Genomic DNA, 51035 nt, shown 5'->3' with positions numbered 1-51035 from the left:
ATGCTAACCGGTCAGAAGAGGACCAAAACCTGAACAGAGCTAACTTATAAACACGGACTCTCAGGGGAGCAGGTCACATCCATTCGAGTGATTGTGAGGCCAGGTACGAACGAAATTATCACAGCTTATCCTTACTAGGTTTGAAAGATGAAGATTGATTGTCCACGTTGCCAGCAAGACTTAGTCAAAAAAGTCCATATCGGAATTGTTGGAAAAACCGTGTTTCACTGCTATGAGTGTGAAGCCACATGGTTCAACGAGGATGCCATCGAATATGCGACGTTTTTGGATTTGAGTACGTATCTTGGACGAAAAAAGATCGACTTATCGTCATCGACTTATGCGACATTCGTTGATGATCCTACATGGCACACGATAGAAAATTAGTGCTCCAAATTCTCCACCACGCACCCGATATCCAGCTGCACGGAAACCTGTTCAACGATGGCTTCGAGTTCTTCGTAAGCGTGGTTGAGATTGACCGCGTAGGGTTTGCCGAAATGCAGATTGCCGATGACTGTGACACCGTTCTGTTGAACACAACACCCCCTTCCCGCTAAACACACCCATGCGCCGTCTCGCCTATATCCTGTCCTTCCTCGCGGTACTGCTGGTGGCGATGGCGGGCCCAAACACGACCCTCACCTCGCAAACACGACCCGACCAGCGATGCTAAGTTGGACGGTCCCCCTTAAGCGCCACTATTGCGCACGGTTGAACCGGGGATCAGGCGAAGCCGATATCGGTGCAGCTTGGCACGGGCTCGTCCGTCAATCGCCCCAACCCGCGATGCCGGTATCTTCGGGGATGTTCAGCCCCTTGGCCGCGCAATGTTGCAGCCCTCCAAAGGCCATCGCGTCATTCTGATAAAAGATGAACTCAGCGGCACCGGGCTGACCAAGGAAAACCTCATCAAGTCCGCCGCAGGCCCGAACACCAGAACACAAGGGCGGGCTGTCGAAGCAATCGCTTGAATCGGGCGCGCTGGAAGCGACAAAGACCAAGCTGAGGGGGCTGAGGACAGGCAAACGCATTCTGCGAATAATGCCGATCTATTTGCTCGTGACCCTGACGGTCTTTCTGCTCGGGCTGGTTTCGGTGCTGGTGACCAAGGCACTCCCGACCTTGCCGCACCTGCGCTCGATCATTTCGGACAAGGCGTTTATTGCGCTGCTGTCGCTTGGGTAGATGATCCCGATGGCTGCCGGGCGGGTCGACCTGACCGTGGGTTGCGGGATCGTGCCATTGCACATTCTGGCGATCAGTCTGCGAACGATGCTGGGGCGGCCATGGCCCATTTCGATGGCAATTGTGCTGCTGTTAGGGGCGGTGGCGGAGTTCCTTTACGTGGTGCTGGTTGAGGTCGCCAAGATCGACAGCTTTATCGCGGCGCTTGCTTTGCCGGTGACGTAAATCCAAGCGGATAACCGGTCACGTGCGGGGATGGGCGGGTCGGGGGTGCAGCCCCGACACCGACCGATGGCCCCGCTCTCATTGCAAAGGAAGGAACCAGGATGAGACGTGTAGCAACCACAGCCCTCATGGCAACCACGCTGACACGCCCGGCATTTGCGGACGGGCATGACCCTGCCCGTGACGGAGTTGCCGGACATCGCGGATCGCGATTACTGGGTGCCGGGCGACGTGAACGCCGAAGGCAGGCTCGAGGTGCTGCATGCCGTGGTCGGGGCAGAGGCGGTCGCCTTTTCCGGCACGCCTGACGATCCGATCCAGATCGTGCTGATCTAACCCTCGGCTGACACGTCCGACTTCTGGGCGCGCAACCATCTGGCGCTGACCAGGCGTCTGGAGCAGTTGGGCATCGCCTGTGAGACAACCGAGTTCGCCTCGCGCCAGATCGAACATTCCTTGCAGTCGACCCTATGCCAATCAGGTTCTGCAGGATGCGGACCTCTATGACGACGTGATCTTCGGACCCTCCGGCTCGGCCATTCAGGCTGACAACATCGACAAGATGGCGGCCAATGAGGATTTCAGCACCTATGTCTTGGCCTTTCACACCCCGCTGAAAGACCTCGAAAACCAGCCTGACGCGTGGTTCGACTTTTCGTCCGCCGCGGGTGCGCTGACCATGTGCGACCACATGCTTGGCCGCTTGGGCAATGACATCACCATGGCAATGAACCGCGGCATTCCGGGCATCACCGACAGCCAACGCTCAAGCGATTTCAAAGCGTGCGTGGAGGAAAAGGGGAACTGGACAACCGTCTATGAGCACTACGGCGCGCACCAGCGCAAGGGCGGGTTCGAGGGGACATTGCTGATCCTGCAAGCCTATCCCGAGGCCGCAATCATCGACGACGCCAATACGGCCATGGCGATGGGATCGACCGACCCACAGGTGGCCGTCGGCAAAGAGAAAGAGGTGTTCTCGACCGGCTGGGGTGGCACTGGCCTGGAACTGGACTTGATCCGGCGCGAAGAGCTTGACGCCACACCGATGCGTATGGGCGATGATGTCGGCGCGGCCACCGCCGAAGCGATCAAGGCTGATCTTGAGGGGCGCGCGGATGAATTACCGCTGGTCTTCCTTGGGCGCATCACCGTCGCCCATGACGAGATGCGCGCCGAGGAAATGACGCCCTGGAACAGGAAGCGTTCCGCTTCTCCGGCGCGGGCGCGCTGAGCTGCCAAAACCTGGTTTGGCCAACATGATAAAGAAAGGCCCGCCATCATTGGCGGGCCTTTTGCGTGGCATCAGTGATGCGGGTCGTAATGCGGCTTTTTCGGCTTGGGATAGATCGGCAGGTGTGGGATCATCACATAGTCGGGCTGGTCGATCACGTACATGAACGCTTTGGCAATATCGTCGGGACGCAGGGCGTCCGGCTTGGGACTGTCAAAAAATTCGGTCTCCGTCATGCCGGGATGCAGGCAGGTGACGCGGCCGCCCGCATCGCCCAACTCGGCCCCCAGATTGTCGGCGTATCCGCGGATGAACCACTTGGTCGCCGAATAGACCGATCCCCAGACCGTCCCTTGCGCCGCCAGTGAACCGACAAGCACCAGATGGCCGCCTGACGCCTTGAGGTGGGGCAGTGCATATTTGGCCGTGTAGGTCACGCCGAGGCAGTTGACCTCGATCATGGTGCGAAAGCTGTCGGGATCGCCCGCCTCGGTGCCACGCGCCGAAGCCCCAAGGCCCGCATTCGCAAACGCCACATCAAGGCGGCCAAAATGCGCGACGGTCTTGTCGACCATCTCCTTTTGCTGGGCAGCGTTGGTCACGTCGCAGGTCAGGGCGATGGCGTTGTCCGCGCCGAATTCTTCGACCAACGCGTCAAGCCGGTCGGTGCGGCGCGCAGCCAAGGCGACCTTGTGCCCCGCCTTGACCGCATAACGCGCGCAGATTTCGCCGATGCCAGAGGAAGCACCCGTGATCAGTATAACTTTGGACATCTGTTGTTTTCCTTTCAGTGGAAAATTCAAGCGGCGGATTCAGCACGCTCACTCAGCGCCTTAAGAACAAGTGCGGCGGTCTTGCCGGCCGATGCGGGGTTTTGCCCGGTGACCAGATTGCCGTCGCGGATCGCAAAGACCTGGAAATCCGGCGCGGTCTGGACCTGCGCGCCCAACTCCCGCAACCGGGTTTCAAGCAGGAAGGGCACCGCGTCTTGCAGCCCAACAGCGTGTTCTTCGCTGTCGGTAAAGCCTGCCACGCGCTTACCTTTAACAAAGGGGTCACCCGCCGGTGTCTTGGCCTGCACGAGGCCCGCCGGTCCGTGACAGACGGCGGATACGACCTTGCCTTCACCGTCAAAGGTTTCGATCAGGCTGGCGAGGGCATCGCTGGTCGGGTAGTCAAACATAGTGCCGTGCCCGCCGGGCAGGAACACTGCGTCAAAACCGCTTGTATCGATATCGTCAAAGGCGGGGGTTTCGGCCACTTTCTTCTTGAGGTCAGGGTCCTTCAGGTAGCGTTCAACCGAGGCGTCGTTGTCCCCGTCGGCGGCCACACTGCGGGCATCCACTGGAATAGCGCCCCCGGCCATTGAGGCGACGGTGACGTCTGCGCCGCCATCGACGAAAGCGTAATAAGGGGTGGTCAGCTCTTCGAGCCAGACGCCGGTGGGCTCGCCGTTTGTCAGCTTGTCAGCCGATGTTGCGATCATCAGAATCTTGGGGTGTGTCATGGTCAACTCCTATGGTGGGTGTGTCTGGGGAGTGACATAAGCGAAACGGTACATTAAAAAACCAAAGAGATCTTAGCATTAAGTATAAATATGTTTATGGATATTTATGACTCTTTCAATCCTGCGATCCTTTATTGAAGTCTACCGCACTCGCTCCATCAGCGGTGCTGCGCGCAGCCTTGGGTTGACGCAACCGGCGGTCTCTCAGCATATCGCAGCACTTGAGGCGCAAGTCGGGCGGCCCCTGTTTGAGCGGCACGTAAAAGGGGTGTCGCCCACCGATGTGGCCGTGGATCTCGCCGCTCAGATCGGCGACAGCCTTGATCGAGCCGAGGCAGCGTTGTCGGATGTGCGGGCGCGCTCGGCGAACTTGTCCGGAACGGTGCATATCGCAGGACCGTCAGAGCTGATGACGGAACGGGTCGCGCCCTACCTGGTGGGTTTGCAGAAGTCCGGCCTGGCCTTGCGAATCCAGCTGGGGGGCAAGGATGACATTTATGAGCTGTTGCTGAGCGGGGGAGTCGATCTGGCCTTTACCGCATCGGAACCCGAGGATGAGCGGTTGGCGTTTCAACAGGTCGCGGTGGAGCGTTTGCTGGCCGTTGCGGCACCGATCGTTGCGGGAAAGATCACGCGCGCGGCGGATTTACGTGCCGGTTTGGCAGCGTCACCGCTGATCGTTTATGATGCGGATGCGCCGCTTGTGCGCAATTGGGCGGCCGCGCAAGGTGTGGCACTGGCCGGGATCTCACCTGCGGCCACGGCCCCCGATCTGCGCATGGTGCGCGCGCTATTGATGGCTGGCGCGGGGTGGAGCGTCCTGCCCGACTACCTCTGCAAAACGGCGCTTGATGCTGGCCAACTCGTGCAGTTCGGCGCGGATCTGCCGGTGCCGGTGCCGGTGAACGCCATCAACCTCGTTTGGGCCAAAAGCGCGCTGCGCCACCCGCGGATCGCCTTTGCGCAGCAAAGCCTCATAAAGGCACTGCAAGACTGATACCCGGTGCAAAAAGAAAACGGGAAGGGTGTCAGGCTTGCGCGACGTAGGGCACGTCCTCGTCACCGCCCTCTGCGACATGGGCAACCATCGTGGTCAGTTCGCGCAAATCCACCGGTTTGCGCAGCACCAGCCGCGCGTTCTGCGAGATCCCGAACAGTTCACCCTTGGGAAACAAACCGCTGCCAGTCATAAAGATCACTTCGGCATCCGGCGCGGCGTAGCCTGCGTAATTGGCCACATCCGTCGACATCGTCCCGTCGATCATCAGATCCAAAAGCAGGATATCGGGGGTACAGCGGCGCAGTTGCGACATCGCTTCTTCGTTGTTGGACGCTGTGTGGACATCGTAGCCCGCATCATCAAGCGCTTCCTTGAATGCGAATTGGAGGCCAGGATCATCTTCAAGCAGCAATACAACAGTCATAACATCCCCGACACAAGTATGCCGACTGTCTATGCCAAGGACTTAAAAAAAGTCTTAATGCGGCGGTTCAATGTGTAAACTTTGCATCATAAAGTGGTGTCGGATGAGGCCAACTCTTCTTCCGCGTGCGGAACGGACACGCTGAATACCGCACCGTTTGTGCCATCCGAATGCGCTGTCATGGTCCAGCCGTGACGGCGACACACCTCCGCGCAGGTGGCCAGGCCAATGCCGCTGCCGTCCACGCTCGGATCCAGGCGGCGAAAGGGCAGAAAGATTGACCGCGCCTCGCTTGGATCAAAGCCGCGCCCGTTGTCGCGGACCGACAGAATGTCGCGCTCCCCCGTGCTGGCCAGACGGATCGACAACACCGGCGCGCGGTCCGGGTGCCGGTATTTCAACGCATTTGTAAGCACATTCATGACAAGCATGCGCAGCAGATCCGGCGACGCATCGATGCTAATGTCCTCGCCGTCAATCGTCACCTCGCCGTCAACAGCGCCGATATAGGGCTCCAGATCAGCCACCAGATCTTGCAGAAACGGCTGCAAAGCGACGCGCTCCGTCTCAAGACTGGCCGAGGCGCTGCGGGCATGTTCCAGAAAATCGGAGGTCATCTCGTCCATCTGCGCCACGGCTTTCACCATGAAGTCGACATATTGCATGACCTTTTCAGGCAACTCATCGCTGAATTTGGTGGTCATCATGTGCAACAGGCCCGACATCGTATTGAGCGGGGTGCGCAGATCATGGGAGGCGGTGTTGGCAAACGCCTCCATCGCGATCATCTTTTGGTGCACGTCGTAGTATTCGGTCTGCACCCGGGACAGGTCGTCGCGCGCGGCGATGCGTTTGACGTTCATCGCACTCAGCGCTTCGGCGGTGGCCTCAAGCTGGTTCTGGGTGAGTAGATAAAGCGGCGAACGCCCGTCCGATCCGCGCAGCAGCGAGACATAGAATGCGGTGCCCGTGCTGGGCTGGCGCTTGCCGACGGCGCGCATGAAAAACGTGGCCTTGCCCCGAATAACGCCCGCGCGGAGGGTCGCCATGATCGCGTCGGGTTCTCCGCAGGTCATATCGACAAAAGCCATGCCGCGCATCTGGTCAGTGTCGTTAACCTCAGGCGGACAAAAGGACCGCTCTGCCCGGCGATTGCAGACCAGAACGCGACCCTCTGCATCCAGGATCACGGAGGCAAAGGGAGAGCAGACAAAAGCAGCGCCCAGCACATTGGCATCCACAGGCGTATGGTCGGGCAGCAGCGCAAGGGCCTGCGCCACATCGCGGTTGAGGCCGGGAACAACCACCTTGGGAAGGGCCCTGTCAGTGAGGCTCATATCGGACTTACCGCTGCGTCATAAAACATATCAGCCGTATAGCGCGCTTACGGTAAACCAGTGGTTAAAGGCGCGTCAGTGCACGGCTTGCGCCACCTGAGCGGGCTCTGCTGTTTGTTCGATACGGCGCAGGCTGCCAAAGACATGGGTCACCTTGCCTTCGCCCTTGATCCGGGCGCGTCCGATACAGTCGCAGTTGATCGTGGTCCCATCCTTGTGAACCACCTCAAAGCTGGTCGAAAACGGCTCGCCTTGTTCCAGCGCGGCCTGAAACCGTTTGCCGACCTGTTCACGGGTGTCCGGGCGTATCACGCTCAGCAGGCTTTCGACCGAGGGCGTGTGGGTAATGTCATCAAAGCCCAATATGTCGAACAATGCCTTGTTCCAGCGCGGGGCGTTGTTTTCGACATCAAACCAGAAAAAGCCGATCCCGAGGTCTTCCTGTACGGCTTCGATACCGGCGAGACGGGCGTCGCGGTCGATTTCGTCTGCGGTATTCCACATCACGCCAATCATTTGCGCAGGCTCGCCGTCGGTATTGCGGATCAGGGTCGTCTTACCACTGACGGGCACAAGATGGCCGCCGGGACCGAACACGCGATGCTCATACTGGATGCTGCCGCCGTTTTCGCTGAGGCTGTCCAGCTTATGTTCGGCCTGGGTGCGATCTTCGGGATGGATCAGCTTGAGGGAGTCCGCCCAGCTTGGCATTTGCCCGGAATCGGGGCGGCCGTGGATAGCGAACATCTCGGGCGACCAGAAAAGCTCTTTCGTTTCAAGGTTGTAGGACCAGTGAGCCACCTGGCTGATATCGCTCATCATCTGGACGACACGGGACAGGGGTTCGCTGTCATATTGGGTGATGGTGATCGACAAGCCGATCAGCTTGCGGTGCAGATCATGCACTGGCGACATGATCATCGTAAAATACTTGCCACGCGACAGGATCGGGGTGCGACGGGTTTCCTGTACGCGCAGAACGGTGTTGGCCATCGGCGCAAGGGCCGGGAAGCCGTCGGGCAGGCTGCACTGGCTGAGATGGACACCGGTGGGTGGCACCTCATTCAGTCCAAACAGGTTCATGGCCTCGCGCGACAGGCGGCGCACCATCAGCGCCTGATCGGCCAAGGCAACCGAATAGGGGGCCGAGGTCATCGTCGCCTCAAGTTCCGAGGCCAGCGCCTGACGTTCCGCCGAACTGATCTGCAACTCTTCGTTGACGGTCATCAGCTCTTCGTTGCTGGACTGGAGTTCCTCGTTGGAGGTCTCAAGCTCTTCATTGGTGGCCTGGAATTCTTCGTTGGTGGATTGCAGTTCCTCGTTGGCGGCCTGCATTTCCTCATTGGCGGTCTGCAATTCTTCGATGGTTTGCTGCAACGCCTCCTGAGTGGCGCGGATTTCCATCTCCATCCGCTCGATATAGGCCCGCTGTTCCTTGTCCGAGATGTCACCCGGTGGCGCGTCATTTTCCTTTTCGAACTTGGTGTTGATGGCAACAAGGCACTGCATCTCGCCGCCCTTGTGGCCGGAAAACGGAAACACCTGAAGCTGGGCGCGGTTGCCCACGGACAAGGACACCGTGTGCCAGCGCCCGTCGCGGCGGGTCTTGCTGCGCAGGGCCACTGCGATCAGGCTGCCGATTTCACCGCGCAAAGGGTCGATGAGCATCTTGATGTTCAAGGCCGAGGACGCGCCCGCCCGAATTTCCATGAACGGGCTCAGATCGCCAAGAACCTCGATGATATTGCCGTTGCGCGTACAGATCATGCCGTTAGGGGCAACCACGCGGGCCAGCGGCATTTCCGGGGCTTCATTCGTCTCGGCGGCGCTCGGTTTGGTGCTGGCGGTGCTGCCGGCAACGGTATGGCGCTGATAGTTGCGCGCTCCAGTCTGGTTGGCCAATTCGCCGGAGACGCCGCGGCGCTTGGCAAAAATCTTGTCCGCGCCCTGACGCCCCTCAAAAAACACGCCCATTTCGCCCACGGTTTCGGATGTTCCCACAAACAGCAACGCCCCGGCCGCCATCGCGTAATGCAACCGGCTCAGCACACGTTCCTGCAAGGCAAGGTTAAAATAGATCAGCAGATTGCGGATGCTGACCAGATCCACATTGATGAAAGGCGGGTCCTGAAAGACGTTGTGGTGCGAGAACAATGTCGCGGCCCGCAATTCCGGGCGGACCTTGATCTCGGTATCTGTGACGGTGAAATACTGGTTGAGCAGGCTCGGGGGAATGTCCTGCGCGGCGGCCACCGGATAAACGCCACGCCGCGCGACCTCGATGGCGTTCTGGTCAATATCTGTGGCAAACACCTGCACGTTGTTCTTGGACAACTCGCCAATGCCACCCAGAATTTCGGCAATGGTGATGGCAATCGAAAAGGCTTCTTCACCGGTTGCACAGCCCACAACCCACACCCGGATGGGGCCGGAACTGCGCTTTTGTATGCTGCGTTTCAGCTCACGCTCCAGCTTTTCAAACTGATCGGGGTCGCGGAAAAAGCGGGTGACCGAGATCAGCAAATAGCGATGCAGCGCATCCACTTCGCTGACATTGGACCGGCAAAAATCCACGTAGTCATCATAATCGTCGATATCGAGCGCGGTCATGCGCCGCGCGATCCGGCGGTTGAGCGTGTTTTCCTTGTAGTCGGCAAAATCCACATGGGTGCGGGCCAACAGGATACCGAACAACTCGCCCAACGGGTTGGGCTGATCCTGCAAGGTGCGCAGCCCGTCGAAATTGCGGGGACGGGCGAGGATTTTTTCCAGATGGGTGCCGATCTGTTCGGGCGACAGCGTGAGGTCGATGCAGCCCGTTTCAATCGCCGAAATCGGCATGCCGTCATATTTCGCGGTCGAGGGTTCCTGCGCGATAGTGATGCCACCGGCCTCGCGCACGGCCTGCACGCCGTAGCTGCCATCGGAGCCCGTGCCTGACAGCACAATGCCCATGCACGCTTCGCCGCATTCCTCGGCAAGGCTTTTGAACAGGCGATCCGCCGAGGGTTTGGGCGAGGCCGCGTGCCCCGAGGGCTGGCGCAGACGCAGCACCCCGTTTTCGTAGATCACGTCCGTGTTGGGCGGCGTGACATAGATCGCGTCCAGTTCCGGCTTGGTCTCGGCCTCCAGCTCATGGACGGGCAGGCGGGTTTCTCGGGCGATCAGGGTCGATAGTACGCTTTTGTGCGTCGGGGACATGTGCTGGGCGATGACATAGATCGCGCCAGCATTTTGGGGCAGATTCTGGGCCAACAGCGACACCGCCTCAAGGCCACCGGCAGAGGCCGCGATACCAACCACCCGGGGGCGTGCGGGCCGGGGTGGCTCAGTGGGTGGGGCATTGGGGTCGGGATCCAGCGTATCTGACGTCATGCAGGTCTCGCACTTTTAAGGATTGGGGCGTGGCGCGGGCGGCAGGGTTCAGGCGGCGGTGCAATAGCGATCGATCAGAGTCAGCAGATGGCCGGGCGAGACGGGTTTGCTGGCAAAGCCGTTCATGCCCAACTGCTCCATACGGGCGTCGTCATGGTAGTTGACGTCGGCCGTGACGGCGATAATCGGCACATCGCGGGGCGGGGCATCCTGACCGCCGCGAATATGTCGCGCCGCATCGATGCCGGACATCTCGGGCATGTGCAGATCCATCAGCACCAACCCGAACGCCGTCGGATCACCATAAAGGGTGCTGCACCCTTCGCTTCCATTCTTCGCAATTTCGACCTCGACACCCAGTGTTGCAATGATTTCTTTCATCATGAAGCGTGTGAATTCGTCGTCTTCTACCAAGAGTACTTTCTTACGATGCGGCATGATCAGAATCCAACCTTACGTTGCAATGAAGAGTTAGCAAGAATTCACAGGCAAAACCATCTCTTTCGTCAGAGGCCAGTCTGAGTTCGGCGCCCATCAGCTGCGCCATCTCAAGACTGATGGCCAATCCAAGGCCCGTGCCGCCATGGCTGCGGCTCAACCCTTCGTCAATCTGCGAGAACCGATCAAAGATGCGCGCCGCATCTTCCTCCGCGATGCCGGGGCCGGTGTCGGCCACCGAAATTTCGAGGCAGGTTCCGATCCCGTTGTCGGGCTGTTTGGGCGCGCGGCGCACGCCGATGCGGATTTCCCCCTTGGTCGTGAACTTGGCCGCATTGTCGGTCAGGTTCGTGATGATCTGGGTCAGCCGAGCGCCGTCGAGCTCATATTCGGCATCGAGGTCCGCTTCGAGATCAAGGGTGACGTCGATATCCTTTTGATGAAAATGCACGGCGGCGGCGGTCGTTTCCTGCCATTGCGCCGCCAGACGGCGAATGTCGGTGGGGCGGGTCGAGATGGTGACCGCATTGGAATCCAGCCGTGACATGTCCAGCACGTTGGACAGCTGATTGTGCAACTGGCGCGCCGCGCGGCTGGCAACATTAGCATAGTGGCGCTGCCGTTCGGGGACCTCCTTGCCGGTTTCGATCAGGTGCAGGAAGCCGAGGATCGAATTGAGCGGCGTGCGCACCTCATGGCTCATCGTTCCGATAAAGGTCGAGCGGACGGACAGCGCCTCGCGGGCGTCCTGTTCGCTTTTGACCCGTTCTGCAATCTCGGTCTGCAACGTGTTGAGGGTCTTGCGCACCCGGCCTTCATAGGCGGTGACAGCGCGCACGATACGGTCCAGATCGTCCGTCTTGGTGCGGGTGGCGCGGTCAAGGTGCAGCTCGGTCGATGGGGTGGCCACGCTGGAGCCATCCACATGTTCGGCAATCGTGTGCATATGGCGGCTGATCATGCGATGCACGATATAAAGCAGGGCGATGGCGGCGACATAGGCCTTGACCAGATTGGTCAGTAGCGTCACCCAGAATTGCGCCCAGACCCTGTCGACAACCGCCTCCAAAGACAACTCGACGCGCAACGTGCCCAAGTGCTGCACTTGGCCAGTGCTTGGAGTGTGTTTTAGATCGTAAATCCGCTGCAGCGGCGTTTCACTGGCCACGCCACGGGTCCAGCGGTGGCCGGTGACACTGCTGAGGTCCAGATGGGTCACAGCCGCATTCGACGCGATACCATCCAGAATGATGTTCACCTGATCAAAATCAAAGGTCCACAGCGCCAGTTCCAGCGTCTCGGACATCGTGGTCTCGATCTGATCGAGCACCCCTGTCGCCTCGGCCCTTTGGCTGTTGTAGCTGGCCACCAGCTGGATTCCCGTCGAAAAGACCGACAACAACGAGCCAATCAACAACGACGCAAGGACCAGCCGAAATCCCAGTTGATCCCTGAAGTACTGCTTGATCATTCGGGTATCAGCCTGCTCGCATGGACTGCGAGCAGCGCGTCCAGACTGCCGTCATCGCGCATTTCGCCCAAGACACGGTTGAAATCTGCGATGATCTGCGTGCTGCCCTCAAGATCGTGCCGGACGCCCATGTGCAGGGTCTGCGACACCAACACGCCAGGCGCAAACTCGACACGATCCGCAAGGGCCGGGTCATCATGGGTGATGGCGTGGCGGATCACATCCACACTGTCCAGCGTCAGGTCAACCCGGCCATGGGCCACCATCTGCACACCTTGCAGCGTTGTCGTCACCACCACCTTATTGAGATAATCAGCCCGGTCAAAATCGGCCTCGTAGACAAACCCGTCCCCCACAGCGATGGAAAACGGGCGCAATTCATCCACCGTGGTAAAGCTGTGACTGTCCCCCTTGCGTTGCACCAGTCGCACATCCGTCGAAAAGAACGGGTCGCTATAGCTGAGAAAGGTCTGCAACTCGGCGTCCTCAAACAGGCTGCCCACGATGTCGAACTCACCGGTCTGGGCCCCATCAATCACGCGGGCCCATGGCACGACCTGGGTATCGACATCATATCCCGCCCGACGCAACACAGCCGAAATCACATCCAATGACAGCCCACCATTCGGCAACGCCTCACCAGAAAAGGGCGGCCACTCATCCGCGACCACGCTGAGGGTCTGCGCCTGCAGCGGGGCCAAAACGGCTTGGAATGCAAAGAGGACGGCAAAGACAAGTCTGGTCACGGCTGGGTTTTCCCTCTGTGGTTGATGATTCAATGACCCAAGCACCGTTGCAACACCAGCCTTAATTTCGGCTTAACACGCACCGTCAAGCGGCTGTTTTCGGCCTTCAATCCGCCCAAGACGGGCTCATTTGCCGCCCCGACTGCCTATGCCCTTGCGCCCGCGCAAACCCATGCATAGAAGAGCGCGAAATTCCGATCAGCCCCCGCGCGGGGGCCCAAATGCTATGGGAGCACACATGCAGGTCACCGAGACGCTGAACGACGGTCTGAAACGCGGCTACGCCATCACGGTGACAGCTGCCGAACTGGACGCCAAGGTCAACGAAAAGCTGACAGAGGCACAGCCCGACGTCGAAATGAAAGGCTTTCGCAAAGGCAAAGTGCCGATGGCGCTGCTGAAAAAGCAGTTCGGCCAGCGCCTGATGGGCGAAGCGATGCAGGAAAGCATTGATGGTGCCATGTCCGAGCATTTCGAGACCTCCGGCGATCGGCCCGCGATGCAGCCCGAAGTCAAGATGACAAACGAAGACTGGAAAGAGGGCGACGACGTTCAGGTCGATATGTCTTATGAGGCGCTGCCCGAGATTCCCGAAGTGGACCTGAGCAAACTCAAGCTCGAACGTCTCGTGGTCAAAGCCGACGACGCAGCCATTGATGAGACGCTGACCTCGCTCGCCGAAAACGCGCAGGACTTCAAGGCGCGCAAGAAAGGCTCCAAAGCCAAGGACGGCGATCAGGTCGTGTTCGACTTCGTCGGCAAGGTCGATGGCGAAGTGTTCGAAGGCGGCTCTGCCGAAGGGCACGCGCTGGTGCTCGGCTCGGGCCAGTTCATCCCCGGTTTCGAAGAGCAGCTTGTCGGCGTGAAGGCGGACGAGGAAAAGGCGGTCACCGTTTCCTTCCCCGAGGACTATCAGGCCGAACATCTGGCCGGCAAAGAGGCGGTGTTTGACTGCAAGATCCACGAGGTCAAAGAACCCGTGCCTGCCGAAATCAACGACGAGTTGGCCACCAAATACGGTGCCGACGATCTGGCCGGTCTCAAGACCCGCATCGCCGAGCAGCTTGAAGGCGAATACGCAGGTGCCGCTCGTGCGGTGATGAAGCGCGCGCTGCTCGACCAGCTCGACACAGCCGTCAGCTTTGATCTGCCCCCCAGCCTTGTCGAGGCCGAAGCCAAGCAGATCGCGCACCAACTCTACCACGAGGAACACCCAGAGGACACCGGGCATGACCACGGTGACATCGAGCCCACGGACGAGCATAAAGAGCTTGCCGAGCGCCGCGTGCGTCTGGGTCTGTTGCTTGCCGAGTTGGGTCAGAAAGCCGAAGTCGAAGTGACCGATGCCGAGATGAGCCAGGCGATCATGCAGCAGGCGCGTCAGTATCCCGGTCAGGAACGCCAGTTCTTTGAATTCGTGCAGCAAAACCAGCAGATGCAGCAACAGATGCGCGCGCCTCTGTTCGAGGACAAGGTCGTGGACCACATCGTCGAAAACGCGTCCGTCACGGACAAGGACGTGTCCAAGGACGATCTGCAAAAGGCTGTCGAGGCGCTGGAAGTCGACGACTGATCGCGCACACCACGCTCAGCACAAACAACGGCCGCGTCTGGACTCAGGCGCGGCTTTTCTATGTGGCACTAATAGTCGCGCAACTGGTTCAGCGTGTAGGTCTGGCGCACCGGAAAGTCCGGATCGTCCCGGTAATTCGGATCGGGCACCAGACAATTCACCCCGCAGACCTGTCGCGCCACGCGGGCCCGCGCATCCACATACCACAACCGCCCCCCGGGGGTCGCGATATAGCCATCGGTATCATCCTCGATATCGGTGCGCATATCGTCAAAGGAGGGCACTTCGGTCAGGAACTCAGGACTGTAGGATCCGTGGGTGTGATAGGAAGCCACCACCGTGAATCCGACAAAGCGCGGATCAGGGGGCAAACAGGAAGACACCCGGCCCCGACGCGGCTCGGTCGCAACCAACGCTCCGGCAGGGTCCACGCCGATCAATCCGCAATATTCGCGGTCTTCCGCGATGGAAAGAGGCTGGATGTCATTGAACAGACGGCTGACAAAGGCAACTTCAGCCCGACTTTGCGGCACCGCACGGGGCGCCATCTCCACGGTGTCCAGATCGTCGGGGACACAGGCACTCAGGGCCAGCATCGCGCATAGGGCAATTCTATATCTCATAAGGCCACAGTGGCCTGCGGCGTTGGAATGGTCAAACCGGATCGCCCTTCTTTTGACCCGAAATACCGCGGGGGGGGGGGAGGCGCGCAGCGCCGATGGGGGCTGGCCCCCTGGACAACGCACAAAAAAACCGCGCCCCCTGAACAAAGGGGACGCGGTCTGTCTCTCAGACCACAGACGTGGCTCAGGTCGCTGGCGTCTCGTCGTCACCTTCGGCCGGGGCCTCTTCGGTGGCGATGCCTGCGGATTCAGCCAGCTCTTCGTCGTCGGATGCAGCGGCACCGATATCGTCAAACAGTTCCTGAATTTCGAACTCGGCAGCGGCTTCCTCTTCGGCAGCCAGCTCCTGGATCGATTTGCCGGAGGCTTGTAGTTCGGCCTCTTCGGTCGAACGGGCGACGTTTAGCTGAATGACGGCCTCGACTTCTGGGTGCAGAACGACGTGAACGTCGTGCAGGCCCAGTTCCTTGATCGGAACGGGGATGACAACCTGCTTGCGGTCGACCGAAAAACCTTCGGCAGTGGCCACATCCGCCGCGTCACGGGTGGTGACGGAGCCATAGAGGTTGCCGCCGTCGGAGGCTTGGCGAATCACGATGAACTGCTGACCGTTCAGCTTGTCACCGAGGGCTTCGGCCTCTTTGCGGGTTTCCATGTTGCGCGCTTCGAGTTGCACTTTCTGTGTCTCGAAATCGGCGATGTTGGCCTTGGACGCGGTCAGCGCCTTTTTCTGGGGCAGCAGATAGTTGCGTGCATAGCCGGACTTGACGTCCACGACATCGCCCATCTGGCCCAGCTTGGCCACACGTTCGAGAAGGATAACTTGCATGATCAGGTCTCCTTATTTCACAGCGTAGGGCAGCAGGGCGAGGAAGCGGGCGCGTTTGATGGCACGGGCCAGTTCGCGTTGCTTCTTGGCCGAGACGGCGGTGATACGGCTTGGCACGATCTTGCCACGCTCAGAGATATAGCGTTGCAGCAGGCGCGTGTCCTTGTAGTCGATCGCGGGGGCATTGTCGCCCGAGAAGGGACAGACCTTGCGACGGCGGAAAAATGGTTTTGCAGCCATGGTTTAGCTCCCTTTCGCTCAGCGGCGCTCGCGGCGGTCGCCGCGGCCTTCGCGCTCATCGCGCTTTTGCATCTGGACCGAAGGGCCCGTGGCGTGTTCGTCGACCTTGATCGTCAGGACGCGCATCACGTCGTCATGCAGGCGCATCAGACGCTCCATTTCCTGCACGGCGGCGGCGGGGGCATCGGTGCGCAGATACGCGTAATGACCCTTGCGGTTCTTGTTGATCTTGTAGGCCATGGTCTTCACACCCCAGTACTCGTTGTCCACGAGGGTGCCGCCATTGTCCGACAGGACGCCGCCAAAATGTTCGATAAGCCCTTCGGCCTGCGTGTTGGACAGGTCCTGACGGGCAATCATCACATGCTCGTAAAGAGGCATGGTCGTGCTCCACTTCTATCAAGGCGCATTTCATAGACCGGTCCGTATATCCCTGCTGGACGGTCACGAGAGACTGCGCGGCAAAAACGGGTTCGCAGGGATGGGGTCGTATAGGCAGGGCGCGCGTGCATGACAAGGGCAAATGACTGGCCGGTGGGCGGTGTTGTGCCGTCCGAAATGGCCGGGCACCGGGTTTTCATATCGGGGCCGCATTTTGGCCTGATTTGAGCGGCTTTAATCATTTCAACAGTTTGATTTCAGGATGAACGCCATGACCGCATTTACCGACACACTGCCCGATCTCGCCCCCGCAGACCCCGCCCGCACCGTGGACGGGCAGCGCATGTTGATCCGTGGCGCACAGCGCCTTGTGGGCGTGGCCTTGGTTCTGGCCGCTTTCGGGCTGTGGATCGAGCCGGGCGCGATCTGGGATGCGGACCTTGCCTTGTTCAAATTCGCACTGTCCCTTGCCATCGGTTTTGCCGGATTGATCTGTCTGCAATCGGCCCGCGCCGTGGCCGGCGTCGAGGTCGAAATCGATACGGTGCGCCGCGAAGTGCGCCTTGTGCGCGGCAACGGACGGGCCCGCACGTTGGTGTCCCGCACCCGCATTCGCGATCTGGGTCCGGCCGAGTGGTACGGTGCGATGGTGCGCCTGTGGGCACAGGATGGGGCGCTGGTCGCCGAAGTCGCGCTGAGCGATCCGGCCTTGCGCAAAGGTCTGATTGATGCGCTGCGCGACGAAGGCAAGCTCTGAGCCAGTTTTTCGAGGCCAGGGTGACACCTCAAGCGCTGCGCCGCTGTCCTGATGCACCGCCCATGTTCAGCGATGCGCACGTTGTGTTGATCGCTGCGCAGTTGCAATCAACCCCTGCATTGTCATCTCATGCTTCATGTCAATCAACGTGGAGCACGTACACATGAAAACCCTTCTTCTCGCCGCAGCCCTATCGACCACCGCCTCATTCGCCTTCGCGGCAGAACGCTACACGCTGGATTCCAGCCACAGCCAGATCCTGTTTTCCTACAACCACCTTGGGTTCTCCACGACCTGGGGGATGTTTTCGGGATTTGAAGGCGAGATCATGTTTGATCAGGACAACCCTGACAACTCTGCCGTGACCGTGTCGATGCCCACAAAATCCATGTTCACCGGTTGGGAAAAGCGCGATGGGCACTTCATGTCCGAGGATTTCTTTGGGGCCGAGGATGGCGATCTGATCACCTTCACATCCACGGATATCGAAGTGACAGGTGACGGCACCGCCAACATCACCGGCGATCTGACCATGAATGATGTCACCAAATCCGTCGTGCTGGACGCCACGTTGAACCAGGCGGGCACGAACCCGCTGTCCAACAAGGAATGGGCGGGCTTTAACGCCACCACGACCCTGCTGCGGTCCGACTTTGGGCTTGGTGCCTTTGCGCCTGCCGTCGGCGACGAGGTTCAGGTGCAGATTTCGATTGAAGCTGAAAAAGCCGAATAAGCCCCGCATCATTTGATGCCGATCGGCCGCGCAATCCCTTGCGCGGCCTTTTCTTTTTGCTGGTGTTGAGTGGACGCGCTGCCGCGCGACACGACTTTGTTCAGAGCCGCCTTTTCAGACGGCTCTGGTCTTTGGCCCCAAATAGGGACCAGTCATACAATGCTCGGTTGCGTCTTTGCGCTATTCCGGGCGGGTCGCTGTCAGCGCGACATTCACCCCGACGTCGAACCTCAGCGAGCTTTCGTCCGTCATGCTGTCCCCGATCCCGAAGTTGCGCCGGTCGAGCGTCAGCCCGCCCTGCATTGTCGCGGTATTTTCGGCCACATCCAGCGTGAAGGGCAGGGTGACCGGCACGGATTGCTCTTTTATAGTGAGTGTGCCTTGGGCCTCATACCCCTCAGCCGTGCTGACGATGTTTGCCACGAACTGGGCCGTCGGGAAGGCTTCGGCGTTGAAATAGTCCGCGCCCATCGCCTGTCCGGTGACCGACCCAAGCGTCAGCGACCCGATGGACACGGTCACGTCGGCCGTGCCTGCAACCCCGCTGCCCACGGTTTCGTCAAAGCTGATGGCGGCGGTCCAGTCTGCGAACTGTCCGGTGACCTCGCTGCCCAGTTGGGTGACGGTGATGGCCAATGTGCCCGATTGGACCGTCCAGTCCGATTGCACGTCCTCCAACGCGGCGGCTTCCGTCGTTTCGCCGTGGGGCGCATAGACCCCAAGCGCGCTGCCAGCTGTCAGAGCGACCATCCACAAAGCCAATGCCGCGATCAGCGCGCGGACGTGCCCGTGATGGGCAGAGACGGGCGGCACCTCGGTCTTGCCGAACCACATCCGCCGCAAGGTCGCGTCCTTGTCGACGACGTGGTGTTTGAGCGCCCCTGCGATATGCAGCAGCAGCGCCAGCCCCAGCACCTTGGTCAGAACCCAGTGCGCGCCAGCAAAGACCCCGGCGACCCCTTCGGATTTCGGCACCAAGGGCAGGTTTTGGCCAAAGGGCCACCAGATCGGCGCAAAGCCGGACGCGGCGGCGTGGTGGATCCAACCCGACAGCGGGACCAGCACGAGCGAGCCGTAAAGCAACCAGTGCACGGTTTCAGCCGCAAAGGACTCGACTGGACGGTCAGGGTGCAGCAGGCCGGGCTTGGGCTGGCTGATCGCCCAGAGGATGCGCAACAGGGCAACGAAAAAGACCGCGACCCCAAGCGTCTTGTGCAATGAAAACAGCCAAGCGGCGCGTGCGACCAGCGCATCCGAGGGCGCGCTTGCGGTGCGTAGTTCGTAAGCCAGATCGTTGGCGTATAGGCCAAGGGGCATCAGCGTCAGGATCAGGAGGGCTGTGAGCCAGTGCAGGGTCTTGGCCACGCTGCCAAAGTGCGATGGGGTGTTGGTGAGAGTCATCGGGCGTACTCCGGCGCTGTTGGATCGATGGGGTAACACGCGGCCCCTTGATATTATGCGATAATGTGACGTGATCCGGCGCCAAGACAACCGGCAATTCCTGCACATCACCCGTGCAGGCTTGTCCTTGCCGCCGGTGTCGGGGTCTTGTCGGGGCGCATCTGCGCGACTACACCGACAGGGCAGCAAGAAACGAACAGGGCAGAGAAGATGAGTGTAGCATTCGTATTTCCCGGGCAGGGCGCGCAGACCATCGGGATGGGCCGCGATCTGGCGCAGGCCTATCCGGCGGCACAAGCGGTGTTTGACGAGGTGGACGACGCCCTGGGCGAAAAGCTGAGTGCGCTCATTTGGGAGGGCGATGCCGGGACGCTGACGCTGACCCAGAATGCACAGCCTGCCTTGATGGCCACATCCATGGCTGCGATGCGGGCCCTTGATGCCGAGGGCGTGGGCATTGACCGGGCCGCGTTTGTGGCCGGGCATTCCTTGGGCGAATATTCCGCCCTCTGTGCGGCAGGTGCGCTCAGCATTGCGGACACTGCGCGCCTGTTGCGCACCCGGGGCCGCGCCATGCAGGAGGCCGTGCCCGTGGGTGTGGGCGCGATGGCGGCCCTGTTGGGGTTGGACTTTGAGGCCGTGACTGAGGTTGCGGCCGAGGCGGCTGAGGGCGAGGTCTGTCAGGCGGCCAATGACAATGACCCCGGCCAGGTGGTCGTGTCAGGTCACAAGGCGGCGGTTGAGCGCGCCATTGAACTGGCCAAGGCCAAGGGGGCCAAGCGGGCGGTGCTGCTGCCAGTGTCTGCCCCGTTTCATTGCGCCTTGATGGAACCTGCGGCGGCGGTGATGGCCGAGGCGCTGAGCACGGTGACCTTCGATGCCCCTGCCGTGCCTGTGGTCACGAATGTGCAGGCCGAAGCAGTCGGCGACCCGGATCAGTTGCGCGAGATGCTTGTACAGCAGGTGACGGGATCGGTGCGTTGGCGCGAAAGCGTGGCGTGGATGGGCGCGCAAGGCGTGACCGAGATGTGGGAGGTTGGCGCGGGCAAGGCCCTGTCCGGCATGATCCGCCGCATTGATCGCAGCATCTCCAGCCGCGCTGTGGGCACGCCCGATGATGTGAAGGCTGTCCTTGATGGCTGAGCTGGTCTCGCTCGATACGGTCACGCTTGGCGGGGTAGTGGAAACGGTGCCCTTTGCGGACCGGTTGCGGCTGATCCCGAACATCTTCGGGCGGCTCGACGCCGCTATCGGGCAGGCGGGTTTCTTCTATGTGGGGCCGCAGACGGCGCTTTACCGGATTGAGGGCGACCAGATGGAAGTGCGCGCGGGCGTCCCGCTTGATGCGCCATTGCCCGGATTCGAGATGTTCGAGGCCCCCGGGTCAGAGGCCCTGATGCACCGCCATCGAGGCGGCTTTGACGGGCTGGCGCAAGTCTATCAGGACCTGAGCGCCGAGATTGCCAATCTGGGCCGCATGCGGGGTACGTGGGCGCGCGAGATATATCGACAGGTGGCGCGCAATGCGGACCTGAACGTGGTGGACGTCTACATTGACGTGACAAAAGAGACTTAAGGTAAGGGACGGATATGTTTGATCTGACAGGAAAAACAGCGCTGGTGACGGGGGCTTCGGGTGGCATCGGGGCCGATATCGCACGCACCTTGCATGGCGCAGGGGCGACCGTTGGCCTTAGCGGGACGCGGGTGGATCCGTTGCAGGCGCTGGCGGATGATCTGGGAGCGCGCGCGCATGTGCTGCCCTGCAACCTCAGCGATTTCGAGGCTGTCGATGGGCTGATAAAAGAGGCGACGACGGCCATGGGGTCGGTCGACATTCTGGTCAACAACGCAGGGATCACGCGCGACAACCTGTTCATGCGGATGTCGGACGAAGAATGGCAGTCCGTGTTGAACGTGAACCTCACCTCGACCTTCAAACTGTGCAAGAACGTGATGCGCGGCATGATGAAGGCGCGGTGGGGCCGGATTATCAATATCAGTTCGGTTGTGGGGGCCACCGGCAATCCCGGTCAGGCGAACTATGCGGCCTCTAAGGCGGGGATGGTGGGCATGTCAAAGAGCCTCGCCTACGAGGTGGCAAGCCGCGGGATCACGGTGAATGCGGTGGCACCGGGCTTTATCGCAACGGCCATGACAGATAAGCTGACGGATGAGCAAAAGACTGGAATCATGGGACAAATTCCTGCCGGTCGGATGGGCGAGGCGCATGAAGTCGCCTCTGCCGTGCTCTATCTGGCAAGCCCCGAAGCGTCTTATGTGACAGGCACCACCTTGCACGTCAATGGTGGCATGGCCATGTTATAGACGCGCGCGCCACAACCCTTGCCATCTTTTTGGGATATGCTAAAGGGGGCGCAGATTTCAGCGTTTGGACCTTTCGAGAGGCAAACGCATCACCGCCCCAAGGGGCAAAGACCAGAGCCCCGCCACGTCAGGGGACACCACTTGGGGGCGCACAATATTGCCCCGGTAGAATGAGGACAGTCATATGAGCGACATCGCGGAGCGCGTGAAGAAGATCGTTGTGGAACACCTTGGTGTTGAAGAGGACAAAGTGACCGAGAATGCCTCGTTCATCGACGATCTGGGCGCAGATAGCCTTGATACGGTCGAGCTGGTCATGGCTTTCGAAGAAGAGTTCGGCATCGAAATCCCCGATGACGCAGCCGAAACCATCCAGACATTTGGCGACGCTGTGAGCTTTATCTCCAAGGCATCGTAAGTTTTGCACGCTTGTGCCTGATCAGACGGCGCTCTTCCTCGCGGAAGGGCGCCGTTTTTCGTTTTGTCACGTGTGGGTGCTTGCCTTTCCTGCGCCCGGATGCGCAAGTTTGTAAAAAAATCAGGTGATCGGGCAGGACACCAGACATGAGCAGACATGTGCCGACAATCAACACGGCGCGCACCACCTTGCGTGCGATGCGCCCCGGTGAATTTGACCGCTTCGCCGAGATCTGGGCGATGCCTGAGGTCGCGCGCCACATTGGCGGTGCCCCGCGCAGCCGCGAGACGTCCTGGAAGGCGTTCATCGCCATCGCCGGGCACTGGCAGGTTACCGGCTTTGGTCAATGGGGGATCGAGGAACACCGCACGAAATCCCTTGTCGGGCAGGCAGGCTTTTTCCACGGCGCGCGCGGCATGGGCGAGGATTTTGATAGTGTCCCCGAAGCGGGATGGGTACTGGCCCCCGAAGCGCAGGGCATTGGCCTTGGCCTTGAGGCGGTGCAGGCCGCCCATGACTGGTTCGACCGTGTGGTGACCGGCCCGCTGGTGTGCATGATCGACCCCGCCCACGACGCATCGCTTCGGATCGCGGACCGCTTGGGATATGTCGCGATGCGGGACGCAGAGCACGGCGACGGTGCCGTACGGTTGATGCTGAGAAAGTCGCCGCCACAGGTGTAGGGGGGCGTGGTGATGATGGGGGAGAACCGGGGTTGCGGGACTTCACCGACCTTCGGCCCGTGATTGGCAAATGTTCGATTTTCTTAGACGAACCTGAATTCTCGGGCGGCTGCGCGACTTATCACTGCGCCGGCGTTTACCGCTGCGTAGACTGATCTAGGGGGGCGGGCGCTGTCGTCGATGCTTCGGCACACCCAACTTCTGACTTCCATCGTTTTCAACGATTGTGACAATGCCCGATCCGAAATTGAGGGCAAATTTCGCTTAATATCATTAAAGCGGTGTGGCGTGCCGAGCGACGTTAAAACTGGCAAAGTCCAAGACCGACGGAGCAAGTCCTGATCCGCTTTGCCAGCTGCAGTTTGAAATTCATGAGCAACGGCAGCTGCAGAACATCCCAGTGAAGTGAGCCGAAATTCCGGGCGCAACGGGTGGCCATGGCCGGGGTTTCGTTCCAGCAATCCCATCATAATCAGGTGTTCCATGCTTTGGGCAAAGGCGGTTCTACTTGCGCCAGTTGCAGCCAACAGAGGTGCCTGGCGTCCAGCGACACCTGTATGCAGGCTCGATAAAATGGGAATAGCCCAGGCCCTTGAAGTGATGTTGACAAGTAGCTTAATGTCCATAAAGTATAGTTAATATATTTTAGTAAAAAAGGAAAGCCCATGTCTCTCATTTCGCCCGATGAAACCATGACCATTGCCCTGTCCGTCAAGGATCGCCATGCAAGTGCGGATTGGTACGGCAGCATGTTAGGTTTTGATCTTATTTATCATGCAGACGACGCAGGCTGGTCGGAACTTCGGACGAATACGACCGGCGTAACAATTGGCCTTGGTGAACACACCAAACCTGCACCGGGTAATTGCGTGCCTGTCTTTGGCATCGCCGACTTAGATGCTGCGAGACGGAAAATGGAGCAAGCCGAAATTAGATTTGATGGCGCGACTGATGTCGTCGAAGGTATGGTCAAAACGGCGACATTTTATGACCCCGACGGCAACGCACTCATGCTCGCAGAAGATCTGACGGGCGGAATGCAATAGTCCTGATGAGCAGCCCGTCAGAAAGCAGCACTTCCTAGCCCAGACACGATCAAGTAGTCTAGGCTCAAAACCTGGCCATTGCCGCAGGCGCGCATCTTGGCCACACATCCCTTTCTCTTCCGCTTTCTATGTCCAACACCGCCGATCCAACCGCGGGGCTTGAACAGCGGGTGGCGGGCGCGGTATGACCCGCCAACGAGAATGCGAAGGGGCAGGAATGATGCGTAGAGTCGTTGTGACGGGATTGGGTCTTGTGACGCCATTGGCCGATGGGGTCGAGGCCAGCTGGTCGCGCATCCTTGATGGTCAGTCGGGCGCTGGGCCGATCACGGGCTTTGATACCGAAGGTCTTGCCACCACCTATGCCTGCGAAGTGCCGTTGGGTGACGGCTCGGACGGGACGTTTAACGCCGACACCTATATGGAGCCCAAGGAACAGCGCAAGGTCGACACTTTCATCATGTTCGGTCTGGCTGCCGCGCAGCAGGCGGTTGAGGATTCCGGCTGGATGCCCGAAGGTCGCGAAGATCGTGAGCGCACGGGCGTTTTGATCGGCTCGGGCATTGGCGGTCTCAATTCCATCGCCAACACCGCCTTGCTGATGGAAGAGAAGGGCCCGCGTCGTGTCAGCCCATTCTTTGTGCCCGGTGCCCTGATCAACCTGATTTCGGGTCAGGTGAGCATCAAATATCAATTCAAGGGGCCGAACCATTCGGTTGTGACGGCCTGTTCGACCGGTGCCCACGCCATTGGCGACGCGGCCCGTCTGATCATGCTGGGCGATGCGGATGTGATGGTGGCCGGCGGTGCCGAGGCTGCGATCTGCAAGATCGGGATCGCGGGCTTTAACGCGTGCAAGGCGCTGTCGACCAAACGTGCAGACGATCCCAAAGCCGCGAGCCGCCCCTATGATGCGGACCGCGACGGGTTCGTCATGGGTGAGGGCGCGGGCATCGTGGTGCTAGAGGAATACGAACATGCCGTCGCACGCGGCGCCAAGATCTATGCCGAGGTGCTTGGCTATGGTCTGTCGGGTGATGCCTATCACATCACTGCGCCTTCCGAGGATGGTGAGGGCGGTGAGCGGTCGATGCGCGCGGCTCTGCGCAATGCGGGGCTGGAGCCCAAGGATATCGACTATATCAACGCGCATGGCACCTCGACCATGGCCGACACCATCGAGTTAGGTGCGGTGGAGCGGATGTTGGGGGATCATGCGGGCAACATCACGATGTCTTCGACCAAATCCGCGACCGGGCATTTGCTGGGCGCTGCCGGTGCGATCGAGGCGATTTTTTCGATCCTCGCGATCCGTGATCAGGTTTGTCCGCCGACCATCAACCTCGACAACCCGGCGGTGGAGACGCCCGTTGATCTTGCCCCCAATGCCAAGCGGGAGCGTAAAGTGAATGTGGCCTTGTCCAACAGCTTTGGCTTTGGCGGGACCAATGCGAGCGTGATCTTTGGGAAGGTCGGCTGATGTGGCGCGGCATCGCCTCTAATGCGCTGACGTTTTTGATTGTTGGCCTGTTTCTTGCAGGCGGCGTCATTCTGTGGGGGCGTGGGCAATATGAAGGGCCGGGGCCGCTGGCGGATGCAATCTGTTTGCAGGTCGAGCGTGGCACCAACTTTCGCCGGGTGAGCCGCAACCTTGAGGAAGAAGGCGCTGTGAGCAGTGCTTCGATCTTTCGGGTGGGTGCGGATTATCAGGGCAAGACCAACCAGTTGAAGGCGGGCAGCTATCTGGTGGAACCGGGCGCGTCGATGGAAGAGATCGTTGATGTGGTCACCCGTGGCGGCGCGAGCACCTGCGGCACCGAGATAGTATACCGCATCGGTGTGAACCGGTTAAGCGCGCAGGTGCGCGAGTTGGATCCGGCCGACAATCGTTTTGTCGAACGGGTGGCGTTCGAGCCTGGTGTGGAGGACACGCCCGAGATCTATACGGAGAAACGGGCCGCGCAGGACACGCGTTATCGCGTGGCGATGGCCGAAGGGGTCACGAGCTGGCAGGTGGTCGATGCCTTGCGCAACATGGATGTGCTGGAAGGCGATGTGCCCGAGGTGCCCCCGGAAGGTGCCCTGGCCCCCGACAGCTATGAGGTGCGCCCCGGTGATGATCGCAACGCGATCCTTGCGCAGATGGCCGAACGGCAGGAGGAGATCGTTGCCGAAGCCTGGCAGTCGCGCGATCCGGATCTGCCGCTGGAGAGCCCGGAGGATTTGCTGACGCTGGCCTCGATCATCGAGAAGGAGACGGGTGTCGCCGAAGAACGCGAGCAGGTGGCGAGCGTGTTCATCAACCGGCTGAACCGCGGGATGCGCCTGCAGACGGACCCGACCGTCATTTATGGTGTGACCAAGGGGCAGGGTGTCTTGGGTCGTGGCCTGCGTCGGTCCGAGCTGCGTGAGGCGACGCCGTGGAACACCTATGTGATCGAAGGGCTGCCGCCGACCCCGATTGCGAACCCCGGGCGCGCGAGCCTGATGGCGGCGGGGCAGCCGGAGGACACGAACTATGTGTTCTTTGTTGCCGATGGCACGGGCGGCCACGCGTTTGCCGAGACGCTGGACGAGCACAACCGCAATGTGGCGCGCTGGCGTGAGATCGAGGCGGAGCGGGCCAATGAAACGGATGGCGGGTAGGGCGCAGGACACCTGCGCCTTACGTAGCGAAACGGTGTGGGTGTAAGGCGGAGGTGTCCTCCGCCCGCGTGACGCTGAAAGACACGCGTGAGTTGTTTCGTGACATCAGTGGCTTACCCGCAGGTTAACCCGACATTAACCCGGAATGTAGGAATTTATTAATCATACCGTACGCTTAGCGGGCGCGTCGCCCCATCAAACCACTTGACTCTGCGAACGGTTGCACGTATAACTTGTGACAAGCTAGGAAAAGTGGGTCAGCGACCGTCGGAGCAATCCGGGGTCGCTTTTTCATTTTGCTCGTGCGGGGACTTAACCCAACGCATGAGAGGTTATGCACATATGACACTAATCACCCCGGAGCTTGAAGAAGCTCGCGTCGAGGAGCTGTTTTCCTCGGTGCAGGATTCGGTGCGCCATTTGCGTCACGAATTCGAAGCCCTCAGAGAAAGGGTCGCACAGGGGGAGGACGTCAAAGCCGCAGAAATCAAATCCAAGATCTCGGAGATGAATTCTGTCATGATCAATTGCCAGAAGCTGGAGGTATCGCTTGCTGACATCCGACAAAAGCAAAGCCGGATCGCGCAAGGGGGCTATGCTATCGACCTCGACCGCGCCCGCGCTGACATACGGTGCGCGCTTGCTCGCATCCGCCCCTGTTGCGGTGCAGGAGCAGTTTCTGAATGAGTTGGACGAGGGCGCCCTGGGCGCCCTCCCTTTTCTGTTCGAGTTCTGGGCGCTGGATCACCAGCTGCCACCTGAGGGCGACTGGCGTACATGGGTCATTATGGGGGGGCGTGGTGCGGGCAAGACCCGCGCCGGGGCCGAGTGGGTCCGTTCGAAGGTTGAGGGGCCGACACCGTTTGATCATGGCACGGCCCGTCGCGTGGCTTTGGTCGGTGAGACCATTGAGCAGGTCCGCGAAGTGATGATTTTTGGCGAGAGCGGTATTCTCGCCTGCTCGCCCCCGGACCGTCGCCCGACCTGGGTTGCGGGGCGCAAGCGTCTTGAGTGGCCCAACGGGGCCGTGGCGACTGTCCATACCGCCTTTGACCCCGAAGGCTTGCGGGGCCCGCAATTCGATGCGGCTTGGGTTGATGAGTTGGCCAAGTGGAAGAAGGGTCGCGAGACATGGGATATGTTGCAGTTCGCGTTGCGGCTGGGCGACGATCCGCGGGTGTGTGTGACGACCACGCCGCGCAATGTCGGCGTTTTGAAGGATCTGCTGCAGATGCCCTCGACCGTGACGACCCATGCAGCGACGGAGGCCAATGCGGCCAACCTGGCGGCCTCGTTTCTGGAGGAGGTGCGGGCCCGCTATCATGGCACCCGGCTGGGCCGTCAGGAGTTGGACGGGGTGTTGTTGAGCGATGCGGAAGGTGCGCTCTGGACGACCGAGATGCTGGAAGCTTGTCATCGCAGGGAGGTGGCCGGGTTTGATCGCATTGTTGTCGGGTTGGACCCGGCGGTGACCAGCGGGTCGTCGGCGGACGAATGCGGGATTGTTGTGGTGGGAGCCCATATGCAGGGCTCGCCGCAGGATTGGACCGCGCACGTGATTGCGGATGTGTCCGTGCAGGGCGCGCGCCCCTCGGAGTGGGCGCGCGCTGCTGTGGGGGCTGTGGATCAGTTTCAGGCGGATCGGCTGGTCGCTGAGGTCAACCAGGGCGGTCAGATGGTGGGCGAGGTGGTCCGTCAGATTGATCCGCTGGTGCCCTACCGCGCGGTCCATGCGACGCGGGGCAAGGTGGCGCGGGCGGAGCCCGTGGCTGCGTTGTACGAACAGGGCCGTGTGACCCACGCGCCGGATCTGGGGGCGCTCGAGGATCAGATGGTGGCGATGACGCGGCGTGGGTTTGTCGGTTCTGGCTCGCCCGACCGAGTGGATGCGCTGGTGTGGGCGTTCCATGAGTTGATGATTGACCCGGCGCGGGAATATCGCAGGCCAGGGGTGCGCGGGTTGTAGGCGACCCGCCGGGGCGCGCGATTTATTTGGCGAAATGAAGCAAGGGCGGCGCTGGCAACAGCGCACGCCCTTTTTTGTTGGACGCAAGGCGGTGGCTTTGTGGGGAACACGTGAAGGAGACCATGAAACATGGTGTTTGATTTCTTTCGGAGCCGCGCTGTGGCGGATGTACCAGAGCAGAAGGCAAGTGCCACGGGCAAGGTTGTGGCCTGGCAAACGGGCGGCCGGGTGGCCTGGAGCCCGCGCGATGCGGTGTCGCTGACCCGGTCGGGGTTTTCGGGCAATCCGGTGGGGTTTCGGTCGGTCAAGCTGATCGCGGAAGCCGCTGCCGCATTGCCCTTGGTGTTGCAGGATGCCGAGCGGCGGTTTGAGGCGCATCCTTTGCTCGCCCTGATCAAGCGCCCCAATCCGGGACAGGGCCGGGCGGAGTTGCTGGAGGCGCTGTTTGCGCAGCTTTTGTTGTCGGGCAACGCCTATGTCGAGGCCGTCGCGGGCGAGAGTGGTCCACCGCTGGAATTACATGTGCTGCGCTCGGATCGGATGTCGGTGGTTCCGGGGGCGGATGGTTGGCCTGTCGCCTATGACTACGCGGTGGGCGGCAAGACACATCGGTTTGACGCGTCAGGGCCGATCAGCCCGATTTGTCATATCAAGTCGTTTCATCCGCAGGACGATCATTACGGCTTTTCGCCGATGCAGGCGGCGGCCATGGCGCTGGATGTCCATACCGCAGCGTCGCGCTGGTCGAAGTCGTTGCTGGATAATGCGGCGCGCCCATCGGGGGCCATTGTGTATCGGGGCCAAGAGGGTCAGTCGCAGTTGAGCAACGATCAATACGACCGCCTTGTGTCGGAGATCGAGACCAATCACTCGGGCGCGCGCAATGCGGGCCGTCCGATGTTGCTGGAGGGTGGTCTGGATTGGAAGCCGATGGGCTTTTCGCCCTCGGATATGGAATTTCAGAAGACGAAGGAAGCGGCGGCGCGCGAGATTGCTCTGGCCTTTGGCGTGCCCCCGATGTTGCTGGGGATTCAAGGGGACGCCACCTATGCCAACTATCAGGAGGCGAACCGAGCGTTTTATCGGTTGACGGTTTTGCCGCTGGCGACGCGAGTGGCGGCGGGGCTTGCCGATTGGCTTGGGGCCCATACGGGCGAGGATTTGATCCTGACCCCGGATCTGGATCAGGTGTCGGCCTTGTCCGCTGAGCGGGATGCCCAGTGGGCCCGCGTGTCGGGTGCCGATTTCCTGAGTGCCGCTGAAAAGCGCCGGATGCTGGGCTTGCCCGCGCTGGCCGAGGAGGGCGCGGATGGATGACACAACATTTGAGCGATTTGCCTGTGCGCCAGGTTTGCGCCTTGAGGCCCATGAGCGGCTGACGGCGGTGCATTTCGACAACCTATGCAAGCGTCTGGATCGTCTTGAGGAGCTGATGGAGCGGCTGGAAAAGCGGCTGTGGCTCACCGTTTACGGGGTGGTCGCAGCGGTGCTGGCCACCGGGTTCCAATCCATCATGGCGGCCATCCCACACTAAATCTGAGGAGAGTAGAGATGCAGGCGGAGACCGGTCTTGAGACAAAATTCGCGCGCTTTGGTGAAGGGATCAAAGTGCAGGACGATCATGTGATTGAGGGCTATGCCAGTCTGTTTGGTGCCTGCGATCAGGGCGGAGATGTGGTCAGTGCGGGGGCCTATGCCGCTTCGCTTGGCGCGATCAAGGCAGAGGGGCGGCGCGTCAAGATGCTGTGGCAGCATGATCCTGCCTGTCCCATTGGCGTGTGGGACGAGGTGCGTGAGGATGCCAAGGGTCTGTGGGTCAAGGGCCGGTTGCTGCCCGAGGTGGCCAAGGGCCGGGAGGCGCTGGAACTGATTGCGGCGGGCGCCATTGACGGGCTGTCTATCGGCTATCGTACCGTCAAATCGACAAAGAACACCAAGGGCCAGCGGCTCTTGACCGAACTGGAGCTTTGGGAGGTGTCGCTTGTCACTTTCCCGATGCTGCCCAGTGCGCGCGTGGCGGCCAAGGCCGACGAGGTGGTCCTGGATCACGATGCCATGCTGCGCGACATGGCGGAGGCCCTTTGGCTTGCCCGCGAAAGCTTGGCACAGCGCTGAGGCGCGGGGCCGTTAACGACCACAAATCAAGGACATGCTGATGAGCAAGACCGAGATCAAGGCTCGGGCCGGGGAAGGTTTGTCCCCCGTCCAGGATGTTGCGGAGGCCATGATGGGTTTCGTGATGGAAATCAAAGGCTTCAAGGCCGACATTCAAACCAAACTTCAACAAACGGAAGAGCGACTGACCATGCTGGATCGGAAAAATATGACTGCGGCGCGCACCCCTTTGGCTGGTGCCGTCGATCTTGGCGCGCCTCATCAGAAGGCGTTCAATGCCTATCTGCGTGCGGGTGATGATGATGGCCTGCGTGGCCTTGAGCTGGATGGCAAATCCCTGTCCACGGCTGTGAATTCCGATGGTGGCTATCTTGTCGATCCGCAGACCTCGGACACGGTGAAGTCGGCGCTGAATGCGACCGCCTCCATCCGCTCGATCGCCTCTGTGGTGAATGTCGAGGCGACATCCTACGATGTGCTGGTCGATCACGGTGACATCGGCACGGGCTGGGCCACGGAAACGGCCAACCTGACCGAGACCGACACCCCGCAGATCGACCGCATCACCATCCCGCTGCACGAGCTGTCGGCCTTGCCCAAGGCGTCGCAGCGTCTGCTGGATGATGCCGCATTCGATATCGAAGGCTGGCTTGCGGGTCGCATTGCCGACAAGTTCTCGCGTGCCGAGGCTGCGTCCTTTGTGACGGGTGACGGTATCGACAAGCCCAAGGGCTTTTTGGCCCACACATCCGTCGACAATGACGTCTGGACCTGGGGCAACCTTGGCTATGTGCCCACGGGTGCGGATGGCGATGTGACGGCCGAAGCGATCATCGACGTGGTCTATGCGCTTGGTGCCGAGTACCGCGCAAATGCGACGTTCGTGATGAACTCAAAGACGGCCGGTCTGGTGCGCAAGCTCAAGGACAATGACGGTCGCTTCTTGTGGACGGACGGTCTGGCGGCGGGTCAGCCTGCGGTTCTGATGGGCTATCCCGTTCTGATCGCCGAGGACATGCCTGATGCCACGACCGGCGCTGATGCCATCGCCTTTGGTGATTTCGCCGCCGGTTATACCGTGGCCGAGCGCCCTGATCTGCGCGTGCTGCGTGATCCCTTCAGCGCCAAGCCTCACGTGCTGTTCTATGCCACCAAGCGCGTGGGCGGTGACGTGAGCGACTTTGCGGCCATCAAGCTGCTGAAATTCGCGACTGCCTAAGGGCAAGAGCGGATCATCGGGGAGGGGCGAGCGCCTTTCCCCGGTGCCGGGTGCGCGCTGGAAGTGCGCCGTGTTGTCTAGCTGCTCCCCTCCGTCCGAGCAATGCGGACTGGCGCGCGCCCGGACCAACGGGAAGAGGGGCCATAAGTCGTGTGGAGATGTTCCATGATGTTGATCGAAGAAACCACGGTGCCCGATGCGGCGCTGCCGGTTGAGGAATTCAAGGCGCATCTGCGTCTGGGCAGCGGGTTCGGCAATGACAGCGTGCAAGACGCTGTTTTGACGGGCTTTCTGCGGGCGGCTGTGGCCGCTATTGAGGCGCGCACGAACAAGGTGCTGATCGAGCGTGATTTCAAGCTGTCGGTGAATGACTGGCAGTCGGGCGACGCGCAACCTTTGCCGGTGGCTCCGGTGCAGGCCCTGACGGGGTTGAGCCTTGTGGATCGTGCCGGTGTTGAGACGCCCGTCGATGGTGCGGTGTACTGGCTTGAACGCGACGCCCATCGCCCGCGTGTGCGCGCTGTTGGTGCGGCCTTGCCCGGTATCCCCGCCGCGGGTCATGTGGATGTCACTTTTCGCGCGGGGTTTGCCCCTGCATTAAGCGGCGCGCCCGTTGATCTGGTGCAGGCTGTCATGTTGCTGGCCGCCCACTATTACGAATTCCGCCACGAGACCACGCTGAGCGAGGGCTGCATGCCCTTTGGCGTGACCAGCCTGATTGAGCGCTACAAGGTGTTTCGCCTGGGCGGTGCGCGATGAGCGTGCCGCGCCTGAACTGGCGCCTGACGCTTGAGGCACCTGCCCATGCCCCGGACGGGGCAGGGGGATTTGCCGAGGTCTGGACCGCGCTTGGCGTGGTGTGGGCCGATCTGACCGCTCGGACTGGCCGCGAGACGTTTCGCGGTGGTGCTGCGGTGTCGCGCGTGCCGTTTTCGATCATCGTGCGGGCCGCGCCTGTGGGGCATCCTGAGCGTCCGGTGCCGAACCAGCGTTTTCGCGACGGCAACCGGGTGTTTCACATCCGGTCCGTGGCCGAGCGCGACCCTGAGGGCCGCTATCTGGTGTGTACGGCGGATGAGCAGGTGGTCGTATGAGCTATGCCATGTCTGCTGCCCTTCAGTCGGCTGTCTTCGCCGCGCTGAGCGCTGATCCGGCGGTTGTCGCCTCGGTTGGCAGCGCCGTCTATGACGCGCTGCCCAGTGGGGCCTTGCCGTCGATCTATGTCAGCCTCGGCCCCGAAACGGTGTTTGAACAGGACGACAACACCGGACGCGGGGCGACCAATCGTTTCATCGTATCCGTCGTCACCGATGTGCCCGGCTTTTACGCGGCCAAGGTTGCTGCGGGTGCTGTTTGTGACGCGTTGCACGAGGTGGATCTGCCCCTGACACGGGGTCGGCTTGTGTCGTTACGCTTTGATCGTGCCCGCGCCCTCAAGATCGACAACGGCGCGCGTCGCCGGATCGATCTGACGTTCCGAGCGCGGACTGAAGAAACCTAAATCCTTACTATTGAACGGAGAATACCTATGGGTGCTCAGAACGGAAAAGACCTGTTGATCAAGGTCGACATGACCTCGGATGGACAGTTTGAGACGATTGCGGGCCTGCGCGCTACGCGGGTCAGCTTCAACGCTGAGACTGTTGATGTGACCAGCCTCGAAAGCCAGGGCGGGTGGCGGGAGCTGCTGTCGGGTGCGGGCGTGCGCTCGGCCAACATCTCGGGCTCGGGTGTGTTCAAGGATGAGGGCACGGACGAGCGGGCGCGCCAGATCTTTTTCGACGGTGAGACCCCGAATTTTCAGGTGATCATCCCCGATTTCGGCATTGTCGAAGGCCCGTTTCAGGTGTCGGCGCTGGAATACAGCGGCAGCCACAATGGCGAGGCGACCTATGAGGTCACCATGGCTTCGGCGGGCGCGCTTGCGTTCACTGCGATCTGAGCATGGTCAATCCTTGGAGGGGAGAGGTCGCGCTGGTGGTCAACGGTGAGCCTTGCGTGATGCGCCTGACCCTTGGGGCCCTTGCCGGGCTTGAGGTGGCGTTGGCTGAGCCGTCGATGATTGCGCTGGTTGAGCGGTTCGAACAGAGCCGTTTTTCGAGCGCCGATGTGCTGGCCCTGCTCAAGGCCGGATTGACCGGAGCGGGGTTTAAGGACGCAGCCCAAGCCCTTGATCATGCTGAGATTGAGGGTGGGCCGATGACTGCAGCCCGTGCGGCGGCGGAATTGATCGCCCGCACATTTGTGGTGCCTGAGCCATGAGAGCGGGCCTCGACTGGCCCGCCTTGATGCGGGCCGGAATGCAGGGGTTGCGCCTGACACCGGATGCGTTCTGGGCGCTGACCCCTGCCGAGTTGCAAGTGATGCTGGGCGATCCCGCGGCCTCTGCGCCGCTGCTGAGCAAGGGTTTGGACGCGCTAATGGCCGCCTGGCCTGACAGCACCGACACGACACCGGAAGGGGGTCAGACATGAGTGATTACAGAGACGAGATCGAGGAGCTGGAGGACCAGACAGACGGGTTGCGCCAGACCCTTGATGCGACCTCGACCATGGTGACGGGTTTTGACAGTGAATTGCGCCGGATGCGTGAGAGCCTCGCGGCGACGGGAATGGACGTAGCGACCCTCGAAAAGGGCATGTCGCGCGGGCTGCGCAAGGCCTTTGACGGTTTGGTCTTTGATGGGTTGAGCCTGTCTAGCGCGCTCGAGACCGTTGGCAATTCGATGATCAACGCGACCTATAATGCTTCGATCAAGCCGGTCACCAATCATGTCGGTGGTTTGCTGTCTTCCGGCGTGAACAGCCTCGTGGGCGGTTTACTGCCTTTTGCTGACGGGGCCCCGTTCAGTCAGGGCCGGGTGATGCCGTTTGCCACTGGTGGCATTGTCAGTTCGGCCACGCCCTTTGGGATGCGTGGTGGCATGGGCGTGATGGGCGAGGCGGGGCCGGAGGCCATCATGCCGCTGGCCCGTGGCCCGGATGGCAAGTTGGGCGTGCGTGGGGGCGGCGGGGCCGGTTCCCCCACAGTGGTGATGAACATCACAACGCCGGACGTGCAGGGCTTTGCCCGTTCGCAAAACCAGATTGCAGCACAAATGAACCGCGCCCTGGGGCGCGCCAATCGCAATCGCTAAGACGTTAGGGGAGCTAACAACATGCAATTTCACGAGGTTCGATTTCCGGCATCGCTGAGCTTTGGGTCCGTCGGTGGCCCTGAGCGGCGCACTGAAGTGGTCACGCTCGCCAACGGTTTTGAGGAGCGCAACACGCCCTGGGCGCATTCGCGTCGCCGCTACGATGCGGGACTTGGCATGCGCTCGCTGGACGATATCGAGACGCTGATCGCCTTTTTCGAGGCGCGCCGCGGCCAGATGTACGGGTTTCGCTGGAAAGATTGGTCGGATTACAAATCCGGCGTGTCCAGTGCCGAACCGTTGTTTGATGATCAGATCATAGCGGTGGGCGATGGTGAGACGCTGTCGTTCTCACTTATCAAGACCTATCAGTCCGGTCCTCACAGCTATGCCCGCCCCGTCACCAAGCCTGTGCTTGGCACCGTGCGTGTGGGTGTCGCTGCGGATGAGATGCAGGAGGGTGTGGATTACACGCTGGATATCAACACAGGTCTAATCACCTTTGCCCATGCGCCCGAACAGGATGTGGATGTGACTGCCGGGTTCGAGTTTGACGTGCCTGTCCGCTTTGATACGGACCAGATCCAGACCTCCGTTGCCAGCTTTCAGGCGGGCAGTGTGCCTAATGTACCCGTGGTTGAGGTGCGGGTCTGATGGCGGGGCAAAGCAAAGAGTTTCTGGATCATGCGGCCCAAGGGCTGACGACGTTGTGTCGTGCGTGGGCCATCACGCGCGTGGATGGTACGAATTATGGGTTCACCGATCATGACGGCAATCTCGAATTTGACGGGATTACGTTTCGTGCTGACACCGGGTTGACCGCATCCGCCTTGGCCCAAAGCACGGGCTTGAGCGTTGACAATACCGAGGCGCTTGGCGCGCTGTCGGATGCCGCCATCCGCGAGGACGACATTGAAGCGGGCCGCTTTGACAGTGCCGAAGTGCGTGCGTGGTTGGTCAATTGGGCGGACCCGGATGTGCGTTGGTTGCAGTTTCGCGGCACCATTGGTGAGATCCGCCGCTCGGGCGGTGCGTTTCATGCTGAATTGCGCGGTCTGACGGAGGCGTTGAACCGTCCTTTGGGCCGCATCTATCAAAAGCCTTGCACGGCTGTTCTGGGTGATCGCGCGTGCGGCTTTGACGTGTCCGCGCCGGGTTACCGGTTCGAAGGTCCTGTTGATCGTGTGCGTGACGGGCGTGTGTTTGAATGGGCTGCCCTGAATGGGTTTGAGCCCAATTGGTTCACGCGCGGGCGTTTGGATGTCCTGGACGGTGCCGCCGCTGGCCTATGGGGCATGATCAAGCGCGATACGTTTGTGGACGGTGTACGCCAGGTCGAGCTGTGGGAGCCTATTCGCGGTTTGATCGCGGATGGCTCGTCCATGCGCCTGACGGCAGGGTGCGACAAGCGGTTTGATACCTGTCGTTTGAAGTTCAACAACCTGCTCAATTTTCAGGGCTTTCCCGATTTGCCAAGTGATGACTGGGTCATGGCCTATCCCACGAGTGGTGGCACGAACAGTGGGGGGAGCCTGCGATGAACGTGCGTGTTGATCAGATCATCACAGAGGCCCGCACGTGGGTCGGAACGCCCTATGTCCATCAGATGGCGGCCAAGGGGGCCGGATGCGACTGTCTGGGCCTGGTGCGCGGTGTGTGGCGCGACGTCTTTGGTGCGGAGCCTGAACGTCCACCGGCCTATTCGATGGATTGGTCCGAGCCGCAGGGGGAAGAGCGCCTTTGGGCGGCGGCCTTGCGTCATTTGCGCGCCAAGCCGCTGGATGCTCCGGCGGTGGGCGACGTGGTGCTGTTTCGCATGCGTGCGGACGCGGTTGCCAAACATCTTGGCATTCAATCGGCCACCGGACCCGATGCCCGGTTCATCCATGCCTATAACGGGCACGGCGTTGTCGAAAGCCCGATGAGTGTGCCGTGGGCGCGCCGGATCGTGGCCCGCTTTGAGTTCCCATTTGAGGAGACCTGCTGATGGCTACTGTTGTTCTTTCGGCTGCCGGGGCGGCCATTGGCGGCTCGATCGGTGGCTCTGTCCTTGGCCTGTCGTCGGTTGCCATCGGTCGGGCCGTGGGTGCCACATTGGGGCGCGTCATTGATCAGCGCCAAAGCGGGACCGACCAGCGTGTCAGTGGGCAGGGTGCGGAGATTGTCGAGACCGGCAAGGTCGACCGGCTGCGCCTGACCAATTCGGGTGAGGGGGCGGCGATTGCGCAGCTTTATGGTCGCATGCGTATGGGTGGGCATGTGATCTGGGCGTCAGATTTTCTTGAGACTGTGACCGTTACCGGCGGCGGTGGCGGTGGAGGCGGTGGCGGTACGGGCGGTGGCGGAGGTAAAGGGGGCGGCGGTGGCGGTACGCCTGCGCCCAGCACTCCCGCAACGCCCATCACCCGCGAATACCACTACTCGGTCAGTTTGGCTCTTGCCGTGTGCGAAGGTGAGATCAGCCGCATCGGTCGGGTCTGGGCGGACGGTGATGAGATATCGCCCTATGACCTTAACATGCGCGTTTATACCGGCACGGCTGATCAGTTGCCCGATCCGCTGATTGAAGCGACCGAGGGGCAGGGTCTCGTCCCGGCATATCGCGGCACGGCCTATGTCGTCATTGAAAACTTGGCCCTGCAGACCTATGGCAATCGGGTTCCGCAGTTTTCCTTTGAGGTGATCCGGCCTGAACAGGTTGACCAGGAGGGCGCTGACGAAGAAATCACCCGCGCTGTGCGTGCGGTCGCGTTGATGCCGGGGACCGGGGAATATGCTCTTGCGACCCGCGCGGTGAATTACATCAACGCCAGAAAAGGGCGCTGGAGCGCCAATGTGAACACGCCTGCGGGCCGGTCCGATTTTTCGGTGTCGCTGGATGCGTTGCAGGACGAGTTGCCCAATTGCGAGGCCGCCTCCCTGATCGTGTCCTGGTTTGGCAGTGACTTGCGGTGCGGATCCTGCACCGTCAAGCCGAAGGTCGAGCGTAAGGACGTTGAGGGCGAAAAGTTTTCGTGGCGCGCTGGTGGCATAAACCGGTCCGCTGCGGAGCGGATTGCGCTGCTGGATGGTCGCCCCGTCTATGGGGGCACGCCTGCGGATGGCGCGGTGATCGAAGCCATTCGCGGCATGCGCGCCGCCGGTCAGGCGGTCATGTTCTATCCGTTTATTTTGATGGACCAGATGGAAGGCAACACGTTGCCTGATCCCTACAACGACACCACTGGCCAGCCGCATCTGCCATGGCGCGGCCGCATCACGCTGTCCAAAGCCCCTGGCGTTGCCGGTTCGCCCGATGGCACGGCGGTTGCGGACGCAGAAGTGGACGCCTTTTTCGGCACGGTGACGGCCTCGGATTTCAGCGTTGGATCGAGTGTTCAGTACACTGGACCGGCCAATGAGTGGTCGCTGTCGCGCTTCATTCTGCACTATGCGGCCTTGTGCCGGGCTGCGGGCGGCGTGGATTCATTCTGTATAGGCTCGGAGATGCGTGGCCTGACCCAAATCCGGGGTGCGGGGAACGTGTTTGTGGCTGTCGAAAGGCTCCGCCAGCTGGCGGCTCAGGCGCGTGCACTGCTGGGTCCCGACACCAAGATCAGCTACGCCGCTGACTGGACTGAATATTTCGGTTTTCAGCCGCAGGACGGGACCGGAGATCGGTATTTTAATCTGGACCCGCTTTGGGCAGACGCCAACATCGATTTCGTAGGGATCGACAATTACATGCCGCTGTCGGATTGGCGCGACGGCGTTGAGCATGTGGATGCGGAGTGGGACAGCATCTACAACCTCGACTATCTGCGCGCGAATGTGGCGGGCGGTGAGGGGTATGACTGGTTCTATCATTCAGAGGAGGCCAGTGCCGCGCAAATCCGCACACCGATCACGGATGATGCATATGGTGAGCCGTGGATCTGGCGCTTTAAAGACATTCGCAATTGGTGGTCCAATGCGCACCACAATCGCGTTGGCGGTATGCGGGAGGATTTACCCACTGACTGGGTGCCTGGGTCCAAGCCGGTCTGGTTCACCGAAATGGGATGCGCTGCAATTGATAAGGGCACGAACCAGCCCAACAAGTTTCTGGATCAGAAATCGTCCGAGAGCAGCTTGCCCAAATATTCGAGCGGTGCGCGTGACGATCTGATCCAAAAGCAGTATCTGCGCGCCATGCACAGCTATTGGGGGGACGTCGCCAATAATCCGATCTCGGAAGTCTATGACGCACCGATGGTGAATATGTCGCGCGCGTTCGTTTGGGCCTGGGATACGCGCCCCTATCCGTTCTTTCCCAACAATGTCGAGCAATGGTCCGATGGCGACAACTACACGCGGGGCCATTGGATCAACGGGCGCACATCATCGCGTAGCCTGGCGTCTGTGGTTGGTGAGATCTGTGATCGGGCGGGGCTGTCCGATTATGACACAACCCGCCTTTATGGTTATGTGCGTGGATATGTGATCGACGACGTGTCGGATGCACGTAGTGCCTTGCAGCCCCTGATGCTGCAAAATGCCTTTGACGCGGTCGAGCGGGACGGTGTGCTGAAGTTCATTTCGCGGACCGGCGAGGACGAGGTCGCTTTGGCCCCCGAGCAATTGGCGATCCATTCCGACCTTGAGGGGCGGCTTGAGCAGTCGCGTGAGTCCAACGCCGAATTGGCGGGCCGCGTGCGGTTACGGTTTGTGCAAACGGACGGGAATTTCGACATTCTGTCGGAGGAGGCTGTTCTTCCGGATGATGCGACCCATTCGGTATCGACAAGCGAATTGCCGATGGCCCTGACCCGTGCGGAGGGTCGGCAGATCACTGAAAGGTGGCTGTCAGAGTCCCGCATCTCTCGCGAGTCCGTGCGTTTGGCGTTGCCGCCTTCATTGATTGGTGTCGGCGTGGGGGATATCATTGAGGTGGCCGCCGATCAGGCTGAAGGGCCGGGCAAGTACCGTGTGGATCGCGTCGAACAGGGTGCGATGCAGTTGATCGAAGCTGTCCGAATTGAGCGCGAGGTCTATCAGCCGTCCGACCTGTCGGACGAGTTGGCAACCGTGAAGGAGTTTATCCCGCCCGTACCGCTCACATCCGTGTTTCTCGATTTGCCGTTAATGACGGGTGACGAGGTGGAACATGCCCCGCATGTCGCGGTGACGGGAACCCCGTGGCCCGGAAGCGTGGCGATTTATCAATCACCGACCGACTCCGGCTTTGCCTTGAATTCGGTTGTCGCGGCGCGCGCCATCGTCGGCTTTACGCAGACCCCGCTGGTCGCTGCAAAACCCGGTGTGATTGATCGTGGCGATGCGCTTGAGGTTACGGTGTTGAATGGAACCCTTTCTTCGGTGTCGGATGCCGCGCTGCTGAATGGTGCAAATCTGATCGCGGTTGGGGATGGGACCCCGAACAACTGGGAACTGATGCAGTTTCGTGATGCTGAACTGATCGCACCGGGCCAATACCTGCTGAGCCACCGGTTGCGCGGCCAGTTGGGGTCGGATGCGACGACGGCAGATGTTTGGCCGACAGGGTCCTGGGTCGTTGTGATGAATGGTTTGCCGTCGCAGATCAGCCTCAAACGGAACTTGCGCCGGGTGTCGCAGACCTTCCGCATCGGCCCGGCCCGCAGGCCCTATGATGATCCGTCTTATGAGGAATGCGTGCACGCCTTTGACGGAAACGGGTTGCGCCCCTATCGCCCCGTCTATCTCCGGGCGTTTGCCGATGGTGCTGATCTTTCGGTGCAGTGGATACGGCGCACACGGCTTGATGGTGATGATTGGGAATTGCCGGATGTACCGCTGGCCGAAGAAGGGGAAGCCTATACCGTGCGCGTCATGCAAGGCGCGCAAGCGTTGCGGGAAGAGGTCGTCAACTCGGCGGCTTGGACCTATACTGCGGCCATGCAATCGTCTGATGGTCTAAGCGGGTCCTATCAGATTGTTGTTGCTCAAAATTCGGCGCGATATGGCCCAGGCCCGTTTCAATCGATTGATCTGGTTGCATAAACACGCTTTTGGGTCATTGGGTTTCTTTATCATGAATCCATCGCGAACCGCGATTATGTCAATCACAGGTTTGCGTTTGGCGAATGGACCTTATGTAAGGTAAGTAGCCACCCGAGAGGACATATCATGGCTGATCTGAGAACGAACATCGCAGCGATTGATCCGATCTGGGATCAAATCACCGAAGAGGCCCGTCAGGCGGTTTCGGACGAGCCGTTGATTGGTGGCTTTGTTCATGCCTGTATTTTGCATCACAAATCGGTGGAAAAGGCGCTGTCATACCGGATCGCGGCCAAGCTGGCGTCCAACGAGATGTCGATGGTCGTGGTGCGTGAGATTGTCGAGGAGGCTTATCAGAAGTCGCCTGCTTTGGTTGAAGCGGCGCGCGCTGATCTGGTCGCCGTCTATGAGCGCGATCCGGCCTGCCACCGCCTTGTGCAGCCTATTCTGTACTTCAAGGGATATCAGGCGATGCAGGCCTACCGCGTCGGCCACTTCCTTTGGAGTGAAGGCCATCATGATCTGGCCTATTTCTTCCAGATGCGTGTGTCGGAGATTTTTGGGGTCGATATTCACCCTGCGGCCAAGATCGGCAAAGGCATCATGATCGACCACGCCCATTCCATCGTCATCGGTGAGACGGCCGTGGTGGGCGACAATGTGTCAATGCTGCATTCGGTGACGCTTGGCGGGACCGGCAAGGAAGAAGAGGACCGCCATCCCAAGATTGGCGATGGTGTGCTGATCGGGGCGGGGGCCAAAATTTTGGGCAACATCCGCATCGGGAATTGCAGCCGGATCGCGGCGGGCTCCGTGGTGCTGGAAGAGGTGCCGCCTTGTAAGACGGTTGCTGGAATTCCGGCGCGGATCGTGGGCGAAGCGGGGTGTGATCAGCCGGCGGTGTCGATGAACCATATGCTCGGCAAGGATCAATAGAGCGCGCAGACAATCTGAATTAAAAAGGCCGGAGCACACGCTCCGGCCTTTTTTGGTTTGATGGGTCAGCTCAGGCCAACATGGCGAGCGGGTTCTCGAGGTTCTCGACAATCGCGTTCAACAGTTGCGCACCGAGTGCCCCGTCAATGACCCGGTGATCGACCGAGAGCGTGACGGACATCACCGTTGCCGCTGTCAACTCGCCGTCCTTGCCGACGATGGGTTTCTTGACCCCCGCACCAACAGCCAGAATCGCGCCGTGGGGCGGGTTGATCACGGCGTCGAAGTTGTCGATGCCGAACATGCCGAGGTTCGAGATCGCGAAGCTGCCGCCCTGATATTCGTGCGGTGCGAGCTTGCGGTCGCGAGCACGGCTGGCGAGGTCTTTCATCTCGGCAGACAGTGTGGATAGCGACTTCTGGTGCGCGTCCTGAAGCACGGGCGTGAACAGCCCGCCTTCGATGGCGACGGCGACGGCGACGTCCGAGGGAGTCAGTTTCAGCACCTTGTCTCCGGCCCATACGGCGTTCGCCTCCGGCACGGCTTGCAGCGCCAGCGCGCAGGCCTTGATGATGAAGTCGTTGACCGAGAGTTTGACCCCCCGATCCGCCAGTTGCCCGTTGAGCGTGCCCCGGAATTCCAGCAGCGCGTCCAGCTTGATATCGCGGCGCAGATAGAAGTGCGGGACGGTTTGCTTGGCTTCGGTGAGGCGCGCGGCGATGGTCTTGCGCATTCCGTCGAGCTTGACCTCTTCGTAGTCGCGCCCTTGGTACATCTTGGCGATGGCATCCGAGGAAGAACCAGAAGGTGCCGCAGCGGATGCGGTGGGTGCAGAGGCGGCGGGTTTGTCTGCGGGTTTGCTTTCGGCGTTTTCGACATCTGCCTTCACAATGCGACCGTGGGGGCCGGAGCCTTTGATATCAGAGAGGTCCAGACCCTTTTGCGACGCGATGCGCCGGGCGAGGGGCGAGGCGAAGATGCGTTTGCCATCGCTGCCTGTGGAGGCTGCGGGGGCAGGGGAGGCATCGGTCGCACCCCGACCATGACCTTCGGCGGGTTCGGTGGCCTCGGACGCTTCGGCAGGGGCAGCGCTTGAGGACGCGTCGGCCTTGGGCGCTGAGGTTTCGCCAATATCATCGGCGCTTTCGCCCTCTTCAAGCAGCACTGCGATAGGGGTGTTCACCTTGACCCCTTCGGAGCCTTCGGCCACGAGGATCTTGCCCACGACCCCTTCGTCCACGGCTTCGAATTCCATCGTGGCCTTGTCGGTTTCGATCTCGGCGAGCAGGTCACCGGACGCCACCGTATCCCCCTCTTTCACCAGCCATTTCGCAAGCGTGCCTTCCTCCATCGTCGGAGACAGCGCGGGCATGAGAATTTCTGTCGGCATGTCTGCGGCTCCTTACCGGTAGGTGACTTGTTTGACGGCGTCGATGACCTCTTGGGTGGTCAGCAGCGCGTGCTTTTCGAGGTTGGCGGCATAGGGCATCGGGACGTCCTTGCCGGTGCAGTTGATGACCGGCGCGTCGAGATAATCAAACGCCTCCTGCATGATGACCGAGCTGATGTAGTTGCCAACGGAGCCTTGCGGCCAGCCTTCTTCGACTGTCACGCAACGGTTGGTTTTCATGACAGATTTCAGGATTGCGCCGGTGTCCATCGGGCGCAGGGTGCGCAGGTCGATGACCTCGGCGTTGATGCCATCCTCGGCCAGCTTTTCAGCCGCTTCGAGCGCGTACTGCATCCCGATCCCGAAGGAGACGATGGTGACATCATCGCCCTCGCGCCAGATGCGCGCCTTGCCGAACGGCACCGTGTAATCCTCCAGATCCGGCACGTCGAAGGTGCGCCCGTAGAGGATCTCGTTTTCGAGGAAGATGACCGGGTTCGGATCGCGGATCGCTGTCTTCATCAACCCCTTATAGTCGGAGGCCGCATAGGGCATCGCGACCTTGAGACCGGGAATCTGCATGTACCAGGCGGCATAGTCCTGAGAGTGCTGCGCACCAACGCGGGCCGCCGCACCGTTGGGGCCGCGGAAGACCATGGGCGCGCCCATTTGGCCGCCCGACATATAAAGCGTCTTGGCCGCAGAGTTGATGATGTGGTCAATGGCCTGCATCGCGAAGTTGAAGGTCATGAACTCGACGATGGGGCGCAGACCGCCAAAGGCCGCGCCGACCCCGATCCCGGCAAAGCCGTGTTCGGTGATGGGGGTGTCTATCACGCGCTTGTCGCCAAATTCATCCAGCATCCCTTGGGAGATTTTGTAGGCACCCTGGTACTCGGCCACCTCTTCCCCCATCAGGAACACTGTGTCGTCCTTGCGCATTTCCTCGGCCATACCGTCGCGCAACGCTTCGCGCACCGTCTGCTGCTTCATCGCGGTGCCTTCCGGCCAGTCGGGGCTGGTGTCGACCTGAGGCTGTGTCGGGGGCGTGTCGGGGGTGGAGCCGGTGTCGGGCGCTGCGGCCTTGCCTTCGCTGTCATTCAGCGCGGCGGGGGCCGGGGCGCTTGACGTTTTGATGTCGTCGGCACTTTCGCCTTCTTCGATCAGCACGGCGATGGGGGTGTTCACCTTGACGCCCTCAGTACCTTCCTCGATCAGGATCTTGCCGACAATGCCTTCATCCACGGCTTCGAATTCCATCGTGGCCTTGTCGGTTTCAATCTCGGCCATGATGTCGCCGGACGAGACGGTGTCGCCTTCCTTGACGAGCCATTTGGCGAGCGTGCCTTCCTCCATCGTGGGGGACAGGGCGGGCATGAGAATTTCGGTGGCCATATCAGGTGCTCTCTGCTGGTGTGATCATTCCGACGACATTGCCTTGGCCGTCTTCGACATAGGCGCAGCGCCCGATGCCGGGGAAGTCTTGGGGGGGCATGGCTTCGGCGCCGCCATTGGCCAGTGCCCATTGATAGCGTTCGTCGCAATCGGCGACTGCGAACGTCATGGTGCCGCCGCGGATGGGGCCGCCACTTGAGGCCGGGCCGTCCATGCGGCGCATCAGACCGGCTGTCACGCCCTTGTCCATACCGATGTCGCGGCCTTCGATCAGGACGTAGTCCATATCCTCACCACCCGGCATCGCGGAAAACTCCCACGAAAACAGCCCCTTGTAGAAGGTCTTGGCGGCGGACACATCATCTGCATGTATCTCGAAATGCGGCATCAGGCGGTTTCCTCCTGTGGCACTTCGTCGGCATAGATGTCAGTCCACAGCTCTTCGGGCGCTGGCTCGGGGCTTTCCTTCGCGAACTCGGCGGAGGCGTTCACGATCTCCTTGATTTCCTTGTCAATGGCCTTGAGGTCATCCTCGCTGGCGTGTTTGCCCGTCAGCAGCATGGAGCGCACAGCCTCGATCGGGTCGCGTTCGTCGCGCATTTTCTGGACCTCTTCGCGGGTGCGGTACTTGGCCGGGTCCGACATGGAGTGGCCGCGATAGCGGTAGGTCTTGATCTCAAGAATGTAGGGGCCCTTGCCCGCGCGGCAGTGTTCGACCGCCTTTTGACCGGCTTCCTTGACGGCCAGCACATCCATGCCGTCCACCTCTTCGCCCGGGATGCCATAGGCGGCACCGCGTTCCCAATAGCTGGGGGATTTTGTGGAGCGTTTGGTGGAGGTGCCCATGGCGTATTGGTTGTTTTCGATCACGAATACGACCGGCAGCATCCACAACTCCGCCATGTTGTAGGATTCATAAACCTGGCCCTGGTTCGCCGCCCCGTCGCCGAAATAGGTGAAGGTGACGTTGTCATTGCCCTTGTACATGTCCGAAAAGGCAAGGCCCGCGCCAAGTGGCACCTGAGCGGCTACGATGCCGTGGCCCCCATAAAAGTGCTTTTCTTTGGAGAACATGTGCATCGAGCCGCCCTTGCCCTTGGAATAGCCGCCCTCGCGGCCTGTCAACTCGGCCATGACGCCTTTGGGGTCCATGCCACAGGCGAGCATGTGCCCGTGATCTCGATAGGACGTGATGCGCTTGTCGCCTTCCTTGGCGGCCGCCTCAAGGCCGACAACCACCGCCTCTTGTCCGATATAGAGGTGACAAAAACCGCCGATAAGCCCCATCCCGTAAAGCTGCCCCGCCTTTTCCTCAAAGCGGCGGATCAAAAGCATGTCGCGGTAAAAGGTCTTTAACTCCTCCGCTGACACGTTCGGTTTTTTAGCGGCTTTGCGTGCGGCCATAGGGGGCGTCCTCCTCGAAAACGGGATAGTTTAGCGTTAAACTATTCTTTATAGGATTCGGTTCCGCCACGCGAGTGTCAATCTGCCGCAACGGCAACTTGGGCAGGTTTCCGACTGAAAACGAGGGGTTAGCGGATCACGATCTCGTCGCTGCGCAACATGCCAAGGATGCTGCGGGCCTGCTCGTCCAGCAGATCAAGATCAAGGTAGTCGTCCGACAGCCGCTTGGTCAGGTTCTCCATCCGCGCGACATCGGCCTGCACACGCATCAACTGGTCCGACAGCGCGCGCGCCTCGGCGTCGATCTCGGCCCGGCGGAACAACCCGTAATCTCCTTGCACGGCGGCAAAGGTGAAATAGGTCCCCAAGGCGAAGGCCACGGCGAAAAAGATGAATGTGCCCAATGCGGGCCGTGCGGTGCGGGTCATGCTGGTCTGCCTGTCATGCCGCCTCTGACGGGCGACTGAAGACAGTATGGCACAGGTGATTCGCCGTGTGAATCCCTTTTGTTACAAGGGCCTAATGTTTTCCCATGATTTCTGCGGCAAATCGCGTTGTCAGCGCGCGCGGTGAAACGCGGGGCAAAAACGCGAACACTTTGTTCATCGCGCCGGGCACCACGATCCGTTTGCCGATGCGCGCCTCGAGCCATCCCAGTTCCGCAACGTCGGAGGCTTTCATGGGCTTGGCCAGTTTCAGCAGGCGTACCCCGGACATGTCCGCCTCCTCAAAGAAGTTGGTCGCCGTCGCGCCAGGGCAGAGGGCGGTGATCGTCACGTTCGTGCCGCGCAACTCTTCGGCGACCGCTTCGGAGAGGGACAGTACATAGGCTTTGGTGGCGTGGTAGACAGCCATGTGCGGCCCCGGCGTGAACCCGGCAACCGAGGCCACGTTCAGCACGCGCCCCTTGGGCAGAGCCTGCATGTGCGGGATCGCCAGCTTCATCAGTCGCGTGAGCGCCAGCATGTTGACGTTGATCGAGCTTAACTCACGCTCCCAACCCTGACCGGCATCAAAGGGGCCGTTATAGCCAAGCCCTGCATTGTTCACGAGCACATCAATCTCGCGCCCATCCGTGGCTTCGGCCCACAGACGGTCCACTTCGGCCATGTCCGACAGATCGGCGGGGATTACGACCACCTCGACACCAGCAGTGCGCGCGTCGCTCGCGACCCTTTCCAGCTTGTCCTTGGAGCGTGCGGCAAGGATCAGGTTGCGTCCTTCCTTGGCGGCGATATGTGCGAACTCAACGCCCAGCCCTTCGGATGCGCCTGTGATCAGTGTCCATGCCATGCTGTATGCTCCCATCAGATGCCTGACGCTCTATATGGGGCCGCTTTTCGCTATTCCAACCGATTTGGCCGCTTATGACATCAGGGCCGCGACGCCGGGCAATTCCTTGCCTTCCATCCACTCCAGAAACGCGCCGCCCGCGGTCGAGATGTAGGTGAAATCATCCGCCACACCCGCCTGGTTAAGCGCTGCGACCGTGTCACCGCCCCCCGCAACCGTGATCAGCTCGCCCGATGCGGTGAGGGCCGCAGCGGCCTTGGCGGTCGCAACGGTGGCAGTGTCAAAGGGCGCGATCTCGAAAGCACCAAGGGGGCCGTTCCAGATCAGAGTTTTGAGATTTGCGAAAGCGTCCGCGATGGCTGTGGCCGAAGCGTCACCTGCGTCCAGCACCATTTGATCACTCTCCAGCACCGTATCGCCATTCAGCGCGATCACCTCATGCGCCGCACCCGCCTTGAACTCCCGCGCGACCCGCCCATCGGTGGGCAGGATCACGGTGCAGCCCGCATCGCTGGCCGCATCCATGATCGCGCGCGCCGTGTCATGCAGGTCCGCTTCTTGCAGAGAGGCCCCCATCTGAGCGCCTTGTGCGGCCAGAAAGGTGTTGGCCATGCCCCCACCAATCACCAGCACGTCGATCTTTTTGACGAGGTTCTGTAACAAGTCCAGCTTCGTCGAGACCTTGGCCCCGCCCACGACTGCACCCACAGGGCGCTTGGGATTGGACAAGGCCGCCTCAAGCGCCTGCAACTCGGCAGCCATCAGACGCCCCGCACATGCGGGGAGCAGGTGCGCGACCCCCGTGGTCGAGGCGTGCGCGCGGTGGGCGGCGGAAAACGCATCGTTGCAGAACACATCCCCAAGCGTCGCCAGAAAGCCCGCCATTTGTGGATCGTTCGCTTCTTCCATCGAGGTAAAGCGCGTATTTTCGACCAGGATCACCGCGTCGCTGGCCTGGGCATCGATCCATTCCCGCGAGGGGCGCTCCACAAAGGTCACGGGGCAGCCGAACGCCGCCTCAAGGGCAGGGACCAGCGGCCTGAGGGACATCTCGGGAACAAACTGGCCCTTGGGCCGGCCAAAGTGGGCCAACAGCACCGGGCTGCCCCCCTTGGCGCGGATATCTGTCACGGTGGGCACGATCCGTTCGATCCGGGTGGCGTCGGTGACTTGGCCATCCTCCATCGGCACGTTGATGTCGACGCGCGTGAGCACCCGCTTGCCGCCCAGATCCATATCGTCCAGCGTTTTCCAGCCCATCGCCCGTGCTCCTTTATGCGTGATATCGCCCCCTGCATCGCCTCAATTCCGGCTTCGGTCAATGCACGACTTGTCCCATGGCGCTGGTCGGCATAGGTAGTCGGGCAACATGAAACCGAAAGAGGCGTATATGGCCGAGATCAAAGACCCCGAAAACACAATCCTGATGGAACTCAAAGGTGGCACCGTCACGATTGAGCTGATGCCGGATGTGGCCCCAAAGCATGTCGAGCGGATGAAAGAGCTGGTACGCGCGGGCGAATATGACAACGTCGCCTTTCACCGCGTGATCGACGGGTTCATGGCCCAGACCGGCGACGTACAGCACGGTGACATGGAAGACGGGTTCAACATCCGCATGGCGGGCACCGGCGGGTCAGACAAGCCCGATGTCCCTGCCGAGTTCTCCAAGATCCCGCATTCGCGTGGGTCCATCGGGGCGGCGCGCTCTGCGAACCCCAACAGCGCCAACAGCCAGTTTTTCATCAACTTCTCGGACAATGACTTCCTGAACGGGCAGTACACCGTCTACGGGCAGGTGACGTCCGGCATGGAGCATGTCGATGCGATCACGCGCGGCGAGCCACCTGCCGAGCCGGACCGGATGATCAGCGTCAAGGTGGCTGCAGATGCGACGTAACGCTTTTGCCGCCCTCGCGGTTCTGGCCGCAGCACCCGCCTTTGCCTCAGGCATCGACATCACCGTGGCGGGCGAGGCCAACGGTGTGATCTCGGTCAACCTGTTCGAAGACGTCGCCCCCGGGCATGTCGAACGGATCACGACGCTGGCGGAAAACGGGGCCTATGACGGTGTCGTCTTTCACCGTGTGATCGAGGGGTTCATGGCCCAGACAGGTGATGTGCAGTTCGGCCAGATCGATGGCTATGACGCGCGCCGGGCGGGCACCGGCGGCTCGGACCTTGGCAACCTGCCCGCCGAATTCTCTGAAGTGGATTTTGATCGCGGTGTCGTCGGCATGGCGCGCAGCAGCGATCCGGATTCGGCCAACAGCCAGTTCTTTATCATGTTCGCACCGGGTCCGTTCCTGAACGGGGACTACACGGTTGTGGGCGAGGTGACGTCGGGCATGGATGTGGTAGACGCCATCAAACGGGGCAACCCGCGTTCGGGCGCAATCACCGGCGCGCCGGATGTGATGACGAAGGTGTCCGTCACGGACTAAGCGCGACGAAGTTCGTTTAGGAAGCCCGCAGCGCGCAATCGCTGCGGGCATTTTTGCGCGGCGCGAACAGGGCCACAGACACTAAAAAAAAGGGCGTCACACCGATGTGCGACGCCCTTTTAAAAACTTGGTGCCTAGTGGCGCAGATCAGTCCGCCTTGGGGGCAGCAGCTTGTGGTGAGGGCTGACGGGCAGGCTGCTTGCCGCTTGAATTCAGCGGATCATCCTGACGTTGCACGGAGCCTTCAAAATGGGCACCGCTTTCGATCGCGATGGTCTTGTGGATGATGTCACCCTCGACCCGTGCCGTCGATGTCAGACGCACCTTGAGGCCGCGCACACGGCCCACGATCCGGCCATTAATCACCACATCATCGGCGACCACTTCGCCTTTGATGGTGGCGCTTTCGCCGATGGTCAGCAGGTGAGCGCGAATGTCGCCTTCCACCGTGCCTTCGACCTGAATGTCGCCGGTGGTTTTCATATTGCCGGTGACGTGCAGGTCTGCCGACAGGATCGAAGCGGGCGGCTTGGCCTTGGGGGCGCTGGCCTTGAATTCGCTCGACTTGGGGGCCGAAGACGGGGCGGGGGCTGCGGGGGCCGCAGGCTTGGCTGCATCCGCATTGGGGCCCGGTTCGTTGATTTTGCTCTTAGAAAACATCGTTCGCTGCCTTGATATAGATCATGGGATTTACGGCTCTGCCGCCAACACGCACTTCATAGTGGAGGTGGACGCCAGTGACCCGTCCAGAGGCTCCCATATCACCAATCCGATCCCCGCGCGAGACCCTTTGGCCAACTTTCACGCGGAGTTGCGACAGGTGGGCATAGCGGGTCTCGATGCCAAACTCGTGCTGGATTTTGACCAGACGGCCATAGCCTGACTGCCAGCCTGCATGGGTCACGACACCATCAGCGGTCGCATAAAGCGGCGTGCCTAGAGAGGCTGCGAAATCCACGCCATTGTGCATCCGGCGCCCGCCCGTCTTGGGATCACGGCGGAACCCGAAGGACGAGGTGAAGCGGAATGCGTTTTTGACAGGAGTGGCAAAGGGTGCCTTTTGGGCCGCGATCCGATAAAGGTTCAGCTGATCCATCTGGTTCAGCAACCGGTTGGCGCGCAGCTCATCCGGGC

At 60.8% G+C, this 51035-nt stretch carries 60 protein-coding genes (1 of these 60 only partly in view); 36 read left to right on the top strand and 24 right to left on the bottom strand.

Translation table 11 applies throughout. From position 1 onward, the window contains the following. Nucleotides 1-386 precede the first annotated feature (386 nt). Nucleotides 387-560, top strand: coding sequence for a hypothetical protein (locus tag Q0908_RS07320; RefSeq protein ID WP_299282354.1), 174 nt, complete (start codon nucleotides 387-389; stop codon nucleotides 558-560). A 210-nt stretch (nucleotides 561-770) separates the two neighbouring features. On the opposite strand, the gene Q0908_RS07315 is transcribed toward Q0908_RS07320, so the two are convergent. Beyond that, the gene (locus tag Q0908_RS07315; protein ID WP_299282350.1) at nucleotides 771-1034 is read right to left on the bottom strand and encodes a hypothetical protein; all 264 of its coding nucleotides are present in this window, start codon (nucleotides 1032-1034) and stop codon (nucleotides 771-773) included. A gap of 10 nt (nucleotides 1035-1044) precedes the next feature. On the opposite strand from Q0908_RS07315, the gene Q0908_RS07310 reads away from it, so the two are divergent. The 4 genes from Q0908_RS07310 to Q0908_RS07295 all read left to right on the top strand — a co-directional run bounded on the left by Q0908_RS07310 (nucleotide 1045) and on the right by Q0908_RS07295 (nucleotide 2647). Next, entirely contained in the window at nucleotides 1045-1188 is a 144-nt protein-coding gene (locus tag Q0908_RS07310; RefSeq protein ID WP_299282348.1) for a hypothetical protein, read from the top strand. Continuing rightward, nucleotides 1189-1413, top strand: coding sequence for a hypothetical protein (locus Q0908_RS07305; protein ID WP_299282346.1), 225 nt, complete (start codon nucleotides 1189-1191; stop codon nucleotides 1411-1413). Nucleotides 1414-1581: 168 nt separating this feature from the next. Beyond that, nucleotides 1582-1749, top strand: coding sequence for a hypothetical protein (locus Q0908_RS07300; RefSeq protein WP_299282343.1), 168 nt, complete (start codon nucleotides 1582-1584; stop codon nucleotides 1747-1749). Between the two features lie 79 nt (nucleotides 1750-1828). Further along, complete coding sequence (locus tag Q0908_RS07295) at nucleotides 1829-2647, top strand: hypothetical protein (RefSeq protein ID WP_299282340.1); 819 nt, start codon at nucleotides 1829-1831, stop codon at nucleotides 2645-2647. A gap of 71 nt (nucleotides 2648-2718) precedes the next feature. On the opposite strand, the gene Q0908_RS07290 is transcribed toward Q0908_RS07295, so the two are convergent. Together Q0908_RS07290 and Q0908_RS07285 are read right to left on the bottom strand one after the other, a co-directional pair. Continuing rightward, on the bottom strand, nucleotides 2719-3420 hold the full coding sequence (locus tag Q0908_RS07290; RefSeq protein WP_299282337.1) for an SDR family oxidoreductase: 702 nt from the start codon (nucleotides 3418-3420) through the stop codon (nucleotides 2719-2721). 26 nt (nucleotides 3421-3446) lie between these two features. Next, nucleotides 3447-4154 carry a type 1 glutamine amidotransferase domain-containing protein gene (locus tag Q0908_RS07285; protein ID WP_299282335.1) on the bottom strand — a complete coding sequence of 236 codons (708 nt, stop codon included), beginning with the start codon at nucleotides 4152-4154 and terminating at the stop codon, nucleotides 3447-3449. Between the two features lie 106 nt (nucleotides 4155-4260). Here Q0908_RS07285 and Q0908_RS07280 point away from each other — a divergent pair, with 106 nt between their 5' ends. Beyond that, nucleotides 4261-5151 carry a LysR family transcriptional regulator gene (locus Q0908_RS07280; protein WP_299282332.1) on the top strand — a complete coding sequence of 297 codons (891 nt, stop codon included), beginning with the start codon at nucleotides 4261-4263 and terminating at the stop codon, nucleotides 5149-5151. A 31-nt stretch (nucleotides 5152-5182) separates the two neighbouring features. On the opposite strand, the gene Q0908_RS07275 is transcribed toward Q0908_RS07280, so the two are convergent. From Q0908_RS07275 to Q0908_RS07250, 6 genes are all read right to left on the bottom strand, one after another. Continuing rightward, the gene (locus Q0908_RS07275; protein ID WP_299282330.1) at nucleotides 5183-5578 is read right to left on the bottom strand and encodes a response regulator; all 396 of its coding nucleotides are present in this window, start codon (nucleotides 5576-5578) and stop codon (nucleotides 5183-5185) included. Between the two features lie 86 nt (nucleotides 5579-5664). After that, nucleotides 5665-6915, bottom strand: a complete 1251-nt coding sequence (locus tag Q0908_RS07270; protein WP_299282328.1) for a HAMP domain-containing sensor histidine kinase — start codon at nucleotides 6913-6915, stop codon at nucleotides 5665-5667. A gap of 75 nt (nucleotides 6916-6990) precedes the next feature. Next, nucleotides 6991-10290 carry a chemotaxis protein CheB gene (locus tag Q0908_RS07265; RefSeq protein WP_299282325.1) on the bottom strand — a complete coding sequence of 1100 codons (3300 nt, stop codon included), beginning with the start codon at nucleotides 10288-10290 and terminating at the stop codon, nucleotides 6991-6993. A 48-nt stretch (nucleotides 10291-10338) separates the two neighbouring features. Next, nucleotides 10339-10728: a response regulator gene (locus Q0908_RS07260; protein ID WP_299282322.1), complete on the bottom strand. Its 390-nt coding sequence runs from the start codon at nucleotides 10726-10728 to the stop codon at nucleotides 10339-10341. Beyond that, nucleotides 10715-12199, bottom strand: coding sequence for an ATP-binding protein (locus tag Q0908_RS07255; protein WP_299282320.1), 1485 nt, complete (start codon nucleotides 12197-12199; stop codon nucleotides 10715-10717). Before Q0908_RS07255 ends, Q0908_RS07260 begins: the two co-directional genes overlap by 14 nt. Next, nucleotides 12196-12945 (bottom strand): transporter substrate-binding domain-containing protein, encoded by a 750-nt coding sequence (locus Q0908_RS07250; protein WP_299282317.1) that lies wholly within the window; start codon nucleotides 12943-12945, stop codon nucleotides 12196-12198. Before Q0908_RS07250 ends, Q0908_RS07255 begins: the two co-directional genes overlap by 4 nt. 238 nt (nucleotides 12946-13183) lie before the next feature. On the opposite strand from Q0908_RS07250, the gene tig reads away from it, so the two are divergent. Continuing rightward, the gene (gene tig, locus Q0908_RS07245; RefSeq protein ID WP_299282315.1) at nucleotides 13184-14518 is read left to right on the top strand and encodes a trigger factor; all 1335 of its coding nucleotides are present in this window, start codon (nucleotides 13184-13186) and stop codon (nucleotides 14516-14518) included. A gap of 68 nt (nucleotides 14519-14586) precedes the next feature. Here the strand turns inward: tig and Q0908_RS07240 are convergent, their stop codons facing one another. From Q0908_RS07240 to rpsF, 4 genes are all read right to left on the bottom strand, one after another. After that, nucleotides 14587-15141 (bottom strand): DUF4329 domain-containing protein, encoded by a 555-nt coding sequence (locus tag Q0908_RS07240; RefSeq protein WP_299282312.1) that lies wholly within the window; start codon nucleotides 15139-15141, stop codon nucleotides 14587-14589. Between the two features lie 184 nt (nucleotides 15142-15325). Next, nucleotides 15326-15970, bottom strand: coding sequence for a 50S ribosomal protein L9 (gene rplI, locus Q0908_RS07235; RefSeq protein WP_299282309.1), 645 nt, complete (start codon nucleotides 15968-15970; stop codon nucleotides 15326-15328). 12 nt (nucleotides 15971-15982) lie between these two features. Next, nucleotides 15983-16210 carry a 30S ribosomal protein S18 gene (rpsR, locus tag Q0908_RS07230; protein WP_005852865.1) on the bottom strand — a complete coding sequence of 76 codons (228 nt, stop codon included), beginning with the start codon at nucleotides 16208-16210 and terminating at the stop codon, nucleotides 15983-15985. 18 nt (nucleotides 16211-16228) lie between these two features. Continuing rightward, nucleotides 16229-16591 (bottom strand): 30S ribosomal protein S6, encoded by a 363-nt coding sequence (gene rpsF / locus Q0908_RS07225; RefSeq protein WP_299282305.1) that lies wholly within the window; start codon nucleotides 16589-16591, stop codon nucleotides 16229-16231. 271 nt (nucleotides 16592-16862) lie between these two features. Between rpsF and Q0908_RS07220 the strand changes: the two genes are divergently transcribed. Both Q0908_RS07220 and Q0908_RS07215 read left to right on the top strand, forming a co-directional pair. Further along, nucleotides 16863-17348 carry a hypothetical protein gene (locus Q0908_RS07220; RefSeq protein WP_299282303.1) on the top strand — a complete coding sequence of 162 codons (486 nt, stop codon included), beginning with the start codon at nucleotides 16863-16865 and terminating at the stop codon, nucleotides 17346-17348. A 163-nt stretch (nucleotides 17349-17511) separates the two neighbouring features. Then, nucleotides 17512-18081, top strand: a complete 570-nt coding sequence (locus Q0908_RS07215) for a YceI family protein (RefSeq protein WP_299282301.1) — start codon at nucleotides 17512-17514, stop codon at nucleotides 18079-18081. Nucleotides 18082-18261: 180 nt separating this feature from the next. Here Q0908_RS07215 and Q0908_RS07210 read toward each other — a convergent pair whose 3' ends face one another. After that, nucleotides 18262-19482, bottom strand: coding sequence for a cytochrome b/b6 domain-containing protein (locus Q0908_RS07210; RefSeq protein WP_299282300.1), 1221 nt, complete (start codon nucleotides 19480-19482; stop codon nucleotides 18262-18264). 210 nt (nucleotides 19483-19692) lie between these two features. On the opposite strand from Q0908_RS07210, the gene fabD reads away from it, so the two are divergent. The 5 genes from fabD (at nucleotide 19693) to Q0908_RS07185 (ending at nucleotide 22911) form a co-directional block, all read left to right on the top strand. After that, a complete protein-coding gene (gene fabD, locus Q0908_RS07205) occupies nucleotides 19693-20625 on the top strand; it encodes an ACP S-malonyltransferase (RefSeq protein ID WP_299282297.1) in 933 nt (310 codons plus the stop codon). Beyond that, nucleotides 20618-21058, top strand: coding sequence for a GyrI-like domain-containing protein (locus Q0908_RS07200; protein ID WP_299282294.1), 441 nt, complete (start codon nucleotides 20618-20620; stop codon nucleotides 21056-21058). Before fabD ends, Q0908_RS07200 begins: the two co-directional genes overlap by 8 nt. 14 nt (nucleotides 21059-21072) lie before the next feature. Next, entirely contained in the window at nucleotides 21073-21810 is a 738-nt protein-coding gene (gene fabG, locus Q0908_RS07195; RefSeq protein WP_299282291.1) for a 3-oxoacyl-ACP reductase FabG, read from the top strand. A 184-nt stretch (nucleotides 21811-21994) separates the two neighbouring features. Then, nucleotides 21995-22228, top strand: a complete 234-nt coding sequence (locus Q0908_RS07190) for an acyl carrier protein (RefSeq protein WP_299282288.1) — start codon at nucleotides 21995-21997, stop codon at nucleotides 22226-22228. Nucleotides 22229-22374: 146 nt separating this feature from the next. Further along, entirely contained in the window at nucleotides 22375-22911 is a 537-nt protein-coding gene (locus tag Q0908_RS07185) for a GNAT family N-acetyltransferase (protein ID WP_299282286.1), read from the top strand. 83 nt (nucleotides 22912-22994) lie between these two features. Here the strand turns inward: Q0908_RS07185 and Q0908_RS07180 are convergent, their stop codons facing one another. Further along, nucleotides 22995-23378, bottom strand: a complete 384-nt coding sequence (locus Q0908_RS07180; protein WP_366868853.1) for a winged helix-turn-helix transcriptional regulator — start codon at nucleotides 23376-23378, stop codon at nucleotides 22995-22997. A 198-nt stretch (nucleotides 23379-23576) separates the two neighbouring features. Between Q0908_RS07180 and Q0908_RS07175 the strand changes: the two genes are divergently transcribed. The 20 genes from Q0908_RS07175 to cysE all read left to right on the top strand — a co-directional run bounded on the left by Q0908_RS07175 (nucleotide 23577) and on the right by cysE (nucleotide 41975). Further along, the gene (locus tag Q0908_RS07175; protein ID WP_299282281.1) at nucleotides 23577-23957 is read left to right on the top strand and encodes a VOC family protein; all 381 of its coding nucleotides are present in this window, start codon (nucleotides 23577-23579) and stop codon (nucleotides 23955-23957) included. A 220-nt stretch (nucleotides 23958-24177) separates the two neighbouring features. Further along, a complete protein-coding gene (gene fabF, locus Q0908_RS07170; protein ID WP_299282378.1) occupies nucleotides 24178-25437 on the top strand; it encodes a beta-ketoacyl-ACP synthase II in 1260 nt (419 codons plus the stop codon). After that, nucleotides 25437-26603, top strand: coding sequence for an endolytic transglycosylase MltG (gene mltG, locus Q0908_RS07165; RefSeq protein ID WP_299282278.1), 1167 nt, complete (start codon nucleotides 25437-25439; stop codon nucleotides 26601-26603). The genes fabF and mltG overlap by 1 nt, the downstream gene beginning before the upstream one ends. A 739-nt stretch (nucleotides 26604-27342) precedes the next feature. Then, on the top strand, nucleotides 27343-28569 hold the full coding sequence (locus Q0908_RS07160; RefSeq protein ID WP_299282375.1) for a terminase family protein: 1227 nt from the start codon (nucleotides 27343-27345) through the stop codon (nucleotides 28567-28569). A 129-nt stretch (nucleotides 28570-28698) separates the two neighbouring features. Next, nucleotides 28699-29886, top strand: a complete 1188-nt coding sequence (locus Q0908_RS07155; protein ID WP_299282275.1) for a phage portal protein — start codon at nucleotides 28699-28701, stop codon at nucleotides 29884-29886. Further along, nucleotides 29879-30103 carry a hypothetical protein gene (locus tag Q0908_RS07150; RefSeq protein WP_299282273.1) on the top strand — a complete coding sequence of 75 codons (225 nt, stop codon included), beginning with the start codon at nucleotides 29879-29881 and terminating at the stop codon, nucleotides 30101-30103. Before Q0908_RS07155 ends, Q0908_RS07150 begins: the two co-directional genes overlap by 8 nt. Nucleotides 30104-30120: 17 nt before the next feature. Beyond that, nucleotides 30121-30684: an HK97 family phage prohead protease gene (locus tag Q0908_RS07145; RefSeq protein WP_299282269.1), complete on the top strand. Its 564-nt coding sequence runs from the start codon at nucleotides 30121-30123 to the stop codon at nucleotides 30682-30684. Between the two features lie 40 nt (nucleotides 30685-30724). Beyond that, entirely contained in the window at nucleotides 30725-31903 is a 1179-nt protein-coding gene (locus Q0908_RS07140; protein ID WP_299282266.1) for a phage major capsid protein, read from the top strand. Nucleotides 31904-32068: 165 nt separating this feature from the next. Further along, nucleotides 32069-32662, top strand: coding sequence for a hypothetical protein (locus Q0908_RS07135; RefSeq protein WP_299282264.1), 594 nt, complete (start codon nucleotides 32069-32071; stop codon nucleotides 32660-32662). Beyond that, entirely contained in the window at nucleotides 32659-32997 is a 339-nt protein-coding gene (locus Q0908_RS07130) for a head-tail adaptor protein (protein ID WP_299282262.1), read from the top strand. Before Q0908_RS07135 ends, Q0908_RS07130 begins: the two co-directional genes overlap by 4 nt. Nucleotides 32998-33005: 8 nt before the next feature. Beyond that, nucleotides 33006-33404 (top strand): DUF3168 domain-containing protein, encoded by a 399-nt coding sequence (locus Q0908_RS07125; RefSeq protein ID WP_366868840.1) that lies wholly within the window; start codon nucleotides 33006-33008, stop codon nucleotides 33402-33404. 27 nt (nucleotides 33405-33431) lie between these two features. Further along, on the top strand, nucleotides 33432-33845 hold the full coding sequence (locus tag Q0908_RS07120; RefSeq protein ID WP_299149684.1) for a phage major tail protein, TP901-1 family: 414 nt from the start codon (nucleotides 33432-33434) through the stop codon (nucleotides 33843-33845). A 2-nt stretch (nucleotides 33846-33847) separates the two neighbouring features. Further along, a complete protein-coding gene (locus Q0908_RS07115) occupies nucleotides 33848-34165 on the top strand; it encodes a gene transfer agent family protein (RefSeq protein WP_299282258.1) in 318 nt (105 codons plus the stop codon). Next, on the top strand, nucleotides 34162-34377 hold the full coding sequence (locus Q0908_RS07110) for a rcc01693 family protein (RefSeq protein ID WP_299282257.1): 216 nt from the start codon (nucleotides 34162-34164) through the stop codon (nucleotides 34375-34377). The genes Q0908_RS07115 and Q0908_RS07110 overlap by 4 nt, the downstream gene beginning before the upstream one ends. Further along, a complete protein-coding gene (locus tag Q0908_RS07105; protein WP_299282256.1) occupies nucleotides 34374-35039 on the top strand; it encodes a phage tail tape measure protein in 666 nt (221 codons plus the stop codon). Before Q0908_RS07110 ends, Q0908_RS07105 begins: the two co-directional genes overlap by 4 nt. 21 nt (nucleotides 35040-35060) lie before the next feature. After that, nucleotides 35061-35693, top strand: a complete 633-nt coding sequence (locus Q0908_RS07100; protein WP_299282255.1) for a DUF2460 domain-containing protein — start codon at nucleotides 35061-35063, stop codon at nucleotides 35691-35693. Then, on the top strand, nucleotides 35693-36580 hold the full coding sequence (locus tag Q0908_RS07095; protein ID WP_299282254.1) for a DUF2163 domain-containing protein: 888 nt from the start codon (nucleotides 35693-35695) through the stop codon (nucleotides 36578-36580). The genes Q0908_RS07100 and Q0908_RS07095 overlap by 1 nt, the downstream gene beginning before the upstream one ends. Continuing rightward, nucleotides 36577-37026: an NlpC/P60 family protein gene (locus Q0908_RS07090; protein WP_299282252.1), complete on the top strand. Its 450-nt coding sequence runs from the start codon at nucleotides 36577-36579 to the stop codon at nucleotides 37024-37026. Before Q0908_RS07095 ends, Q0908_RS07090 begins: the two co-directional genes overlap by 4 nt. After that, the gene (locus Q0908_RS07085; RefSeq protein ID WP_299282250.1) at nucleotides 37026-41039 is read left to right on the top strand and encodes a glycoside hydrolase/phage tail family protein; all 4014 of its coding nucleotides are present in this window, start codon (nucleotides 37026-37028) and stop codon (nucleotides 41037-41039) included. Before Q0908_RS07090 ends, Q0908_RS07085 begins: the two co-directional genes overlap by 1 nt. Nucleotides 41040-41165: 126 nt before the next feature. Then, the gene (cysE, locus tag Q0908_RS07080) at nucleotides 41166-41975 is read left to right on the top strand and encodes a serine O-acetyltransferase (protein ID WP_299282248.1); all 810 of its coding nucleotides are present in this window, start codon (nucleotides 41166-41168) and stop codon (nucleotides 41973-41975) included. A 70-nt stretch (nucleotides 41976-42045) separates the two neighbouring features. On the opposite strand, the gene Q0908_RS07075 is transcribed toward cysE, so the two are convergent. From Q0908_RS07075 to Q0908_RS07045, 7 genes are all read right to left on the bottom strand, one after another. Next, nucleotides 42046-43365 (bottom strand): pyruvate dehydrogenase complex dihydrolipoamide acetyltransferase, encoded by a 1320-nt coding sequence (locus Q0908_RS07075; protein WP_299282246.1) that lies wholly within the window; start codon nucleotides 43363-43365, stop codon nucleotides 42046-42048. Nucleotides 43366-43377: 12 nt separating this feature from the next. Further along, entirely contained in the window at nucleotides 43378-44760 is a 1383-nt protein-coding gene (locus Q0908_RS07070) for a pyruvate dehydrogenase complex E1 component subunit beta (RefSeq protein ID WP_299282244.1), read from the bottom strand. Between the two features lies 1 nt (nucleotide 44761). Next, nucleotides 44762-45148, bottom strand: a complete 387-nt coding sequence (locus Q0908_RS07065; protein WP_299282242.1) for a VOC family protein — start codon at nucleotides 45146-45148, stop codon at nucleotides 44762-44764. Then, nucleotides 45148-46164, bottom strand: a complete 1017-nt coding sequence (gene pdhA / locus Q0908_RS07060) for a pyruvate dehydrogenase (acetyl-transferring) E1 component subunit alpha (RefSeq protein WP_299282240.1) — start codon at nucleotides 46162-46164, stop codon at nucleotides 45148-45150. Before pdhA ends, Q0908_RS07065 begins: the two co-directional genes overlap by 1 nt. Before the next feature lie 128 nt (nucleotides 46165-46292). Further along, the gene (locus Q0908_RS07055; RefSeq protein WP_299149705.1) at nucleotides 46293-46592 is read right to left on the bottom strand and encodes a septum formation initiator family protein; all 300 of its coding nucleotides are present in this window, start codon (nucleotides 46590-46592) and stop codon (nucleotides 46293-46295) included. Between the two features lie 91 nt (nucleotides 46593-46683). Next, nucleotides 46684-47457: an SDR family oxidoreductase gene (locus Q0908_RS07050; RefSeq protein WP_299282237.1), complete on the bottom strand. Its 774-nt coding sequence runs from the start codon at nucleotides 47455-47457 to the stop codon at nucleotides 46684-46686. A gap of 72 nt (nucleotides 47458-47529) precedes the next feature. Further along, on the bottom strand, nucleotides 47530-48717 hold the full coding sequence (locus tag Q0908_RS07045; RefSeq protein WP_299282235.1) for a phosphoglycerate kinase: 1188 nt from the start codon (nucleotides 48715-48717) through the stop codon (nucleotides 47530-47532). Between the two features lie 130 nt (nucleotides 48718-48847). Here Q0908_RS07045 and Q0908_RS07040 point away from each other — a divergent pair, with 130 nt between their 5' ends. Next, nucleotides 48848-49357, top strand: a complete 510-nt coding sequence (locus tag Q0908_RS07040) for a peptidylprolyl isomerase (protein WP_299282233.1) — start codon at nucleotides 48848-48850, stop codon at nucleotides 49355-49357. Continuing rightward, nucleotides 49347-49901 carry a peptidylprolyl isomerase gene (locus tag Q0908_RS07035; protein WP_299282232.1) on the top strand — a complete coding sequence of 185 codons (555 nt, stop codon included), beginning with the start codon at nucleotides 49347-49349 and terminating at the stop codon, nucleotides 49899-49901. Before Q0908_RS07040 ends, Q0908_RS07035 begins: the two co-directional genes overlap by 11 nt. A 147-nt stretch (nucleotides 49902-50048) precedes the next feature. On the opposite strand, the gene Q0908_RS07030 is transcribed toward Q0908_RS07035, so the two are convergent. After that, nucleotides 50049-50561: a polymer-forming cytoskeletal protein gene (locus Q0908_RS07030; protein ID WP_299282229.1), complete on the bottom strand. Its 513-nt coding sequence runs from the start codon at nucleotides 50559-50561 to the stop codon at nucleotides 50049-50051. Next, nucleotides 50551-51035, bottom strand: the end of a protein-coding gene (locus tag Q0908_RS07025) for a M23 family metallopeptidase (protein ID WP_299282227.1). It continues 847 nt past the right edge of the window; only the last 485 of its 1332 coding nucleotides appear in the window; its start codon lies beyond the right edge, outside the window; its stop codon occupies nucleotides 50551-50553. Before Q0908_RS07025 ends, Q0908_RS07030 begins: the two co-directional genes overlap by 11 nt.

The sequence above is a fragment of the uncultured Tateyamaria sp. genome, assembly GCF_947494755.1.
In the GTDB taxonomy this organism is placed as follows: domain Bacteria; phylum Pseudomonadota; class Alphaproteobacteria; order Rhodobacterales; family Rhodobacteraceae; genus Tateyamaria.
The sequence above is the reverse complement of the archived record's forward strand: the minus strand, read 5'-3'. Positions and strand labels throughout refer to the sequence as shown.

Bases quoted from the DNA above. Each gene is read 5' to 3' on its own strand.
- Q0908_RS07190 (WP_299282288.1), top strand. From the start codon at position 21,995: ATGAGCGACATCGCGGAGCGCGTGAAGAAGATCGTTGTGGAACACCTT.
- mltG (WP_299282278.1), top strand. From the start codon at position 25,437: ATGTGGCGCGGCATCGCCTCTAATGCGCTGACGTTTTTGATTGTTGGC.
- Q0908_RS07115 (WP_299282258.1), top strand. From the start codon at position 33,848: ATGGTCAATCCTTGGAGGGGAGAGGTCGCGCTGGTGGTCAACGGTGAG.
- Q0908_RS07150 (WP_299282273.1), top strand. From the start codon at position 29,879: ATGGATGACACAACATTTGAGCGATTTGCCTGTGCGCCAGGTTTGCGC.
- Q0908_RS07105 (WP_299282256.1), top strand. From the start codon at position 34,374: ATGAGTGATTACAGAGACGAGATCGAGGAGCTGGAGGACCAGACAGAC.
- Q0908_RS07050 (WP_299282237.1), bottom strand. From the start codon at position 47,457: ATGGCATGGACACTGATCACAGGCGCATCCGAAGGGCTGGGCGTTGAG.
- Q0908_RS07285 (WP_299282335.1), bottom strand. From the start codon at position 4,154: ATGACACACCCCAAGATTCTGATGATCGCAACATCGGCTGACAAGCTG.
- Q0908_RS07200 (WP_299282294.1), top strand. From the start codon at position 20,618: ATGGCTGAGCTGGTCTCGCTCGATACGGTCACGCTTGGCGGGGTAGTG.
- Q0908_RS07055 (WP_299149705.1), bottom strand. From the start codon at position 46,592: ATGACCCGCACCGCACGGCCCGCATTGGGCACATTCATCTTTTTCGCC.
- Q0908_RS07100 (WP_299282255.1), top strand. From the start codon at position 35,061: ATGCAATTTCACGAGGTTCGATTTCCGGCATCGCTGAGCTTTGGGTCC.
- Q0908_RS07045 (WP_299282235.1), bottom strand. From the start codon at position 48,717: ATGGGCTGGAAAACGCTGGACGATATGGATCTGGGCGGCAAGCGGGTG.
- Q0908_RS07180 (WP_366868853.1), bottom strand. From the start codon at position 23,378: ATGGGATTGCTGGAACGAAACCCCGGCCATGGCCACCCGTTGCGCCCG.
- Q0908_RS07210 (WP_299282300.1), bottom strand. From the start codon at position 19,482: ATGACTCTCACCAACACCCCATCGCACTTTGGCAGCGTGGCCAAGACC.
- Q0908_RS07140 (WP_299282266.1), top strand. From the start codon at position 30,725: ATGAGCAAGACCGAGATCAAGGCTCGGGCCGGGGAAGGTTTGTCCCCC.
- Q0908_RS07110 (WP_299282257.1), top strand. From the start codon at position 34,162: ATGAGAGCGGGCCTCGACTGGCCCGCCTTGATGCGGGCCGGAATGCAG.
- Q0908_RS07145 (WP_299282269.1), top strand. From the start codon at position 30,121: ATGCAGGCGGAGACCGGTCTTGAGACAAAATTCGCGCGCTTTGGTGAA.
- Q0908_RS07130 (WP_299282262.1), top strand. From the start codon at position 32,659: ATGAGCGTGCCGCGCCTGAACTGGCGCCTGACGCTTGAGGCACCTGCC.
- fabD (WP_299282297.1), top strand. From the start codon at position 19,693: ATGAGTGTAGCATTCGTATTTCCCGGGCAGGGCGCGCAGACCATCGGG.
- Q0908_RS07280 (WP_299282332.1), top strand. From the start codon at position 4,261: ATGACTCTTTCAATCCTGCGATCCTTTATTGAAGTCTACCGCACTCGC.
- Q0908_RS07135 (WP_299282264.1), top strand. From the start codon at position 32,069: ATGATGTTGATCGAAGAAACCACGGTGCCCGATGCGGCGCTGCCGGTT.
- Q0908_RS07155 (WP_299282275.1), top strand. From the start codon at position 28,699: ATGGTGTTTGATTTCTTTCGGAGCCGCGCTGTGGCGGATGTACCAGAG.
- pdhA (WP_299282240.1), bottom strand. From the start codon at position 46,164: ATGGCCGCACGCAAAGCCGCTAAAAAACCGAACGTGTCAGCGGAGGAG.
- Q0908_RS07035 (WP_299282232.1), top strand. From the start codon at position 49,347: ATGCGACGTAACGCTTTTGCCGCCCTCGCGGTTCTGGCCGCAGCACCC.
- cysE (WP_299282248.1), top strand. From the start codon at position 41,166: ATGGCTGATCTGAGAACGAACATCGCAGCGATTGATCCGATCTGGGAT.
- Q0908_RS07220 (WP_299282303.1), top strand. From the start codon at position 16,863: ATGACCGCATTTACCGACACACTGCCCGATCTCGCCCCCGCAGACCCC.
- Q0908_RS07290 (WP_299282337.1), bottom strand. From the start codon at position 3,420: ATGTCCAAAGTTATACTGATCACGGGTGCTTCCTCTGGCATCGGCGAA.
- Q0908_RS07075 (WP_299282246.1), bottom strand. From the start codon at position 43,365: ATGCCGACAGAAATTCTCATGCCCGCGCTGTCTCCGACGATGGAGGAA.
- Q0908_RS07265 (WP_299282325.1), bottom strand. From the start codon at position 10,290: ATGACGTCAGATACGCTGGATCCCGACCCCAATGCCCCACCCACTGAG.
- Q0908_RS07215 (WP_299282301.1), top strand. From the start codon at position 17,512: ATGAAAACCCTTCTTCTCGCCGCAGCCCTATCGACCACCGCCTCATTC.
- tig (WP_299282315.1), top strand. From the start codon at position 13,184: ATGCAGGTCACCGAGACGCTGAACGACGGTCTGAAACGCGGCTACGCC.
- Q0908_RS07070 (WP_299282244.1), bottom strand. From the start codon at position 44,760: ATGGCCACCGAAATTCTCATGCCCGCCCTGTCCCCCACGATGGAGGAA.
- Q0908_RS07315 (WP_299282350.1), bottom strand. From the start codon at position 1,034: ATGCGTTTGCCTGTCCTCAGCCCCCTCAGCTTGGTCTTTGTCGCTTCC.
- rpsF (WP_299282305.1), bottom strand. From the start codon at position 16,591: ATGCCTCTTTACGAGCATGTGATGATTGCCCGTCAGGACCTGTCCAAC.
- fabF (WP_299282378.1), top strand. From the start codon at position 24,178: ATGCGTAGAGTCGTTGTGACGGGATTGGGTCTTGTGACGCCATTGGCC.
- Q0908_RS07040 (WP_299282233.1), top strand. From the start codon at position 48,848: ATGGCCGAGATCAAAGACCCCGAAAACACAATCCTGATGGAACTCAAA.
- Q0908_RS07030 (WP_299282229.1), bottom strand. From the start codon at position 50,561: ATGTTTTCTAAGAGCAAAATCAACGAACCGGGCCCCAATGCGGATGCA.
- Q0908_RS07085 (WP_299282250.1), top strand. From the start codon at position 37,026: ATGGCTACTGTTGTTCTTTCGGCTGCCGGGGCGGCCATTGGCGGCTCG.
- Q0908_RS07300 (WP_299282343.1), top strand. From the start codon at position 1,582: ATGACCCTGCCCGTGACGGAGTTGCCGGACATCGCGGATCGCGATTAC.
- rplI (WP_299282309.1), bottom strand. From the start codon at position 15,970: ATGCAAGTTATCCTTCTCGAACGTGTGGCCAAGCTGGGCCAGATGGGC.
- Q0908_RS07305 (WP_299282346.1), top strand. From the start codon at position 1,189: ATGATCCCGATGGCTGCCGGGCGGGTCGACCTGACCGTGGGTTGCGGG.
- Q0908_RS07185 (WP_299282286.1), top strand. From the start codon at position 22,375: ATGAGCAGACATGTGCCGACAATCAACACGGCGCGCACCACCTTGCGT.
- Q0908_RS07120 (WP_299149684.1), top strand. From the start codon at position 33,432: ATGGGTGCTCAGAACGGAAAAGACCTGTTGATCAAGGTCGACATGACC.
- Q0908_RS07260 (WP_299282322.1), bottom strand. From the start codon at position 10,728: ATGCCGCATCGTAAGAAAGTACTCTTGGTAGAAGACGACGAATTCACA.
- Q0908_RS07095 (WP_299282254.1), top strand. From the start codon at position 35,693: ATGGCGGGGCAAAGCAAAGAGTTTCTGGATCATGCGGCCCAAGGGCTG.
- Q0908_RS07175 (WP_299282281.1), top strand. From the start codon at position 23,577: ATGTCTCTCATTTCGCCCGATGAAACCATGACCATTGCCCTGTCCGTC.
- Q0908_RS07090 (WP_299282252.1), top strand. From the start codon at position 36,577: ATGAACGTGCGTGTTGATCAGATCATCACAGAGGCCCGCACGTGGGTC.
- fabG (WP_299282291.1), top strand. From the start codon at position 21,073: ATGTTTGATCTGACAGGAAAAACAGCGCTGGTGACGGGGGCTTCGGGT.
- Q0908_RS07270 (WP_299282328.1), bottom strand. From the start codon at position 6,915: ATGAGCCTCACTGACAGGGCCCTTCCCAAGGTGGTTGTTCCCGGCCTC.
- Q0908_RS07065 (WP_299282242.1), bottom strand. From the start codon at position 45,148: ATGCCGCATTTCGAGATACATGCAGATGATGTGTCCGCCGCCAAGACC.
- Q0908_RS07240 (WP_299282312.1), bottom strand. From the start codon at position 15,141: ATGAGATATAGAATTGCCCTATGCGCGATGCTGGCCCTGAGTGCCTGT.
- Q0908_RS07255 (WP_299282320.1), bottom strand. From the start codon at position 12,199: ATGATCAAGCAGTACTTCAGGGATCAACTGGGATTTCGGCTGGTCCTT.
- Q0908_RS07125 (WP_366868840.1), top strand. From the start codon at position 33,006: ATGTCTGCTGCCCTTCAGTCGGCTGTCTTCGCCGCGCTGAGCGCTGAT.
- Q0908_RS07275 (WP_299282330.1), bottom strand. From the start codon at position 5,578: ATGACTGTTGTATTGCTGCTTGAAGATGATCCTGGCCTCCAATTCGCA.
- rpsR (WP_005852865.1), bottom strand. From the start codon at position 16,210: ATGGCTGCAAAACCATTTTTCCGCCGTCGCAAGGTCTGTCCCTTCTCG.
- Q0908_RS07310 (WP_299282348.1), top strand. From the start codon at position 1,045: ATGCCGATCTATTTGCTCGTGACCCTGACGGTCTTTCTGCTCGGGCTG.